Raw genomic sequence first — 57,286 nt, forward strand, 5'->3', positions numbered from 1 at the left:
CGAAATCCTTCAGCGTCACGAAGACGATGCCGGCGTTCGAGGAATTGGTGAAGCCGTTGATCGACAGGCCCGGGAAGGCAATCGCGTGCGCGACGCCGGGCTCTGCCATGGCGATGTCGCTCATCCGCTTGATGACGTCTTCGGTGCGGTCGAGGCTGGCGGCATCCGGCAGCTGGGCAAAGCCGATCAGGTACTGCTTGTCCTGCGCCGGCACGAAGCCGCCCGGCACCGCATTGAAGAGGCCGTAGGTCGCGCCTGCCAGCACCACATAGACAAGCATGACGATGCTCTTGCGCGACAGCAGACCGCCGACGCCCTTGCTATAGCCTCGCGAACCGGCGCCAAAGGCCTTGTTGAAGCCTCGGAAGAACCAGCCGAAGGCCGCGTCCATGGAGCGTGTCAGCCAGTCACGCTTGGCATGATGGTCCTGCAACAGCAGCGAAGCCAGAGCAGGAGACAGCGTCAGCGAGTTGAAGGCCGAAATGACCGTCGAGATCGCAATCGTCAGTGCGAACTGGCGATAGAACTGTCCGGACAGGCCGGAGATGAAGGCGAGCGGCACGAAAACCGCGACGAGCACAAGCGCGATCGCGATGATCGGACCGGACACTTCCTTCATGGCCTTGTAGGTTGCAGCCCGTGGGCTGAGCCCGCTTTCGATGTTTCGCTCGACGTTTTCGACAACGACGATCGCGTCGTCCACCACGATACCGATCGCCAGCACGAGGCCGAAGAGACTAAGCGCGTTGATCGAGAAGCCGAAGACATACATCACCGCGAACGTGCCGATGATCGAGACCGGAACGGCAATCAGCGGGATGATCGAGGCGCGCCATGTCTGCAGGAACAGAATGACGACGATAACGACGAGCGCGATGGCTTCGAGCAGCGTGTCGACGACCTTCTCGATCGACGAACGAACGAACTTCGTCGTGTCATAGACGATCTCGTAGCTGACGCCGTCAGGCATGGCGGTTTTCAGCTCTTCCATCGTCTTCTGGACTTCGTCCGAGATGGTGATGGCGTTCGAACCCGGAGACTGGAAGACCGGGATGGCGACGGCCGGCTTGCCATCGAGGATCGAACGCAGCGAGTAATCGGCGGCGCCGAGTTCGATGCGGGCGACGTCGCGCAGACGCGTGATCTCGCCATTGGATCCGGTCTTGACGATGATATTGCCGAACTGCTCAGGCGTCTGCAGACGCCCCTGCGCATTGACGTTCAGCTGCAGATCGACACCCGACAGGCTCGGCGAAGCGCCGATGGTGCCGGCTGCGGCCTGCACGTTCTGCCCGCGGATCGCATTGGTGACGTCGCTGGCGGCAAGGCCATGCTCGGCAGCCTTCTGCGGGTCGATCCAAACACGCATCGAATAGTCGCCCGAACCGAACACCTGCACCTGGCCGACGCCATCGATGCGCGCTAGGCGGTCCTTGATGTTGAGGACGCCATAGTTGCGTAGATAGGTGATGTCGTAGCGGTTGTCAGGCGAGATCAGGTTCACGACCATCATCAGGTCAGGAGAGCTCTTGACCGTCGTGATGCCGATGGTCTTCACCTCTTCCGGCAGGCGCGGTTCGGCCTGCGACACGCGGTTCTGGACGAGCTGCTGTGCCTTGTCGGGGTCGGTGCCAAGCTTGAAGGTCACCGTCAGCGTCATGACGCCGTCCGATGTCGCCTGGCTGGACATGTAGAGCATGCCCTCGACGCCGTTGATCTGCTCTTCGAGCGGTGTCGCCACCGTCTGCGCGATGACTTCCGGGTTTGCCCCGGGATAGGTGGCGCGCACGACGATCGACGGCGGAACGACCTCCGGATATTCGGAAATCGGCAGTGAACGCAGGCCAAGCAGACCGGCGACCACGATGAGGACCGATAGGACACCGGCGAACACCGGACGGTCGACAAAGAATCTGGAGAAATTCATTTCAAAGCCCTCTCCGGGATGAAATTTGGGATGCAAAGACCCTCTCCGGCGGTTGGGATGCCGCCGGTGGGTCAGGTCATTTCGGAATTGCACGGAGCGCCGAAACGCTCCGGATAGTTCGGCTTACTGAGCCGTCGCGACTTTCTCTTCCGCCTGCGGGGCAACCACTGCACCCGGACGGATACGCTGCAGGCCATTGACGACGATCTTGTCGCCAACAGTCAGGCCGCTTTCGACGATACGCTGGCCATCCGCCGACGGGCCGAGCTGGACCGGCCGGTAGCTGACCTTGTTTTCGGCATCGACAACGAACACGAACTTCTTGTCCTGGTCGGTGCCGATCGCGCGGTCGCTGATCAGGATCTTGTTCTCGGCCTTCGGCTCGCCCATGCGGACACGAACAAACTGACCGGGGATGAGCTTGCCACCGGGATTGTCGAAGACGGCGCGAACGCCGATCGTCCCGCTGGCCGCATCGACCTGATTGTCGATCAGCTGCAGCTTGCCCTTAATCGGAGTGCCTTGGTCGGCGAGCGTGCCGACCTCGACCGGGATCTGCTCGACAGCGGGAACGGCACCATCGCCAGCAGGAAGCTGGGCAAGCGCATTCGTCACCATCTCTTCACTGGCATTGAAGCTGGCGTAGATCGGGTCGACCGACACAAGCGTCGTCAGCGCCGGAGATGCGCTGCCTTCGGCAACAAGGTTGCCGACGGTCACCTCGATCTTGCCGACGCGGCCGGCAACCGGCGCGCGGACTTCGGTGTAGCCGAGCTCAAGCTGGGCCGAGCGAAGCGCCGCCTGAGCGGTGCGAAGACCGGCCTGAGCCTCGGTGAAGGCGTTCTGCCGCTGGTCGAAATCGCTCTGCGAAATCGTCTTGTTGTCGGAAAGCCTGCGGCCGCGCTCCAGCTCGATCTGCGCAAGATTGACCTTGGCCTCGGCAGAGGCGGTCTGTCCTTCCGCTTGCGAAACCGCCGCCTGGTAGGGCTCCGGATCGATGGTGAAGAGCAGATCGCCGGCCTTCACCAGCGCGCCTTCGCGGAAGTGCACCGACTGAACGGCGCCGGCCACGCGTGAACGGACCTGCACGCGGTCGACGGCCTCAAGGCGGCCCGAAAACTCCTGCCACGTCGTGACATCACGGCTGGCGACGACGGCAACCGTGACCGGCACAGCGGGAGCCTGTGCAGGTGTGGAAGCCGCCGTTGCAGTCGTGCTCATCGGCAGTTCAAAAAAGATGGCTGCGGCCGAAACGGACGCAGCAAGTCCCAAGCCGGCGCCCACAAGGGCCCAGCGCTTTTTACTGGACGTCATTGGTACTCTCCTTACGGCCCTCTCTCAGTGGCCGAATTCAATCAGTTCGTCTTCAATGCAATGGGTTGGCTGCTAATTTCTTGAACGAAGCTCTCGAACTGATCCGTGATCGTCTGTTGCCAGTTCGGCGCCTGTTCGCACTTCCCGCCATAAAGCAACGGCCAGCCTGCCCCGGCGGGGAGGACATTCCGGCGAACTGGAACACCAGCCTGTTTCAGGCGATCGGCGTAACCGAGCGTCTCGTCGCGAAGCGGATCATCCTCCGCCGTCAGAACCAGTGCCGGCGCGACTCCTGAAATACGGGAACACAGACACGGCGCGGCGTAGGGATGACAGCCGCCGCCACTCAGATAGTGGCTCCAGCCTTCGGCCCAGCGCTGACGCATGCCGATGCCATCGGCCTTGCGGATCGACGATGTGCCCATGAAAGGATCAAGCAGCGGTGAAATCAGAACCTGGCCATTGAGCGCATCGGCATAATGGTCGCGCGCCTTGAACGCGACGCCGGCGGCAATGTTACCGCCCGCTTCTTCGCCAGCCACGATCAGCAGGGAATTACGGTCGCCAATACCCGAGGCGCGCTTGTTGGCGAGATAGGAAAAGATCGAGTAACCGACTTCGAGCGGTTTCGGAAAGATGTTGCCGAGCGGCGTGTAGTCAGGCACGGCGACGATTGCGCCGGCACGTGCCATGCATTCCGCCACCGCGCTGTCCTTGACGCCCGACTGCAGGAACGCGCCGCCGTGAAAGAACAGGACGATCGGCGAACCCTTGCCAAACTCAGCGCCCTGATAGACGCGTGTTGAAACCGGGCCGGTGGCCACGTTCTCAAACACTATGTCTTTCACCTGCACCGTCATCGTTCTGGCTCTCGTTTTCACCGAGCTAGCGTATTGCGAGCCACGACGGCTTGCAATTTCTGAAAAAAAGATATTGTTATTTCCCTGACGGAATAAGGAGCTTCATAGCGATTACACTGTTCCGTATTTCGAACAATACCGCAGTGCAACCTGCTTAGGTGATTTCCGATGGACCAGCTCTCGGCAATGCGCGCCTTCATCCGCGTCGTAGAGACGGGCAATTTCACACGGGCCGCCGACACACTCGCCATGCCCAAGGCGACGGTGACCAATCTCATACAGGGGCTTGAAGCGCATCTGCACACCAAGCTTCTCAACCGCACCACACGTCGCGTCATGGTGACCACCGATGGCGCACTCTACTACGAGCGGGCGGCGCAGATCGTCTCCGAGCTCGAGGAACTGGACGGCAGTCTTTCGAACTCGCAAGGCTTGCCGACCGGGCGCCTGCGCGTCGAGATGGCAGGCGCCTTCGCCGACTGGATCGTCGTGCCGGCACTTTGCGATTTCTACCAGAAATATCCGGATATTCGTGTCGATCTCGGGGTCGGCGACCGCACCGTCGACTACCTCGCGGAGAACGTCGATTGCGCGCTGCGCGCCGGCACGCCGGCTGACCAGTCGCTGATCGCGAGACGTGTCTCGGAGGTCGAAATGCTTACGTGCGCGGCACCGCTCTACATCGAAAAATTCGGCATTCCTGCTCGCCCCGAAGAGCTGGAAAACGACCATTATTCAGTGAGTTACTTCCGCGCTCAGACGAACCGGACGCTTCCCTTCGAATTCCGCAAGGACAATGAGGATCTGGAGATCAATCCGCGCTACCTGCTGTCGGTCAATGACAGCCGAACCTTCGTCAATGCGGCGCTGACTGGGCTCGGTATTGCTCAACTGCCGCGCTTCATGATCCGCGATGCGCTGGCCAAGGGCGACTTGGTCGAGATTTTGCCGGAATGGAGCCGCGAGCCGCTGCCGCTCTATATCGTCTATCCGCCAAACCGCCACCTCAGCAACAAGGTCCGCGTCTTCGTCGATTGGCTGGTGAAACTGCTCTCGGATGCGAAGCTGAACGATCGATGATGCAGTTGCGGCCCGGAAGGGGTTCCTTCGACGGGCCGCAACTGTCTGTCATCAAATTCCTTTCAGACCCCGCCGCGTCACCAGGGAAATGGCTCGGCCGGTATCTGAGGTTGGCGCCCGGAGTTGGAGGTCTTCCAGTCGCCTTTACACAATCAATATAAGCCTGCTTTTTGCCATTTGTTAAGTCCTGATTCCTGCACAGCAGATTCGCAAAAACGGAACAATGGCAACTATCACGGTTTAGTGAACAGCTGGCTTGAGCAAATCCTCCAAACCGATCCGCCGGAACAATTCGGCGCGAACGCGATCGGCGACACCATTGACGATCTCGGCACCGTCCTCTGACGGGTCAATGTGAGTGCGGAACGGACGCGTACCAAACGGCATGGCGATAACCTCGGCAATCGCCGTCGCAACCGTGCCCGCATCGGCATCGGCGGGCTCAAGAGCGGCAAGACCCTGCAGCGCCTGTTCCGGAACGCCCTTGTAAGGCCCCTCATTGTATTCGGCCGCCCGCGCAGCGTCAGCAGGCGAGCCGGAATGCGCGAAGTGGTTGGTGCCCTTGGTGAAGGCGCCGGGCACGATGATTGCTGTCTCGATCCCCCAGCGGGCAAGCTCGGACGCATAGCAGACGGCAACGGAGTCCATCGCGGCCTTGGCTGCGAAATAAGGCGCAAGATAGGGAGGCGTACCGCCGCGCGTGCTTGACGACGAGACCCAGACGACCAAGCCCTTGCCCCGCTTGCGCATGTGGGGAAGCACGGCGCGGTTCACCCGCTGCGTCGACAGCACGTTGACGTCGAACAACTCCGCATATTGCTCCGGCGTGAATGCTTCGGCCGGCCCGAAGGACATATGACCGGCATTGTGGATGATGACATCCAGCCTACCCGCCTCTTTGAGCACCTTGTCAATTCCGGTTGCGATGGAAGCATCCGAGACGACATCGAGCTCGACCGAACGGAGATCGACATTGTTGTCCCGCGAGAATGTTGCGATATCGGCAACCGCCTTGGCGTTGCGGCCCACCGTATCGCGGATGCCGGCATAGACGATGTGCCCTTCCCCGGCGAGTGTGCGGGCGGTGAGAGCGCCGAAGCCGCTGGACGCTCCGGTTATGACGATGACCTGCTTTTCCATTGTTCTGTTCCTTCGAATAGTGACAGCTAGAGTCTGATGTTGGAGACGGCGGGCCGAACCCGCCGTTGCAAGGCTGGAAATCAGATGATGCCGCCGTTGGCGCGCAACACCTGGCCGTTGATCCACCCCCCGTCGGGGCCGGCCAGGAATGAGACGGAAGCTGCGATATCCTCAGGCGTTCCCAGGCGCTCCAGCGGGTTCATCTTGGCCATGCGGGCGATCAACTCGTCCGACTTGCCGTCGAGGAAAAGGTCGGTTGCGGTCGGCCCCGGAGCCACTGCGTTTACGGTGATTTCGCGAGCGCGCATTTCCTTCGACATGATCGCCGTCAGCGTCTCGACAGCCGCCTTGGTAGCGGCATAAACGCCGTAGTTTTCCAGCTTCAGGCCGACGACACTCGTCGAAAAGTTGATGACGCGGCCGCCGTTGCGCAGACGCTTGGCCGCTTCGCGCAGAGTGTTGAACGTGCCCTTCAGGTTGACGCTGATCTGGCGATCGAAATTGGCATCGTCGGCATCGGCAATCGACGAGAGCTGCATGATACCGGCATTGTTGACCAGCACATCGACGCCGCCGAAGGCTGCTTCCGCAGCGCCGAACATGCGACGGACGGCTGCGGGATCGCTGACGTCGGCCTGCGCCGTCAGCGCCCTGCCCCCACTCTGCTCGATCTTCTCCACCAGCGCCTCGGCGAGTGCTGCGTTGCCGGCATAGTTGACGACGACGGTGAAACCGTCCCTGGCCAGCCGTTCCGCGATTGCGGCGCCGATCCCTCTCGATGCGCCTGTGACCAGTGCGACTTTGTTCTCGTTGCTGCTCATTGCCTTTCTCCTTCACTTGATGCGGCTCGCCGCGTTTTCGATGAGGAGAAGATGCCGCTTTTCGAATTGCGGATAATCGGCCATTATTCGGCATCACTATCCGGATACAGCGAACAAATAGATGGACAGATTCGATGCCATGCGGGTTTTTTCCCGCGTCGTGGAGAGGCGGAGCTTCACGCTCGCCGCCGAGGACACCGGCCTTCCGCGCTCTACGGTCACGGATGCGGTCAAGCAACTGGAAGCCCGCCTCGGCGTACGATTGCTGCAGAGAACGACGCGCCATGTCAGCCCCACGCTTGATGGCGAAGCCTACTACCAGCGCTGTCTTTCCATCCTCGCCGATATCGAAGACGCAGAGGGCGCCTTCGCCGGCGCCAAGCCGAAGGGAATGCTGCGCGTCGACGTGCATGGCACGCTTGCCCGCCACTTCGTGTTGCCGAGCCTACCGTCCTTCCTCGAGACCTATCCGGATATCGAGTTCTACATGAGCGAGGGGGATCGGCTGGTCGATCTCGTCCGGGAAGGCATCGATTGCGTCCTGCGCGTCGGCGTTCCCCAGGACAGTGACATGGTGGCGCGACGCGTCGCCATGCTGGAGGAGATCACGCTGGCGTCTCCCGCCTATCTTGAAAAGCATGGCCTGCCTGTTCATCCCGACAGGCTCGACGGTCATCGCATGGTGGGCTTTCGCTCGACCGCGACGGGTGGCGTTTTGCCACTGGAATTCCTTGTCGGCGGCAACATTCGCAACGTCACCCTGCCCGCGCCGGTCACCGTCAACGCAGCCGAAAGCTTCATGTCGGCGGCCCGGCTCGGCCTCGGTCTCATTCAGGTGCCGCGATATCATGCCGAGAGGGATCTGGCCGATGGCACGCTGGTTCATGTGCTGCCGGATTTTCCGCTGACCGAGACGCCCGTCTCCTTGCTCTATCCGCGAAACAGGCAGCTTTCTCCGCGCGTTCGCGTTTTCATCGACTGGCTGGCGAAGGTCTTTGCTCGACAATCCTGACGAAAAGCGTTTCACTTGGCGCAACTGCCAGAACCCGGAGATTTCCATGGCCATCACAGACGTCACCGTACACCCGAAAGACGGCGGCTTCGTTGTCATCTTCACGGATCAGTCCGGCAACAACATTTCGGTCACGCTCTATGCCGCTGCCTCTCCCGGACTGACCAGCGATAATGCGATCACCCGGGCAAGAGCGCTGCTTGCCGCGACACTTCAGAGTTCGCAGGTCGACGGAGCACGCGGCAAGGATGCCGCACTTCTGGAAGAGGAGCTCGAAGAAGGCCTCGAGGACACCTTCCCTGCCAGCGATCCCGTATCGGTCACCGGATCATCGATTTCCGCGCACGACCCGAAGGTCGGCCACTAGAGTGCCCGAGCGATCGAAAGCTTGAATCAGATGACACATGCCGCCGGTGCGATCGGCGCCGCTCCCCTCGCCGGCCCTGATCTCACCCGCTTTTTCAAGCGCGACGCGATTGCCGTTGCGCGGGATTTGCTTGGCTGCCATCTGCGCGTCTGCGATGTCGGCGGTCGCATAACCGAGACCGAAGCCTATTTCCCCGACGACGAGGCCTCGCACGCCTTCCGCGGACCGACACCACGCAACCGCGCCATGTTCGGTGAGCCCGGCAACGTGTACATCTACCGCATCTACGGCATGCACTGGTGCGTGAATTTCGTCTGCACGCCGGGCTCCGCGGTGCTGATCCGCGCAATCGAGCCGGAAGCCGGCATCGCGACCATGATCGAGCGCCGCAACAACGATGCGCTGGCGCAACTCTGCAGCGGTCCCGGCAAGCTCTGCCAGGCGCTCGGCATCGACCTGTCCCTGAATGACAGGCTGCTTGATCAGCCGCCCTTCTCGATTGCCCCTTCCGCGCCCGTCGAGATTGTCGCCGGCAAACGCATCGGCATAACGAAAAATGCCGAAGCACCATGGCGCTTCGGCATCTCCGGGTCTCGTTATCTCAGCAAACCGTTTCGCTGAGCATCACTCCAGGACGGCGCTGTGATCCATCACAGGCGCGACTTTCGGCTTGCGCAGCAGCAGCGCAAGCGGGATGACCGCAAGCGACATCAGCATCAGCAGCTTGAAATCATCGATGTAGGCGATGATCGTCGATTGCAGGGTGATCACCTCGTTGAGCGCCGCACGACCGGCCGCTGTCAGCGGGCTCATCCCCTGCGCCGCCGTTGCCTCGAAGGCGCGGTTGAACGGCGTGACGTAGGCAGCGATGTTCTCGTGGTTGACCTGCGCATTCTCCACCAGCAGCGCCGAAACGATCGAGATGCCGACGCTCGAGCCGATGTTACGCGACAGGTTGTAGAGGCCGGTGCCGTCGCCGCGCATGTGCGCCGGCAGCGTCGAGAAGGCAATCGTCGTCAGCGGCACGAACAGGAAGCCGAGGCCAGCCCCCTGGATGAAGCCGACCGACACGATCGTCCACTGCGAAACATCGGGCGTCCAGCCGGTCATGTCGTACATCGCCCAGGCTGTGAGGCCGAGGCCAAGGACCAGCAGCAGGCGCGTATCGACCTTGCCGATCAGCTTGCCGACGATGAACATGCAGAGCATCGTACCAAGTCCGCGCGGCCCCATGACGATACCTGCGGTGATGACGGGGCAGCCCATCAGCGTCTGCAGGTAGGGCGTCATCAGCGCCAAGGATGCGAGATAGGTGATGCCGATCACGAAGATGAAGAGCATGCTCACCGAGAAGTTCCGGTCGAGGAACAGCCTCGGATTAACGAAGGATTTCTGCGCCGTCAGCGTATGCACGACCAGCAGGTAGAAGGCGCCGGCGCAGACGATCGCCTCGACCATGATCTCGCCTGACGCAAACCAGTTGAGCTGTTCGCCGCGATCGAGAAACAGCTGCAGCGACGCGATGCCGAGACTCATCATCCCGAACCCGAACCAGTCGAGCTTCGCCAACGCATCCAGCTTCGTTTCCGTGACGTAGATCACGATGCCGGCGAATGCCAGCGCACCGATCGGGATGTTGATATAGAACACCCAGCGCCAGCTGATGTTGTCAGTCAGCCAGCCGCCGATGACAGGTCCTAGGACCGGCCCGACCATGACCGAGACGCCAAATAAGGCCATGGCCGAGCCGCGCTCCTCGACAGTGTAAATGTCGAGGAGGATGCCCTGAGAGAGGGGAACCAGAGACGCGCCGAACAGGCCCTGCAACAGGCGGAAGGTGACGATCTGGTTCAGCGATTGCGCAAGGCCGCAGAGAATGGACGCGAAGACAAAGCCGGCGATTGCCGCCAACAGCACCCGCTTGCGCCCGAACTTGGCGGCGAGAAAACCCGATGGCGGCGTCATGATCGCAGCCGCCACGATGTAGGAGGTCAACACCCAGTTGATCTGGTCGGCGCTCGCCGAGACACTGCCCTGGATATAGGGCAGCGCGACGTTGGCGATCGTCGTATCCAGTGCCTGCATGATCACGGCTAGGATGACGCAGGCCGTGATCGCGCCGCGGTTGGCAACCGGCGTGGCCGGCGATGATGCAGCGTTACTCATGGTCCTTGCCGCCCGAGCGGCCCAAAAGCTCGGAAACGAAATCGGGAAGGCCGCGGGCGCGACCCGTGTCGACATCGACGACCGTGCTCATGCCGACGCGAAGCGGCGGCTTGCCGGCGGCATCATCAATGCTGACACGCATCGGGATGCGCTGCACGACCTTTACCCAGTTGCCCGTGGTGTTCTGTGCCGGCAGCAGCGAGAAGCTGGAACCGGAGGCCGGGCTGATACTCTCGACCTTGCCCTTCCACTCGACGCCCGGATAGGTATCCACATAGATCGTCACCGGCTGGCCGGGCTTGACATAGGTGAGCTCGGTTTCCTTCGGGCTCGCGGAAATCCAGAGATTGTTGTCCGAAACCAGCGAGAAGGCCTGCGTCGACGCCTGCAGATAGGAGCCCGGCTGCAGCGAGTTGACGTTCGTCGCGATGCCGTCGAACGGCGCCTTGACGACGCTGTGGTCGAGTTGGCGCTGGGCATCATCTACCTTGGCCTTGGCTTCGAGATAGAGCGGGTTCTGCTCGACCGGCTGGTCGGCATTGCCGCCGAGCTGCGCCAGCGTTGCCGCTGCCTCAGCCTTGGCGACCGTGACCTTCTGGTGACCGGCATCGAGATTGTGCTTGGCCTGATCATAGGCGGTCCGCGTCGCGGCCGAGCTGTTCAGCAGGCTCTGCTGGCGGTCGAATTCCGTCTGATAGTACGGAATATCGGCTTCCGCCTGGGTAATCTCGGCAAGCGACTGCTGGTAGCTGGCCTGCATATTCAGGATCTGGTTGCGCACGGCGCCAAGCTGAGCCTCCGCGCCTTCAAGCGCGATCTTGAAGGCATCCTGCTGCAGGCTGAAGAGCACCTGGCCCTTCTTCACCGCTTCGTTCTCATGCACGTTGATCTGGTCGACGATACCGGAAACGTCGGTCGTCAGCCCCACCATGTCGGCCTGGATATAGGCATTGTCGGTCGACATGATCTGACCGCCGTTGACATAGTAGTATCCGCCGACGACGAGCGCGATCGGCAGCAGAGCGAAGAGAACGGGCCGCGTGAGACTGCGCCGGCGGCGGACCTGAGTGCCGCCGGGCGCAGCCACTGCAGTAGCGGGCGCTGAATTGGATGAAGGCGCCTCGGCTACCGTCTCCCCGCGGGGGGAAGCGTCGTTTTCTTCAACTGGGTTCTGGGCGTTTGCGTCTGCTACGACGCGCAGGGAGGACTTCTCAGCCATGTTTTGTCTCATCTTCGGCTACCGGGGTTCGGCAAGCCTGCACTAGGTTCGTCTTCATTGCGGTTAGGATACCGAACAGCTGATCGCGCTGTTCGGAAGGGATGCCATCAAAAGCTTCGCCGCGTGTCAGGTCGCCCAGTTCACGCATCTCGGCCAGAAGCGGATGCGCTTCCTCGCGCACATAGAGAAGCCAGATGCGGCGGTCAGTCGGATGCTGGCGGCGCTCGATGAGACCACGATCAGCCAACTTGTCGAGAATGCGGACCAGCGTGATCGGTTCGATTTCCAGGATCTCGGCAAGTCCGCCCTGGTGGATTCCCTCATTGCTGCGGAGATAGGCGAGCGTCTGCCACTGCGACCGCGTCAGCCCAAGGCAACGCGCGCGCTGCTCGAACCGCTTGCGAAGCAACCGTGCGACGTCGTGCAACAGAAACCCGAGAGTGGGATTGTCGTTCATTGGTACCGCGCCAATTGTAAGCACACTTATAATACGCTCAGATATATTAAGCGTGTGCGCTGCACAAGTCTGTCGGCCACGAAATCGTATGTTGCGAGCAAAATGCCGCACCAGCATTCTGGTCGGAGTTACACGCATGGCTTCCAGCAGCCAGTGAAATTGCAACCGGTCGGCATTTGCAATTTCTGCCGGAGGCAGTTTATATACGTCCTACAGGTACTTAGCGGGTCTCCGCATTATTCTTTTTTAGCAATGGCAGATCGTCCGCGCGCCCAGATTGGCGCTCAGGTGCAGAATATCGATACGGGCGACGCTTTTTCGCTCGGACGCAGCAAGACGTGACACGCATTATCTTATCGACATAGTGGGCTTGCTGGCAGCGGCCCAAATTGGGAGACTGCTATGCCTTTCTCAATTAGAAACATGCTTTTGCTGAGCAGCATGATCCTCCTGCCTGCAGCAAGCGCAGTCGCCCAAGGTGCCCCGCCTCCCCCACCAGTCACCGTTGCCAAGCCTGTCGTGCGCGATGTCGTCGACAACGATGAATTCATCGGCCGCTTCGAACCGGTGGATGAGGTGTCTGTCCGTTCTCGCGTCGGCGGCTACCTGCAGGAAGTGCATTTCACGGACGGCGCCGTTGTCAAAGAAGGAGACCTCCTTTTCGTCATCGATCAGCGGCCTTTCATTACCGCGCTGAACGAGTCGAACGCTGCCCTAGAAGTGGCCAAGTCCACGCAGACCTATGCTGAAGCCCAGTTCAAACGTGCCGAGTCGCTAGCGACCAGCGGCAGCCAGTCGGTCTCCACTCTGGACGACCGGCGCCGCGAATGGATCTCGGCGCAGGCAAACGTCCGCGGTGCCCAGGCGACTGCTGACCGCGCTGCTCTCGATATGGATTATACCAAGATCACAGCACCCTTGAGCGGGCGTATCGATCGCCGCCTGATCTCGATCGGCAACCTGGTTCAAGCCGACCAATCGATACTGACGACAATCGTTTCACTCGACCCGATCGACTTTTACTTCGATGTGGACGAGCGCCGACTCCTGAATTTCGCAGACACTGCTCGCAGGAAGGGCCAGGTGCTTCAGCAGGGCGGAGGCGGCGTCGACGTGACGGTGACGATCAGCGACCCGAACGCCAAGCCCTTCATGGGAAAGCTCGACTTTGCGGAGAACAGGATCGACAACCAGAGCGGCACGATCCGGCTCCGCGCTCGCTTCGCCAACCCGGATCTGGTGCTTCAGCCTGGACTGTTTGGGCGCATTCAGGTTGCGGCTTCCAATACCTATAAAGCCGTCCTCGTCCCCGACGAAGCGATCGGCTCCGACCAGAATGAGCGCGTCGTGTATGTCGTCGGCACCGATGGCAAGGTTTCGACCATGCCCGTGCGACCGGGCCCCCGGCTTTATGGCTATCGGGTCATCCGTGAGGGCCTCGACGGCACCGAGACGATTGTCGTCAATGGTCTGATGCGCGTTCGGCCCGGTGCGACGATCACGCCGAAGATGACGGAACTGCCACAAGAACGGCGTGACACGCCGCCCGATTCCGCTGTCACGGAGAGCGGACAATGAGATTTGCCCATTTTTTCGTAGACCGGCCGATCTTTGCGGCCGTCATCTCGATTGTCTTTCTCGTCGTCGGTAGCATTGCCTATACGCAATTGCCGGTATCGCAGTATCCCGAGATTGCACCGCCGACCATCGTCGTACGCACCTCTTACCCGGGTGCCGACCCGCAGACGATCGCCGACACCGTGTCGACACCGCTCGAACAGCAGATCAACGGCGTCGAGGACATGCTCTACATGTCCTCCTATTCCAGCGCTGACGGCGCCATGTCGCTGACGATTACGTTCAAGCTGGGCACTGACCTCGATAAGGTGCAGGTTCTTGTCCAGAACCGCGTTTCGATCGCCCTGCCCCGGCTTCCTGAAGAGGTACAGCGGCTTGGCGTGACCACCGACAAGAGTTCTCCCGACCTTATGATGGTCGTGCACGTTCTGTCTCCCTCGCACCGCTATGACCAGCTTTACGTCTCGAACTACGCCCGCAACCGTATCCGCGACGTACTGGTCCGCCTCGACGGCGTTGGCGACGTGCAGATCTTCGGTGAACGCCAATATTCGATGCGAATCTGGCTCGACCCAGAAAAGCTCTCCGCCTACCAGATGACATCGGATGACGTTGTCGCAGCGCTCCGAGACCAAAACGTTCAGGTATCAGGCGGCAAGATCGGTGCGCCGCCCGTTACCGGCAAGAATGCATTTGAATACACGGTGCGAACCGAAGGACGTTTTTCCGATGTCCGCCAATTTCGCTATGTCATCGTCAAATCGACTGCGAGTGGCCGCCTCGTCGCGCTGCAGGATATCGCTCGTATCGAACTCGGCGCACAGGATTACGTCACCAACAGCTATCTCAACAACGATCCCGCGGTCGCACTCGGCGTCTTCGCCCGGCCTGGAACCAACGCCCTGGATACTGCGCATCAGGTCCAGGCGATCATGAAGGATATCTCGCAGAATTTCCCACCAGGTTTGGAGTATCGGATCGTCTACGACACGACCGAATTCATTTCAGATTCGATCGCAGAGGTCTATCGAACGATCGCCGAGGCGGCGATTCTGGTGGCCATTGTTGTCTTGGTTTTCCTGCAATCCTGGCGAACGGCGATCATTCCCATCGTCGCGATACCGGTATCGCTGATCGGCACCTTTGCGGTGCTGCTGGCGTTCGGCTTCTCGCTCAACATGCTGACTCTGTTCGGCCTAGTGCTTGCGATCGGTATCGTCGTCGACGATGCCATCGTCGTGGTGGAGAACGTCGAGCGCAATCTGGCGCGGGGGATGACTCCGAAGGAAGCGGCTCATGTCACCATGGATGAGGTCGGCACCGCGGTCGTTGCGATTTCGTTGGTCCTTATCGCCGTGTTCGTACCAACGGCATTCATTCCCGGCATATCTGGCCAGTTCTACAGGCAATTCGCGGTTACGATTTCGGTCACCACGGCGATCTCGGCGTTGAATTCCCTGACGCTTTCGCCGGCGTTGGCGGGGATCTTGCTGAAGAGCCATGACCACGAGAGCAAGCGCGTCAGCATCGCAACGCGTTTCACACGCGGTTTGGCCAACGGCTTCAACCACGGCTTCGATCGAATGAGCGCCGGCTATTCATGGATCATCCGGCATCTCGTCAGCAGCTGGGTGGGGTTGACCTGCGCGCTTCTGGTCTTCGCAGGGCTCTTGGGAGCAACCTGGTACATGGGCACAAAAGTCCCTTCGGGCTTTATCCCGACCATGGACCAGGGTTACGCGATCATCGTCATACAGCTTCCCGATGGCGCCTCGCTCGCTCGTACGGATGCCGTCGTCAAGCAGGTTGGCGACATCGCCCGGCAGGTTCCCGGCGTCGGCAACGCCGTGCAGTTCGCGGGCTTCAGCGGCGCGACCTTCACGAATGCCTCCAATGCCGGCGTGGTTTTCGTCCCGTTCAAGTCTTTCGCCGAACGTGAGGAAGGCGGCGAGACCGCAAACAAGATCATCGGCGAGCTGTTCGGTAAGCTGCAGAATATCCAGGAAGCGTTCATCATCGCCATCCCGCCGCCGTCCGTACGAGGCGTCGGCAACTCCGGCGGCTTCAAGATGCAGATTTCGGATCTTGATAACGCCGACATGACGCGCGTGCTTGGCCTCGCGCGCCAGATGATGGGCGCTGCGGCCACGACGTCAGGACTGACCGGCGTCTTCACGACGTTCTCAGATGCCAGCCCACAATACTTCCTTGAGATCGACCGCGACAAGGCTCGCTTCCTGAACGTGCCGATCCCTAACATCTTCAACGCCCTGTCGATCAACCTCGGCGTTTCCTATGTCAACGATTTCAATGCGTTCGGCCGCGTCTATCAGGTTCGCGCCCAGGCCGACCGGCAATACAGGATGGACAGGGAAGACATCCTTGCACTGAAGGTCCGGTCGGCGACGGGCGCGCTGGTACCGCTCGGAACCCTGATGGAGATCAAGGATGCAAGCGGCCCGGCGCTTGTCCAGCGTTACAATATGTATGTCTCGGTGCCCCTGCAGGGCAATCCGACGCCTGGGACGTCGACCGGCGATGCCATCAAGAAGATGGAAGCGCTGGCGGCAAAGATCTTGCCACCAGGGACCACCTTCGAATGGACCGAATTGGCCTATCAGGAAACGCATACCGGAAACACGGCGATATACATATTCATTCTGTCCGTGGTCTTCGTCTTCCTGGCTTTGGCTGCCCAATACGAGAGCTGGGTGTTGCCTCTGGCGATCATCCTGATCGTCCCGCTTGCCGTGCTCGCCGCGTTGATCGGTGTCTGGTTGAGAGGGATGGACAACAACGTCCTCACGCAGATCGGTCTGATCGTGCTGATCGGCCTTGCTGCGAAGAACGCCATCCTGATCGTCGAATTCGCCCGGCAGGCTGAAGAGGAAGGCAAATCACCGGTGGAGGCTGCGGTGGAGGCCAGCCACCTTCGCCTCCGCCCGATCCTGATGACGGCATTCGCCTTTATCTTCGGCGTCCTGCCCCTCGCAATCGCCACCGGCCCCGGAGCCGAAATGCGTCAGTCACTCGGGACGGCCGTTTTCTCAGGGATGCTTGGCGTAACGATTTTCGGCCTGTTCCTGACGCCCGTTTTCTACGTCGTCCTGCGCGGGTGGCGTCGGAAAAAACCTGTTGCACAGACCGAGACCGCGCCGCCCTCCGAGGAGGCTGCCACCGGGACTTCTTCATGAAGGGCGCCGCTCGACTACGTTCTGTTTGAACAGGTCTGACGACAGGACCTTCCGGAGCGGCTTCTCGACAAGCTCGTAAGCTGCCGCTCCGAGAACCGTTCCGCCAACAGCGGCGAGCGCGATCGTCGACGTGGTCGACAGCCCGATCATTCCGGCAGCCTTGACGATCACCGAGATCGCCAGCGTGTGCCAGAGGTAGATAGAATAGGACGCATCGCCGAGATAAGTGAGAAGCGGTACGCGGCCAATGCTGCCATCTGTCTCGAGCGACACCATGCCGTAAACCAGTGCCATGGCGAGCGGCCCGCAGATCGTTTCGTCGAAATCGGCACCGATCAGGAAAATTGTCGCAAAGCCGGAGAGCGAGGCACCGACACAAGCAAGCCCCAGGCTGGTTCCTGCGATCCACCGCTTGATCCACAATTCCGCGATGAAGACGCCTCCGAGGAATTCCAGAATGATCGGCCGGGTAAAGGTTTTGAGCACCGGCGACGCCGGCTCGAAAAGAAGGCCGATCAGGAAAAAGCCACCGAAGATCGCCGTCAGATACAGCAGCCGCCAGCGACGTGGCAGGAAAAGCGCCCCGGCAAACAACACGTAAAAGAACATCTCAAAATTCAGCGTCCAACCCTGGACGAGGACCGGCCAGATGTCGCCGGTGCTTGGCGACGGGGCTGGAATGAAGAGCAGCGAGGCAAGGATGTGGGCGCCGGTCAGCTTCAGGTTCGGGAACAGGCCGACCACAGCGCCGGCGATCATCACGCCAGTCACCAGCCAGTAGGATGGCGCGATGCGCCGGATGCGATCGAGCAGGAACCCTTGCGGTGTCATCGGCCGGCGATCACTGATGACCCACATGATGAAACCGCTGATCACGAAGAAGACGTCGACGCCAGCGGCACCGATTGCAAAATGCTCACCGGTCCTTTCGGCAGCGTGGAAGACCACGACGGCAAGTGCCGCAAAGGCGCGCAGATATTGGATGCCGTAAAGTGTCTTCATCGGTTTCCTCGGGGAGCCGGTCAGGCCGGTCGAAATGTTATGGCGTTATTGAGCGATGGGCTCTGGCGACGCCTGGTGTCGCCAATGGCTGGCCGTCGGCAGCCGACGCGCAGTCGCCAGCTTTCCAGCGGTGAAGTAGAAAAGAAACGTTCCGACGTTGTACGGCGTCAGAATATCGATCTCCACGAAGGAGCGGATCGTCAGCAGGACGGCGATAGAGAAAAGCAGATAGGATTCAACATTCCTGAAATCCTCGATGACGCGCCGCAAGTGCCCCCAGAGGATCCGCAGCAGCATCATCGCGAGGGTAAAGACGCCCGCTAGGCCCAGTTCGACGGCCGTTTCGATATAGGTGTTATGGAAATGGAAGCCGCTGCGCGACCCGATGAAGAACTCTTCCCACAGACGCTCCGGCTCGGAGAAGCCCTGGACCCAATAGGCCTGATAGCCGATGCCGAAAATCGGATTCTGTTTTGCCGCCTCGATCCCCTGTTGCCAGAGATAGGTGCGCCCGGTCAGGGTGGAGTCCTTGCCGAAGATGCCAAGAACAGCATCGACTGCCCCGAGATAGACACCCGCAACGGCGAGAACGATAACGGCCACACCGCCGCCGACGACGAGCAGTTTACGGTGATCTGGCGTCAGTGCGAGGACGACATGCAATCCCATCATCAAGGCCAGCACAACAGCTGTGGTCAGCACGGATGTCGCCGATTGGCAGGCAATGAGGCAATAGGCGGACAAAAGCCCAACCACGCCGGACGCAGCCATCCAGAGGCGTCTCTCGCCGAAGATGAAAACGGTTGCGAACGAAACGATGAGCCCCAGCGACGCATAGAAGCCGAGCTGGTTCTTCGAGGCGAAGGCCCCCACGAAACTGAAGGTGCCATCCAGCGGATCGTATTCGTAGTAGCCGAACAGCAGCGAATAAACGAGAACGATCCCAACACCGGCAACCATGCCAACCGTCAGGGTTCTGACGTCGAGCACACGCACCGCAATCAGCGCACAGATGACCTGCGTCAGGTACTGAATGCTGGCCCGTAGCGAGATGCTGGGAACAGCCGACCAGAACACCGACAGGAAGGCGAGTGCCGCGAAGGCATAGATCCAGAGGTAACGACCATGGCTGCCGAGCACCTTCTTGTAGTCGACGGCGATCAGCGGCAGCCAGAGCACATAGTAAAGCAGGATCGCCACCTGCCCGAACTTGATCGAGTAGGCGAAGCAAAAGAGTGACAGTGCCACGGCGGGGATGGCATAAGCCGCGTTCCCACCTGGCTGAATGAGCGCCGATTTTGCGATCCGCATTGCGGCCTCGTTATCTCATCGCCAATCCGGCAGTGACCTTGATCAGGTCGCCGGGCAAGAGCGCCGTATTTTCCTGAACCGGAATCTCCTTCGCCTTGCCGTCAACTTCGCGGACGACCGAATAGGCGATGCTCGCAGCCCCGGTGCTGGTGTCAAAACGGGCGGCATCGGTCGATTGCGTCAACGCCTCCGCCATCAGCGAGTTGCTGGTTTCAAGCTTGAGATTGAGTTCGTCGAGCTGAGCGTCGGCATTCTGGAGCTCTTGGGATAGCTGTGCATCCCAGTCGTTCCGAAGCGTGATCTCGTCCTGGTTGGCCTTGCTGATATCCTGCTTGGCCTTCAGCGAATTGGTATCGATATCGAGAAGCGTCGCCTCGGTATCTGCAGCCCGCTGTTCGGCCGCCATCTTGCGTGCACTGAGCGCAAGCCCTTTTTCCGCAAGATCCTCCACCTTGTCGCGGTCCTCGGTTGCAAGCTGCAACTGCCGAGTCTGCGTTTCGGTTTTCTTCGCAAGAGTCTCGACCTCGCTTTGCAGCAGTTGCTTGAGGTCGGCGAGTGCCTGAAGCTGCAGCGTCAAGCGCTTCTTGCGGGTGTTCATGAGCGCCGTTTCGCTGTCAAGCAGAGGCTTCGCCTCCGGCTTGTCCTGCAGCTCCTTCGGCATTTCAATCGTATCCTGGTTGGCGATCTCGGCGCGCAGCCGGGCCTGCTTCACCAACAGGCGTGCGCGGTCGGCCATGTAGACGACCGCGTCCCCTTTGGCGTTGATGAAGTCACGGGCAAACCGTTGCCCAGCGTCCGCGCGGCGCAGACCGCCGGCAAGACTCACGGCCTTAACGATCGTCAGATTCGGCGCAAACGGATATTCGCCGGGCTTTTCGACGTCACCGGACAGATAAACCGGCCGGAATTCCGAGAGCTCGACCGAGGCAGATGGACGGTCCTTCAGAGCAAATTGCTTCTGCAGAGCCGTGCCGATCTCCTGGGCGATTGCGTCAGTCGTTTTGCCCGAAGCAGGCATGTCTCCGACGAAAGGCAAAGAAATGCTTCCTGAAGGCCCGACCGTGTAGTCCCCACTGACGACCGACCAGTCGCGGATGCTGCCATCCGCGGTCTGCCACTCGGCAACCCGGATCTTCAGCTTGTCCATGATACCAAGACGGTAGTCGTCGGCAGCAGCAAGCGATGAAGACGCCAGAAAAGCACCAAGTCCGGCTGCGACAACAATACCGGATCTTAGCGTGCGAAATCGTCCGGCCTTGCCGTCAAGAAAGCGTTTTTCCATTACCTTCCCCGTGTCTCGGCACGACAAGCCGCAAAGCGTCGCCGCGCAGTACTGTTTGGGTTTTGAGATGCGGCTTAGTAGCTGCCGCGTTGAGCGCATACCGCCGGAATTGTGCGTGCGATGATCACGACATCCCGAACCAGCGACCAGTTTTCGACGTAGTGTGTGTCGAAGGCGACGCGAGTTGCGTAAGAAACGTCATTGCGTCCGCTGATCTGCCACAGGCCCGTCAGGCCAGGGCGAGATTGCAGATAGTAGACGGCCGAATTCTCGTACATTTCGAGTTCGTCTCGAACGACAGGACGCGGACCGACGACGCTCATTTCGCCGCGGATGATATTGAAGAGCTGGGGCAGCTCATCAAGACTCAACTTGCGTAGAACGGCACCAACGGCAGTAACCCGGGGGTCATCCTGCAGTTTGCGCGTTGCACGCCACTCTTCCATGGCCTTCGGATTGTTACGCAGGTGCTCCTGCAGAACCTTATCACCATTGGTGACCATTGTCCGAAACTTCAGGCAACGGAACTCCTGGCCGTTATGGCCGATGCGGCGATGTCCATAGAAGATCGGTCCTTTGTCCGAGAGCTTCACTAGCAACATCACCATTAAAAAAAAGCGGGCTCAGAAAGATGAGCCCGAGGCATGCGGCGGACATGTCGAATGCCCGTTTCGCGATCCCGCCAGTCGGCGGAAACACGCTCTGATGAACTACGCCATAAACTGGCGAACTGTCCGATCTCGTCGCAGACTTCATAGAGGTAACTCCACTTATGTTTGCCGTTTGGTCGGGTAGGCTCAGGCCGCTTAGCTAGCGCTGACGAGTTCAAAGTGTATGAGGTGATTTTGTTTTTTTAAGCCACAATTTTGCGACTGTGCCTTTCCGGCATGTTTTCGGAGCCGCCGTTCAACTTTTTTGTTTTTAAGAATGTTCTGAAACAATCATACAATTCTTTGGCGATTTCGAACTAATCTCTGCGTGTACCAATAAAAGTCTCTGGCATTGCTATCCGAGCCAAAGATACTGAAGTCTAGGACGTCAGGGCGGGGTGCCGGCAATTGCTGGTTTGCACTGTCGGCTTCTGAAAAAGGCCCGGTTTCTATTTGCAAAAAGGGACCGCCTATTGCATCGCACCATACATTTTGCACTGCACCAGCTAACCGTTTGAAATTAAAACTTTGTAATAAAAGTTGAACGGAAAGCGCTCTAAACGCACCCCTTACCGCATACATTGTGGCACTAATAGGAGCGTGTATTGCCAAATTGTGCGCAACTAGCGATGGGTGCAATATTTTTTAATCATCTTTCGCGGAAGCGATCGAAGGATGGCGGTGCGTGGCATTTTTACCAATAGCCGGAAGAAACCTTTAAGATCGTAGCTGTACTACGCATCTCGCAGACGCAAAAAAGCGCCTTCAGACCTTCAGTTGAAACAGGAAGTCCTGTAGAACATTATCCTAGGAAGGATCCTGGTGGCGCTTTCGTCTTCAATGATTGTACGTTGAACGAAGCTCCGATGGAGGAGGCACACATGTATGCACCTCGCGTTATCTTCAGCATGCTCGGCGCATTGGCCGTGTTTGCTGTGGCAACGTATTGGCTGAGCGGTTCTCTCACAGGCACCGCGATCAAGACGGCGATCTGCGCCGTCCTGCTTCAGGCCGGCTACTTCGGCGGCGTCTTATATCTAGTCTGGAAGGAGACCAGGAGCCGAACGATTCGCCCGGCAACGCGGCGCGATGAAGCGGAAAAGATGCCCGTCTCTCCCTTCAAGGGCTCGGAACCCTTCAACCGCTAAGCGTTTCGATTTCGAAGCGCAGCCATGCCCTTCAGGCATGGAAAGGATTCCCGTTCGTAACATCATTTGAAGAGCGGACCGTTGTCCGCCACATTTTGACGTCTTAGTTGTTGGGCGAAACAACGGAGGTCACGCGTGGCAAAAACCGCAAGCATTTGCGTCATCATCGCTGCCAAGAACGCAGCAGACACCATCGAAACTGCCGTCAGATCGGCCCTTCAAGAGCCTGAAGTAGCCGAAGTCGTAGTTGTCGATGACGGCTCCGACGATGACACGGCGGGGACCGCAAGGCGGGCCGACGACGCCAGCGGCAGGTTGAATGTTGTCAGATTCGACCAAAACAAAGGGCCGTCGGCCGCCCGCAACCACGCCATCGCAATCTCTTCGGCGCCACTGATTGCAATTCTGGATGCAGACGATTTCTTTTTCGCGGGCCGCTTTGGCCGGATGCTTGCAGAAGACGACTGGGAGTTCGTTGCCGACAACATCGCGTTCGTCGATGCGGATACGGCAAGCCTAGCGCCGGGGCGGCTGCAGCAATTCGCCGAAAATCCGCTCTTCCTCGACCTGCCTACCTTCGTCGACGGCAACATTTCCAAGCGCGGTGTTCGCCGCGGCGAGATCGGCTTCCTGAAGCCAATCATGCGCCGCGCCTTTCTGGACAAGCACGATCTGCGTTACCGCCAGGAAATGCGGCTGGGCGAAGACTACGATCTCTACATCCGGGCCTTGGCGCTCGGCGCCCGCTACAAGGTGATCCACAGCTGCGGCTACGGCGCCGTCGTGCGTGGCGACTCGCTCAGTGGACGCCATCGCACCGAGGATCTGCGCCGCTTGTATGAGGCCGATCGCACGCTCCTGAAGTCGGTGAAGTTGCCCCCACAGGCAGCGGAAGCCGTGCGCCGGCATGAGCGGCATGTGCGCGGCAAATATGAGCTGCGGCGGTTTCTCGATATCAAGGGCCAGGCAGGCCCGCTAGCAGCGATCGCCTACGTCGCTGGGAACCCAGGGGCCTTCCCCGCGATTGCGACGGGTATCCTGATGGACAAGACGGAACGGCTTCGCAACCCAGGTGGTGTTTCCGTCACAGCACCGGGCAACGGTTTGCGATATCTTCTGAGCGCCCCGGCAAAATAGCCGGGGGCTGACTACTTTGAGAGCTTGCCGGCAGCCAGTTGCAGCGCACTCCCAAGCAGACGGGGATCGCGCGCCGCCCAGCGTGCAAGCAATCTGAAATCCGGCGCCTTGCGACGGCGCAACAGGCCGATTTGGCTCCAGATCGCCTGCTTTCGCGCCGTATTTTTGTGTTCCTTGATGGTCTCGACCTCCTGCGGTCGACGAGAGAACCGGCTTTCAAGCTGGTCAAGCGCCATCCAGGTGATGAATTGCTGCTTGAGAAACTCCGGAGAGGCGTTGTCGACGCCGTGGAAGATGTTGATGCCTTCGCCGCGCAGCGCGCCCGGCTCCCCGCAGAGCAGCACCTGCCGCGCCGCAATAATGCAATCGCAGAAGAACAGGACGTCCTCGGCGGCCAATCGCAAGGCGGCGTCGAAACGGACCTTCTCGAATAGCGGCCGACCTATAACCATACAGGACATGTGCAGGAAGGCCCAGTTCTTCAGCATGACGCCGGCAAGATCCGGCACGTCGAGGATCAGCGGCTTGTCCAACAGGCGCCGCGCTCCCTCCTCTTTCTCGAGAGCGGCGATACCGAAGTGATAGTCAAACTCCTCGCCGCCTTCGATAGACGCCCAGTAGCAGTCGCCACCGAAGGCCTCCATCGCCTTGGCTGCGTTGGCCAGATGGTCGGGAGTCCAGACATCATCGGAGTCGAGAAAGGCAACGTATCGCGTCGCCTTCGGCACATGATCGAGCCCAGTGTTTCTGGCGCCGCCAGGCCCGGCGTTCGGTTGGGGGATCACTGTCACGCGCGCCCTATTCTCCTCCGACAGAAGAGCGAGGTCCGCATCTGGGGAACGTGGTGACTGGTCGTCGACGACGATGACATCAACATCCGTGTAGCTTTGCGACAAGACCGACCCCAAGGCGCGGCTGAGAATGCCGTCCTCGCGCTGATAGAAGGGGATGATGATCGTGAAGGTCGCCATAGTCTCTCCCTTGAGATACGCGAAGTTATGTTTTCGCCCCAGCGCATCTAGGGGTGAATGACAGGCGCAGCAAGTGTGCTGCACTGCAAAATGATGACGCTCATTTCGGCCGAAGTTTGTCAAAGCTGCTCATCGACAGGATCGCATCAACCCGTATCGAAACGAAACGCCGGCTCGCTCTCAAGCCGCAATTCCGCCACGATCGGAGCCGCTCGTCAGCCTCTCGTTGTAACAATCGTTCACCAGTCAACAAAAACTTTTAGGCCACTCGCCGACGAAAAAGCCTAGAAATTGATGAATATCATCATGTTATGAAATGCACTGCTGACGTTGACGTTGAGGACGTTTCGGCGGACCGACACATAGGCTTTTTCTCATACTGAGCCAGGACAGTACGACTGTTACGAAGTGGGACCGCCGATCACTTTTTGCTGCACCGCCATATTTTCTTCCGTGAATCCGCCCTAACTTCGGGGTGCGGGCTCGAGTCTGCTCTGATTGAAAACGGTCGCAAGGGGAGGTGCGGCCCAAAAGGGGTGACTGATAGCGTGAATGTTGATGCGAATGTATCGTCGCGGATAAATCTGATGCGCATCGTGCTCATATCGGGCATTGTGTTCGTCCATATACCGTTCGACGCCGCCAGCAGTCCCTACGAGGGGGCCTACGGCGCATTTGACTGGATCCGGGTTTTCCTGACGGAGGCGCTGTTTCGCGTCGGCGTTCCCTGCCTGAGCGCAATCTCGGGCTATCTGCTGTTCCGCAGCGGGCAGGAGAACTTCAGCTACAAGAAAACCGTGCGCACGAAGGTGCAGACGGTGTTTCTGCCGTTCCTGCTTTGGAACTGTGCATTCATCGCAGCAATCCTCCTCGCCACCAGTGTCGGGGTCGGTGACGGCTATCTGCCCGACCCGCTGCACGCCTCCGGCCGTGATCTGATGACGCAAGTGCTGGCGGTCGAGAATTTCCCGGCCAACGTACCTTTGTACTTCCTCCGCGATCTCTTCGTCTGCATCCTGCTTTCGCCAATCCTTGCCTGGCTGATCAGCCGGGCTCCGATACTGACGTTGACTGCCTTGCTGGTAATCGCGCTCATTCCGGAACTGTCGATCTACATCGTTCTAAAGCGCTCCATCCTTTTCACCTTCAGTCTCGGCATCTTCCTTGCCTTGCAGCAGTTTGACCTCAAGGCTCTCGATCGCTTTGCGTCGGTTGGCGTCCTTCTACTGCTCGCTTCCTCGGCCCTTCTGGCAACCGCCATCTTTTTCACCGGACCTTCGCTACCGGATTGGGTGCAATTCTTCCGCAACGCGCTCGCAATCGGTGGTGCATTGGGCTTCTGGCTGCTCTCGGCTCCGCTGATCAAGACGCAGATTGGCCAACGACTCGCAAAGACCGGGAGCCTCAGCTTCTGGATCTTTTGCGCCCACTACCCGCTCCTCATTTTCCTCTGGATTCTGTGGGGCAAAGCAGACCTGAGCTTCTATCCGTTGTTCTTCGTTCTGTCCTTCGTCCTGCTGTTTCCATTGCTCGCTCTCTCAAACGGGCTGTGCCGGAAGAATACTCCGCGCGTCTACGCCGTCCTGACCGGCGGCAGAACCAAACGGTCCGTGAACCCGGCGTCGCAGCGCGACGTCTCTCCCGAACTCGTTTCACAGCAAAGGTGACACATGACGACCAAAATCGCCCATGCGCGAAAACTTTGCCTGAGCCTAATTGCCATCGCGGCAACCGGCGTTTCAGTCCTGCCGGCCTCGGCACAACAGGCATCTGGAAAATCCTTCGTGGATGACTTTGACAAGATCAACCGCGGCTTCTGGTATGTTTCCGACGGCTGGAACAACGGCGCCCACCAGAACTGCACCTGGTCGAAGAACAACGTGAACGTCGAGAACGGCGTCCTTCAGCTCTCCTTCGCGGACGGAAAGTCCAAGGACCGCAGCTATCTCTGCGGGGAGATCCAGACGACCAAGCGTTACAGCTACGGCACCTATGAAGCCCGTATCAAGGCCGGCACCGGCTCTGGTCTGAATTCGGCGTTCTTCACTTACATCGGCCCTGCCGACAAGCAGAAGCACGATGAGATCGACTTCGAGGTATTGGGCAAGAACACCGGCGAAGTGCAGGTAAACCAGTATGTGCAGGCCAAGGGCGGTAACGAGAAACTCGTTCCGGTTGGCAGCAAAGCCGATGATGGCTTCAACGACTATGCCTTCATCTGGGAAAAAGACCGGTTGCGTTACTACCTGAACGGCAAGCTCGTTCAGGACGTTACCGATCCGTCGAAGATACCGTCCACCCCGCAGAAGATCTTCTTCAGCCTCTGGGGTTCGGACACGCTTTCGAACTGGATGGGGCGCTTCGACTACACGAAGCCGGCCGTTCTCAGCGTCGATCGGGTTGCTTTCACCGCGCTTGGCGACAAGTGCCAGTTCCCTGAATCCATCGCATGCACGCTCAACTGATCAGCGCCGCCAGAGCTCACACAGGAAAAGGAACGTCGATGCTCAAAGTGCTCTACCTCGTGCACGACCTGGCAGACCCTGCCGTCCGACGGCGGGTGCTGATGCTGCGCGAGGGCGGTGCCGAAGTGGTGCTGGCCGGTTTTCGCCGCGGGGAAAACCGCCTTGCCGAAGTGCACGGGGTAACCCCGATCGAACTCGGACGCACGGCCGACGCCAAGTTTGCGCAGCGAATGAGCGCGGTTACAAAGGCGATGGTCGGCCTGAAGGCGCTGCTGAAGAACGTCGAGAAACCCGATCTCATCATCGGCCGCAATCTCGAGGCACTCGCCGTCGCCCACAGGGCCAACGCACTGTTCGGCGGCAGCGTTCCTGTCGTCTATGAATGTCTGGACATCCACCGCCTGTTGCTGCGCGACGATGTGGTCGGCAAGATGATCCGCCGCGCCGAAGCACACTTCGGCCAGGATGCAAAGCTGATCCTGACGAGTTCTCCCGCCTTCATTGACAACTATTTCCGTCCTCGCTCAGGCGTCCAAGCGGAAACGCTTTTGATCGAAAACAAGGTCATCGCCCTGGATGAAACGGCGATAGAGCCCACCTTTGCCCGCCCGTTGAAGCAGCCAGGACAGCCCTGGAAGATCGGTTGGTTCGGTGCGCTTCGCTGCCGCAAGTCGCTCGGTCTCCTTGCCGAGTTCTCGCGCCGGATGGAAGGCAGGGTCGAGGTCGTATTGCGTGGCCGCCCTGCCTATTCCGAATTCGAGGATTTCGACGCTTTCGTGCGCGATGAACCCTATCTTCGCTTCGAAGGCCCCTATCGCAACCCCGAGGATCTGCGAGCGATCTACGACGACGTCCACTTTTCCTGGGCTATCGATTTCTTCGAGGAAGGTCTCAACTCCAGCTGGCTCCTGCCGAACCGCCTGTATGAGGGATGCCTGTACGGCGCGGTCCCGATCGCTCTGAAAGGGACCGAGACCGCACGCTTCCTCGAGGCCCGCGAGATCGGCCTTGAGCTGTCCGAAGTGAACTTTTCTCAGCTCGAGGCATTGTTCGAAAGCATGACCGGCGAGCGCTACGGCGCATTGAGCGATGCTATCGCCGCCAAAGATCAAAAAACCTGGCTTGCCGACCGCAGCGATTGCGCGGCCCTCGTCGCAAGCCTTTCCCGCCTTGTCCCGGCAAACGCAGAGAGGGGCGGTGCCGGCGCAATTATTCCAACAAGCGTGTCTCCAGAAGGGTGGACAACCATGAAGCCTGATGTCGGTGCCAGCGTCTCCAGTCTCATCATCATTCCTTGCCTGAACGAAGAGAAGCATATCGAGGCTTTGCTCGCTAAGTTGAGCCTCGAAATCGATCACATGGATGCCCGGATCGTCGTCGCCGATGGCGGCAGCACGGATGCGACGCGCGACATCGTCGCCCGTGTCAGCGCCGCTGATCCGAGGATTGTGCTGCTCCACAATCCCCGGCGGATCCAGAGTGCGGCGATCAATCTCGCGGTCCAGACCTTTGGCCGCGACTATGACTACCTGATCCGCATCGACGCACACGGCGATTACCCCGCCGACTATTGCCGTCGCCTCGTCCAGGAGGCCGTGCTGACCCAGGCGGACTCTATCGTGGTCGCCATGGAAACCGTCGGCTTCGGCGTCTTCCAGAAGGCGACGGCCTTCGCCCAAAACTCCAAGCTCGGGAACGGCGGCTCCAAGCATCGCGAAGGCGCCAAGGCCCATTGGACCAATCACGGCCATCACGCACTCATGCGCATCGCAGCCTTCGACACTGTCGGCGGCTACGATGAAACCTTCAGCCACAACGAGGATGCAGAACTCGACTACCGCTTGAAGCAGGCGGGCTTCGGCATCTGGATGACCGACAAGACGCGGATGACCTACTATCCACGCTCGACCATCTCGACGCTGTTCCGCCAATATCTGGGCTACGGTCGCGGCCGCGCCAAGAACATCCTGAAGCACGGCAGCATGCCCAATCTTCGGCAGATGCTTCCGCTTCTCGTCGTACCGGTGTTCATCGGTGCGTTTCTCGCCGTTCTGAACTGGGCCGCCGTCATCCCGTTTAGCCTCTGGGCCGTTGCCTGCGTTGGCTACGGCTTCTGGATGGCCATCGGCCACAAGAATCCATACGGGCCCCTCGCCGCCGTTTCGGCAATGGTGATGCACTTTGCCTGGTCGGCCGGCTTCTGGATGGAGCTTCTGAGCTTCCGCGGCAGGAAGGTCTCTTCATGAAGGATGTGAAGCCCATGCAGATCGATATCGGCGTCTGCACTTACCGCCGCGCTTCGCTCGACGAAGCGCTGCTTTCGCTTGCGATTCTTGCCGTTCCGGAAGGCGCAAAGCTGCGGATCATCGTTGCCGACAATGACAAGGTTCCGAGCGCCAAGGATCGGGTCGATGCGCTCCGTGCGACCATTCCGCATGAGATTGCCTATGTGCACTGCCCGGCGTCGAACATCTCGATTGCCCGCAACGCATGCCTGGACAATACGACCGGCGACTTCCTGGCCTTCATCGATGATGATGAGGATGCCAGCGAGGAATGGCTGGTGGAATTGCTTGCCGCTGCTAAGAAGACCAAGGCCGACGCCGTGCTTGGCCCCGTCCGCAGCGTCTACTCGTCCACGGCGCCGAACTGGATGCGCGAGGGTGACTTCCACTCGACCCTGCCCGTATGGGTCGGCGGTGAGATCCGCACCGGCTATACCTGCAACGTCCTCCTTCGCCTCGACTCGCCTCACGTGGCCGGCCGCCGCTTCAATCTGGCCCTCGGTCGCACCGGTGGTGAGGACACCGAATTCTTCAGCCATATGCATACCGATGGCGGCGGGATTGCCTTTGCACCCGAGGCCTATGTCTATGAACCGGTGACCGAAAGCCGGGCTGGCCTGTCCTGGCTTGCCAAACGCCGCTTTCGCTTCGGCCAGACGCATGGGCGGTTGCTCCAGGAAAAGAACACCGGTCTGCAGCGGCTAAAGCAGATCGGCCTTGCCGCTGCCAAGGCGGCCTTCTGCTACGGTGCGGCGGTTGCCTGCATCTTTTCTCCGATTCCACGCTATCGCTACGCCCTTCGCGGCCTCATGCATACCGGCGTGGTGATTGGTTTGCTGGGCGTTCGTGAGATCCGTCAGTACGGAACGGCGGAGGCTGCATGACGCAAACCCAGCCCGATGTCAGCTTCATCGTCGCCGCTTATAATGCGGAAGAAACGCTCGCCAAGGCGATCGACAGCGCCCTTGCACAACAGGGTGTGTCGGTGGAGGTGATCGTCGCCGATGACTGCTCGACGGATGAGACGAGAACAATTGCCGAAAGCTACGCGGACAGGGGCGTAAAACTCCTGGCGCTTGCGCGCAATGGCGGGCCAGCGGCAGCGCGCAATGCCGCGTTGTCGGCGGCGACCGGCCGGTGGCTAGCTGTGCTCGACTCCGACGACACGGTCGAGCCGCAGCGACTGCAGCGCATGATCAAGCGCGCCGAGAATGCCAGTGCCCAGATTGCCGTCGACAATCTTCGCGTCATTCGCGCCGACGGGACGCCGCCGGAGACGATGTTTACCGAGCAATCGCTGGCCGAAACACCGGAACTGATACTCCCCGTATTCATACGATCGAATGCCCTGTTTCAGACAACCCATAACTTTGGTTATCTCAAGCCGATCTTTCAGCGCGCTTTCATCGAACAGCATGGACTTTGCTTCAACGAAGCCTTGAAGGTCGGCGAGGACTATCTGTTCCTCGCCTCGGCCATGGCGCTTGGTGGGCGCTGCGTGATCGAGCCTGTCCCCGGCTACGACTATCAGATCCGTGAGGGATCGATTTCGCGCGTTCTTGCCCTTCATCACATCGATGCCATGATCGAGGGTGATAAGACCTTTCTTCGAGATCACACGCTGGATGCGGAGGCGGCGGCCGCACAAGAGTTTCGCGAACAGAGCCTCCGCCGAGGCCGCGCATTCCTCATCCTCGTACAGAACATCAAAGACCGGTCGATCTCCGGAGCGATCAAAACGGCCTGGAGCAATCCGTCGGCGGTGGCGCATCTCAAGATGCCGATCGCCATTCGGATTAATCGCGCACTCGCGCCGCTTCGCCATCTGATAAGCCCGCGGACCGACCTAACAGCCATCGATGGCGTGACCCGCTCCCGCAAAGGATAGAGCCATGAACCAACGGAACCTGACCTTGCACAGCACTTTGCCCAAAGGGGCCGACGATTCCGATTCATTCATCGACATCGATCGCCTGATCGCCATCCTCATCCGCCGCGCCGGATCGATCGCGCTTTGCGTCGCTGCAACCGTGACGCTCGCCGTCATCTATCTGCTCTTTGCGACGGCCCAATACACGTCAATGACGCAGATTTTGCTCGATGACGACATCGCGAAATACGCGCAGGATCCGACCCCCGCCGCCAGTTCGCAGCAGGTCGACATGCAGATCGCCAGCGCCGTCGAAATCCTGAAATCCAACGAGCTCGCGCTTCGCGTCGTCGATGCAGAGAAGCTTCAGGACAATGACACGATCCTCGATCCTCCGAAGTCACCCGCCGCGTTGATCAAGTCCGGGGTGAAGCTTGTCGTTAGCGCACTGGCGCCAGGCGGCCCGCCGGCGACCGAAGCCGACGAGCGCAATGCCCGCCGCCAGAAGGCGGCCGCATTACTTCAGGACGCCGTGACCGTATCGCGCGTCAACCGCAGTTCCGTTCTGGCGGTTTCCTTCCGTTCGACCGACAAGCTTCTTGCTGCGCGGATCACCAAAGCCTACGCGAACGCCTACTTGAACGATCAGCTGAACGCCAATTTCGACGCAACGGAAAGCGCCTCTGTCTGGCTGCAGCAGCGCCTTGCCGATCTTCGTGGGCGGTCGCAGCAGGCAGCCCTCGACGTCGCTCAGTTCAGGGCCGCGAACGGCCTGACCTCCGCGAATGGCGAACTAATGTCGGACCAGCAGCTTGCCGATCTTAACAAGCAACTGATTGTGGCGCAGGCAGACAGCGCCAGCGCATCGGCGCGCTACAACCAGTTCAAGTCAATCATCGATCTTGGTCCGGAGAGCGCCGTCAACAACGCCGCGATCTCATCAGGCCAAGCGGATAACACGGTGATCAAGGATTTGCGCACCCGTTACGCCGCGGTGAGCAAGCGTGAGCAGGAGGTGACAACCAACTTCGGTGAGGACCACCCGCAGGCCGTCGCTTTGCGCGCTGAAAAGCAGGACCTGACCCGCCAGATCTATCAGGAATTGCAGCAACTGACCGCGAGCTATCGAAACGAGTTCGAAGTCGCTCGTTCTCGCGAAGCGTCGCTTCGCGAGAACATCGAGCACCTGACAGGCAAGAATTCGGAAGCCAACAAGTCGCTCGTGCAGCTCGGCGACCTCGAGCAACGCGCAGCGGCCCTGAAGACACTCTACGAGTCTTACCTCGGCAAGTACGAGGAGGCCTCGCAGCGGCAGTCCTTCCCGATTGCCAAGGCCCGCGTGATATCCGAAGCAGGCGTTCCCGCCTCCCCGTCCAGCCCGAAAAAGACCATGACGCTCGGCCTCGCAATCGTTCTTGGCCTGATGGCCGGCGGCGCGCTGACCGCCTTCCAGGAGTTCCGGGAGCGTTTCTTCCGCGTCGAGGGCGATGTCAGAACGATCCTTGGCCTCAAGTTCCTCGGTTATCTGCCGCTCATCGGCAAGCTGCCGCGGGAGAGCAAGATTTTCCGGCCTCGGCCCCATTCATCCGTGGAGCCTGCCGAAGCCGCTGATTCTGACGCGACTTTCGAACGCATCATGCGCGTCGTCCTCGAAGCGCCACGCTCGATATTCGCCGAAACCCTGCGCAATGCGAAGCTTGCGAGCGACGTGATGTTCCAGGGCAAATCAGACCGCGTCATTGGCGTCGTCTCGGCAATGCCGGGAGAAGGCAAGTCGACGACGGCCGCCAACTTCGCGGCGCTCCTGGCCTCCAGCGGCAAGCGCACGCTGCTCATCGACGCCGACCTTCGCAACCCGGGACTGACCCGGATGCTGAGGAATCCTCCGCAACAGGGGCTTGTCGAAGCCGTTCTCGGTGAGGTTCCGTGGGCCAGCGCCGTCAAGATCGATCCGATAACGAAATTGGCAATCCTGCCGGTCCTGTCGAACGACCATCTGATGCACACCAGCGAGCTGCTCGCTTCGCAAGGTATGTTCAATCTCATGGAAAACGCCCGCAAGATGTTCGACTACATCGTCGTCGACCTTGCGCCGCTTGGCCCGGTCATCGATGCCAAGGCATTTGCACCGCAGGTGGACGGCTTCCTGTTTGTGACCGAGTGGGGCTCGACGCCGACATCAGTCGTGCGTGACCTCCTCAATGCAGAGCCGCAAATCAAGTCCAAGATTCTCGGCGTGATCCTCAACAAGACCGACATGACCGAACTCGGCAAGTTCACCAATTTCGGCGGCACGGAACGCTACCGCCATAAATATGTGAGCTACTACACCGATGAGACGTCAAAGAAGCGGGAGCCGGCGGAAGCCGGCGCCTGATCACGTCTGGAACAGATGCACACGCCCCTTCCACAGCTTGGCAACGGTCAGTTTGCCGCTGTGGTAGGCTGCGGTATCAAGATTCAGTCTCTTCGGCAGGACCTCAGGCTCATCGTTCGGCGTATGACCGTGGACGATCACCTTGGGCAGCGGCAGGCGGCTCTCGAAGAAGCGATGACGGATGAAGACAAGGTCATCGTCGCTTTGCGCGTCGATCGATAGCATCGGATCAATACCCGCGTGCACGAAGAGCACATTCGGCGTATCGACGAAGATCGGAAGCGATCGCAGAAAGTCCACGTGCGGCTTCGGTATAGATTGCCTGATGAACCCATCGAGCTTCGCCGCGGTCGGGAAGATCCGCGGCAGTTGATCCGGGTCCAGACCATAGGAGCGTAGCAGCGCATCCGACCCCATCCGCATCCAGTCCGAGAACGAAATTAGGCCATCAAGGTAGTCGAGCATCGTCGTCTCATGGTTGCCGGTCAGGCAGATGCGGTCGAAATTCTCGGGCGGAGGTGCCATCAGGTGAGAGATGACCTGTGCCGATGATGGCCCCCGGTCGATGTAATCGCCAAGCGTGATGATCAGCTTGCGGCCCGGGATAGTGGCAGCATCATCGATGATTGCCTGCTCTGCCTTCTGCAACAGGTCAAGCCTGCCATGAATATCGCCGATGGCGTAGATCGGAATATCGCCGGGATCCAGTTTCAGCCGCTCACGGACCGTCGAAGGCATGTTGAACCTCTCATTGCGGGCGTCGAAGCGTCGTTGCGCTTCGCATGTATGCAATCAAGCGATAATAAAAATTCAATCGCTCGTGCATTCGTAGAAAAACGGGCCTTATCATTGCGCCCGTGATCCATCAATCCTAAAGGCTCAACTGATCGGAGGAGCGATGGGTACCGTATCGCGGTTTCATGACCGCACAAGACCACCCGCGCACCGTATCGAAAGCGAGGAAGAGGCGATAGCCACTGCACGGCGCCTCGCCGCAGATTTCGCACTCCAGGCAAGCGAGCGGGATATCAACCGGGTCTTCCCTCGCGCGGAGCTCGATGCGCTTTTTCAGTCCGGCTTGACCGCTGTGACAATCCCACCGGAGCATGAGGGCCTTGACGTCGCCAACGCGCTTCTCGGCGAAATTGTCGCCATCATCGCTGAGGGCGATTCTTCGATCGGCGAATGCCTGGAGCAACACTTCACCGCGCTGGAGGGGCTACGGAATGAGCCCGACGACGAGCGCAAAGCCCTCCTCTTCGCACGCGCCCTTGCCGGCGACCATTTCGTGGCTGCGACCTTCGCTGAAACGAGCGCGGAGAGTCCCGTAGGGCGCCACTATCCATTGAGCGGCCGGAGCTCCCGGGTCCCCGGCATCCTTTTTGCCGATTGGATTGCCGCCGACGCCGTCGATGCCCAAGGACAGTCGCTTCGCTTCTACCTGCCTTGCGAAACCCCGGGACTGCAGATCATCGACGATTGGGATGGTTTCGGGCAAAGGACGAACGGCGCCGGAACCGCAGTTGCCCATGACGTGACCGGCAACCGGGAAGCAGCGCGCCACACGACCGGTCCGGTCCTGGCGGCCCTGCTCCATGCTGGCACGGACCTCGGCATCGCCCGCGCCGCCCTTGCCAATCTTCGGGACGCGCCGCGTACCGCCGCTGTTGGAAAGCTTGCGCTCTCCGTGCAGGCAGCGGCAGCGCTCGTGGAAAGCGCCGGCACCAAATTGGATTTCGCCCAGGTAAGCCCGTCGACAGCAGCGACCGAGGCTGCTTTCTTCTCAGCGTCGGCCGCCAAGGTCATGGCGAGCAGGACGGCGCTGGACGTTGCAAACGCACTGTTCGAGTCGTCAGGTAACGATGCGACGAGCATCGGCCGGAACCTCGACCGGCACTGGAGAAACGCTCGGATTCGCACGAACGCCACGGCCACCGACCATCTCTACCGGACCGCGGCGGCGTACTATTTCGGCGATAACTGACGCCTTAGTTCGCGACCGAGATGCGGACTTCCTCTTCGGCATCATCGAGCTTATTGCCCGAGGCGACGAATTGCTCGAGCGTCATGTTGTCCAAAATGTCAGCGATCGCATCCCGGACCTCGGTCATGGAACGCCGCACCTGACAGTTCTCCGGATCGGAACAGTCGTCACACGCCTCAAAGGCCGTGCGGCTGGCGCAGCGAATGGGCGCTAAAGGGCCGTCGAGGGTGCGGATAACGTGACCGATGCGGATCTCAGATGCCGGCCGCGATAGCGAGTAGCCGCCGCCAGGCCCCTTCTTCGATCGCAGAATGCCGACATTTCGCAATTCGAGCAGGATCGTATCCAGAAATTTCTTCGGAATGTTGTTGCGCGAGGCAACGTCGTTAATGAAGGCCGTTTCCCCTGGGGCAAGCCGTGCCAAGTCGACCAGCGCCTTCAACCCATACTTTCCCTTTTTCGTCAGCATTTTTTATTGCCTTGCGCCCCCTACTCCATCCCCATTATTCAGCAAATAACGCCAAAAACGTGAACACACAACGAATAGCCATTATTTATATAGTTTATATCCGTGTTCGCCTTGCTCGGTCACAGCATAAGTGCCCACTTGCAATTCTTGCGGCGTAAACAACGTCCTCTGGTTTCAAGCGGTCATTGAAGCATTGACGAAGGCTGGGCCGCCGCCAGAAGAGCCGGTGCGCCGACGTTTTGCGGCACCCTCAGATTTACCGCTCGGGCAAGCAAAAGAGCTCGACCGTCTCAGCGAACCCCTTGAGCGTGTGCCAGCCGGCCGAGACAGCGGCCGCGCACGCTTCCTTCCGGAATCCGTCCGACATCAGAAGCGGAACGCGAAGATCTCCGCATGCCGTCTGGATGCGGCTGACAAGATTGACATCGGGGCCGATCAACGTGAAATCGAGACGGCGGCCGGAGCCGATGTTGCCGTAGCTGACCTCGCCATGGTGTAGCGCGATGCCGACTTTTGGAGCAATTTCGCCAAACTCGAAGCGATCGATCTCCTGCAGAATATCCCGGGCGGCGCTTAATGCCGACGCACAACTGCGGGCCGCATCGTAGCCGGGAAAGAAAGCGAGAACGGCATCACCCATGAACTTCAGCACTTCGCCGCCTTCCCGCGTAATCGGTGGAATGACCTTGTCGAAATAGGCGTTCAGCAATTCGAGCACGCTGTTGCTGGGGAGCATGTTCGAGATTTCGGTGAAGCCGCGCAGGTCGCAAAGCAGCAGCGCGGCCTCCATGGACTCGATCTCACCCTGCCGGATCTGCCCGGCGAGGATGCGTTGCGCCGTCAGCGGGCCAATATAGGTATCGAGCAGGCTAAGCTCGACCTGACGCATCACCCGCAATTCGCAGGTGTTACGCAAGGCCGGCAGGATTCGCTCGATAACCTGGACTTCGGCAGCCGTGAAGCCGCCTGGTCGCCGCGTACCGAAGGCGACCGCACTCACCGGCCCGTCGGCATTGCAAAGCGGCGCGATCATGAGTTGCACAAGCCCGCGGCCGGCAAAGATATCGATGCCCTGCCAGCGTCCGTGCACACTATCGCCCGGTCCGACGACAAGCGGCTCGCGACTATCCATGACCTTGCGCAACGGGCTGTTGGCAAAGGTCTGGCGCATGCCGTGGTTGCGATCGTGAATCTCCACCGGCTCGCCGGGAGCCCAGGCAAGCGTTCGGCCGATGAGTTCCGGATGGAGCGTCATCAGGTGAAGTGTCAGGCGATCGATCGGCAGGCCGAGCGCCTGCAGGCGGCGACCGAGACCCGATATCAAACCCGGCTCATCAAGGGCATGGCATTCATCGCCGGAAATCCACTCGATCAGCGACAGCAGCGAGTTGGTACTGCCCGCCATGCGGTCGGCTTTTGCCATCCGATTTTCGGCTTCGTCGATTTGGGCAATGCGGTTCATGGCATTTCTCCTTGGAAACGGCAGGCGACGCTAGTGAGCGCCGCCTCCCGAAAGGTGGCCTGGCTTCTTCAACAAGAGCGTCGCAAGCAATGCGACGATCAGGGCGACGCCCAGCAGAAAGAAGGTGTCGCTGAAGGCCATGATGTTGGCCTGCTTGCGCAACTTGAGCGCGATCGCAACGACAGCTTTGTGTGTGGCAACCGCCTGATCGCTGACACCATGGTTCATGAAGTAGGCTGTCAGTTTCACGACACGATCCCGCGTAGCTTCCTCGAAGACCGAGACCGAGTTCGTCAGGATATTCGAATGAAACTGCTCCCGCTTCGTCAGGAAGGTCTGCAGGCTTGCAATGCCGACAGCGCCGCCGAGATTGCGCATCATGTTGAACAGTGCGGACGCGGAACCCGCATTTTCCTGCTCGATACCCGCCGTTGCGATGGCCGAGAGCGGCACGAAGACAAGTGACTGTCCGATGGCGCGAATAACATTCGGCCAGAAGAGCTGATCGCTCGCATAGTCCCCGGTCATGTGGACGTTCATCAAGTTCGACGCTGCAAACAGAGCAAAACCGACGGCAATCAGCAACCGCACGTCAAAGCGCTTCATCAGGCGGGGCACCAGGGGAATCAACAGCAACTGCGGGATACCTGTCCATGCCAACACCATGCCAATCTGTTCCGAATTGTATCCCTGGATGCGCGACAGATAGATCGGCAAGACGAAAGCCGAGCCATAGAGGGCGATGCCGAGCAAGACATTCGCCACAATGCCGAAGCCGAAGTTGCGTCGCGCTAGCAGCCGGAGGTTCAATAGCGGATTCGCGGTTTTGAATTCGATGATGAGGAAGAGCGCCAACGAGACCGCAGCAACGACCGAGAGCCGGACGATGAAGTCCGATCCGAACCAATCCTCCTTGTTACCTTCCTCGAGAACGGTTTGAAGTGCGGCGAGGCCGATGGCCATCGTGATGATACCGGGCCAATCGCCCTTGGCGAGCAGGCCGAGTTTCATCGGAGCGCGATCGAGCGAGGCCCAAAGCAATCCCACCATCAACGCGCCGGGAATCAGGTTGACGTAGAAGATGAACTCCCAGCCGTAATTCTCAGTCAGGTATCCACCGATGGTCGGCCCGATCGCGGGAGCGAAAGTTGCCGAGAGTGCAAAGAGCGCCAGACCGATCGGCTGCTTGGGCTTGGGCAGCAACGTGATGATAATCGTAAACGCCATCGGGATCAGAACACCGCCGGCGAAGCCTTGGATAGCACGCAGCACGATCATCTGTTGCAGGTTTGTTGCAAGCGCGCAGGCGACCGAGAACAGCAGAAACAGAATGGCATTGGTCAGAAGATATTTCCGAAGGGAAAAGACCTGGGCAAGCCAGCCGCTGAGCGGGATAACCACGATCTCCGCAATGAGGTAGGACGTCGAAATCCAGCCTCCATCGTCCTTGCCTGCGCCGATCGCGCCCTGAATATCGGCGAGCGAAGCGTTGACGATCTGGATATTGAGAACGGCCATGAACGCACCGAGCGTCGAGCCGACAACTGCACTCCACATTCTCAATGTGCTCATTGCGGGCGCGGGATTCGAAACAGCAGCGGAGGGTGTGCTGTTGCTGGCGGCCTGAATAGTAGACATGACGCTTCTCCTTCCGGCTCTACGGAAGAGAATCTCGTGAACGAGATTCGACTGATAATTCGGAAACCGAGGGAGGACATCCCGTCAGCGTGGATAGTCCCTGACGCAGGCGACCTATTTGACAGCGACTTTGGTGTCGATTTCCGGCTCTACGGACATTCCGGCACGCAGCACCCCGCTCATGCCCTCGTCGTCGATCACGATCTTGACCGGGATGCGCTGCACGATCTTGGTAAAATTGCCGGTCGCGTTGTCCGGGGGCAGCAGCGAAAACTCCAACCCACTCGCCGGCGAAATGCTATCGACATGCCCCTTGATTTCCTCGTCGGGAAAGCCGTCGACTTTGACCTCGACTGGCTGGCCGGCGCGGACATGGGTGAGCTGGGTTTCCTTGAAGTTCGCAACCACATAGACGGAATGCAGCGGCACAACCGCCATAAGCTGTGTGCCCGAGGTCACGAACTGCCCCACACGAATGGTGCGCGCGCCGACAGTGCCGTCAACCGGAGCAATGATCTGGGTGTAGGACAGATTGAGCTCAGCCTGGTGCTGGGCGGCGGCGGCCCGGTCGCGCTGCGCAGCGGCCTGCTCACGCTGTGTCTCAAGCACGGGAACCTTTCTCTCCGCCGCGACCAATGCCGCCTGGTCCCGTTCGAACGCCGCCTGCGCCTGATCATGAAGCGCCCGGGTCTGTTCTGCCCGCGATTGCGTGCCGGCGCCATTGATGATCAGCCGCTGCGAGCGCGCCGCGTCGGAACGGGCAAAATCCAGCGTTGCCTGCGATGCATCGGTTGTAGCCTTCGCCTGGCCGATGATCGATTGCTGCAGCTCGATTTGCGCATCGAGATTGGCAATGGCTGCTGTAGCAGCCTTTACATCGGCCCTGGCTTGGGAGAGCGCAGCCTGCTGGTCGCGATCATCGATCTTGGCGAGAACCTGGCCAGCCTTCACCGTATCGTTGTCGTTGACGAGGACTTCGGCGACATAACCTGAGATCTTCGGCGCAACGGTCGTATAATCGGCCTTCACGTAGGCATCGTCGGTGGATTCGATGAAACGACCGACGGTCCAATAGTGATGGCCGTAATTAGCCATCAGGGCGACGCCGGCCAGCAGCGCAGTGGCGATGATCGCCCGCTTGAAGACCTTGCGGTTTTTCTTGCCTTCTAGCGCGCCGGGCACTTCCGCCTTCGGGGCGACTGGCGCTTCGGCGACCTTCGCGACCTTAGCGTCGCCGGTGACTTCGAACGCTACCTTGCGAGGTAATTCGACCATTGTCCTTCTCCAGTACTTTGCCTCGCCGGGCGAGGTTCAATTCGATGAGACGGATATGCGATGTCGCGCGCGTTCTGATAATCTGCTTAAATCGGGAAGGATCATCAACTCAGAGCGGATAATCGGGGAGATGCAATGGACCGGCTGACAAGCCTTGCAGTGTTTGGTCGCGTGGTAGAATGCGGCGGCTTTTCCGCGGCGGCTCGTCGTCTCAATATGTCCGTCACTATGGTCGGCAATCACGTTCAGTCCCTGGAAGACAGGCTGGGTGTCAGGTTGCTGAATCGCACGACGCGCAAAGTCAGCCTCACGGAAACCGGCAAATATTACTATGAACGCTCGGCCCAGATCCTCGCCGATCTCGAGGAAGCCGACGGCACCGCCGGTGCGATGAGTTCGACACCGCGCGGCACGCTCAAGGTCTACACCAGCGCCGCAATCGTCCGCTTTCTGCTGCCCGTTGTAAGCGAGTTTCTTGAGCTTTATCCTTCGGTCGCCCTCGATCTGAGTGTCGGCGAACGGATGATCGATATGGTCGAGGAAGGTTGCGATCTAGCGATCCGCACCGTGCCGCCGCCGGATTCGAGCCTCATTGTCAGGAAGCTGACACCGTGGAGGCACATCCTCGTATGTTCGCCAAGCTATCTTGAGAGCCACCCGATGCCACAGGTACCGGCTGATTTGGCCAGCCACAACTGCCTTCAATATACCTACTACCCCTATGGCGACGAGTGGCGCTTTGAAGACGCGGACGGCACGCAGGTGAGCATGAGGATCGGCGGCAACATCGTATCGAACAGCGCCGAGACGCTACGGCACCTCACGGCAACCGGCCAGGGCATCTTCCTGGCTCCGAGCTTCGTGGTGTTCGATGACATTGCCTCGGGAAGTTTCGTTCGAATGATGACCGACTATCGTGCCGTCGAATTCAGCATCAATGCCATCTATCCGAACCGCAATCACCTGCCAACGAAGGTCCGACTCTTCCTCGACCTGCTCGTTGAGCGTTTTGCGGAGCACCGGAAATGGATGACCTGAAGGGTTAGCTCAGTTCGTGTTTTGCGTCGGCGGCGGAGCAGCGCTGGGGCTGCTGGCTCCGGCTGGCGCTCTTGGCGCCGGGCTGGTGCCACCGCTCGTCCAGACGCTGAACGCCACGACGATCACCGCTACCACGAAGGCAACCGCACCCCACAACGCCCACGCGGACAGGCTGCGCCCTTCTTTCGACAGAGCCTTTTCCTGCGCTTCGTAGGCAGTGTGCCGCTCCGTGGAGTGGTCCTCCGGCCTGTTGTCATTGGCGGTCATCGTTGCACCTCTTGAAGCAAAACGCGGCCGGTGTTTGGCAAGTTCCAGAAGATCAGATCAGGGGATCGCGACCCTCGGCTGCGCTGAGGTTCAGTTCGCGGGCAATGTCTTCCGCATCCCTCTTGCTGAGCCCAACGAAGTCCCTGCCGTCCGTTGCTGCCGGCAAGGAGGTCAATGTGTCGACAATCGTCCACCCGCCACGTGGTTCCTGGCGAATCTCGTAGCGAGGCAGATCATCGGGGGGACAAGTTTCATCCGTCACGTTTCACCGCGGCCTCTGCGTTCTTCTCGATCATATCTGCCGCGACGAATGGCTTTTGCAAGGCGCGTTCGTCCTAGCCTTTCACATCCGGGACGTTGGCCTTCAATTCCTTCAGCCATATCCGTGCGTTGCCGTCGGACGGCGCGCGCCAATCGCCACGCGGAGACAGCGAACCGCCCGACGTCACTTTCGGGCCGTTTGGCGATGCCGACCGCTTGAACTGGCTGATCGTGAAGAACCGGAAAAGGAAAACCTCCATCCAGTGCTTGATGACAGGCAGATCAAAACTGCGGCGCTTGTCGGCGGGAAAGTGCGGCGGCCAGATTCCGGCCCCGACATCGCGCCAGGCATTGTAGGCAAGGAAGGCGATCTTCGAAGGACGCAGGCCGAAACGCGTCGTGTAGTAAAGTGCAAAGTCATGCAGATCGTAGGGTCCGATCTTGTCCTCCGTGCTCTGCATGACGCCATTCTCATCAGCCGGAACCAGCTCTGGCGAAATCAGCGTGCCAAGGATGCTTTCCAATGTGGCGTTTGCCTCAGGGTCGAAATCGCCGGAGCGAATAACCCAGCGGATGAGATGCTGGATCAAGGTCTTCGGTACCGATGCGTTGACGTTGTAGTGGCTCATCTGGTCGCCGACACCATAGGTGGACCAGCCGAGCCCGATTTCCGACAGGTCTCCGGTCCCGAGCACCAGTGCATTGCGCTGGTTCGCGGCACGGAACAGAAAGTCCGTCCGCAGACCAGCCTGAACGTTTTCGAACGTCGTATCGTAGACCGGCTTGCCGCCTGCGAACGGATGCTTCAGGTCCTTGAGCAATTGAAGGGCCAAAGGCCTTATGTCCACTTCTTCCGCCGTGACGCCCATGCTTCGCATCAGCGCCCAGGCGTTCGACTTGGTGGCGTCACCTGTCGCAAATCCCGGCATGGTGAAGCAGAGAATGTCCGAGCGCGGCCAGCCAAGCTGATCGAAGGCACGGGCCGCCACGAGCAACGCATGCGTGGAATCAAGACCGCCCGAAATGCCGATGCAAAGTCGCTTGATGCCGGTGGAGCGCAGCCGCTTCATCAGCCCCTGAACCTGGATGTTGAAGGTTTCGTAGCAATCCTGGTCAAGACGGCTTTCATCCGCCGGCACAAACGGGAAGCGGGCAACGTCGCGCTTCAGGCCGATATCGCCCTTCGGCTTCTTGAACTGGAAGGCCACGCGCCGGAACTCTCGTTCGGCGGTCAGATTGAGCGTCGCCGCATCATTGAACGTGCCGGTCCGCAGCCGCTCCAGCCGCAATCTCTCGACATCGATATCCGCCACGCACATCTGCGATGACATCGGGAAGCGATCGGTTTCAGCAAGCATAGTGCCGAGTTCATAGATGCAGGCCTGACCGTCCCATGCGAGGTCCGTCGTCGATTCGCCGGGGCCTGCTGCCGAATAGACATAGGCAGACAGGCTGCGCGCCGACTGCGCCGAGCACAGGAGCTTACGTGTATCGGCCTTTCCAACGGTGATGTTGCTGGCCGAAAGGTTGGCGAGAATCGTCGCACCTGCCAGTGCGCCAAAATCGCTCGGAGGCGCCGGCGCCCAAAGGTCTTCGCAGATCTCGATATGGAAAACAAAATCGTCCATATCCTCGGCTGTAAAGATCAGATCGGTTCCGAAAGGTACAGTCTCGCCGGCGACGCGAATGCTGTCGCCGCGGACGCCCCGCCCGGACGCAAACCAGCGTTTTTCGTAGAACTCGCGATAGTTCGGCAGGTGCGTTTTCGGGACGACGCCAAGAATACGACCAGCGTGAATGGCGACGGCGCAATTGTAGAGCCGACCGCCAGTCTGCAGCGGAGCGCCAACGAGAAGAACAGGTGTAAGATCGCGGCTTGACCGGGCGATCTCGGCTATTGCCGCGTCCACGCCCTTGAGCAGGGCATCCTGCCCCAGCAGGTCATCGATCGAGTAGCTGGAGATTCCAAGTTCGGGAAACACCATGAGGCCAACGCCCGCAGCATGTCCCTGACGGGCCAGTTCCAATGTTGCTTGCGCGTTAAAGTCTGGATCGCCGATTTCGCAGTTCGGCGTGCAGGCGGCCACGCGGACAAAACCCTGATCATAAACCGAATAGAAATTCACCAATGCCTCCAGCATCCACGCGCCCAATGACTGACCATTACATCCAAATGCCTCCGGGCAAAACCTGCGCTCGCACGGCGAGCAACCTTATTCGAAGTTACTCATGCAAGCTGCACACAGTATGCAATAAAATGAAAGGCTTATCAGCAGTTGCGGGCGGGGAAAAATGATCGAAACTGCCCAAAATAAAATTACGAAACTGTCATAAAACTATGGAATAGACAGACTATATCGCTCGCGCGCCACAATCCCTGTTTACCCTTCTTTCAGAGCGATGAATGTCTAAGTTTATCCGAGTCCGTGCCGGGCTGCTTCGGGAAACACATCCCGGTGAGCGCCGCGTTGCGTTGACGCCGGATGACGTTGGCCGCCTTTCCGAGCGCATATCATTTCGTTTCGAGCGCGGCTGCGGCGTTGGTGCCGGCCATTCAGACGACGCCTACATCGCTGCCGGCGCAGAGCCCGTCGATTTTGCTGAGATCGCGTCCTCTTCGGATCTATTCGTGAGCGTGCGACAGCCGATCGCCACGCGAGCCTTCCCAGCGACATCGGTTCTGCTTTTCCTTGGCTGGAAAACCGCGCCGATCGCAATCCCGCCAACTGGACAACAGCCGCTCCATCTCGACATCGCCCGGCTTTCGGGATTGCCGGGCCTCAAGGGTGCAGATATCTCGTCGGGACAGGCCGCAATCACCGGCCACGCCGCCGTCCTGGAGGCAGCCAGGCAGTTCGGCATTTCACATCCGATGCTGATGGTGGACGGAAGCTTCGTCCGGCCGGTCAAAATGGCCGCTTTGGGCAGCGACCCCGCAAGCCTGCAGGCACTGGCGACCGCACGGCGCCTCGGCGCCGTGACCTTTGGCTTTGACCTTGGCAACGATTCGCAAGCAAGGATCGAGCGACTTGGCGCTAAATTTCTCGGCACCTCACCAGAGCAAGAGCTTGGGCGGCTTCGCCGAGAACTCTCCGGTCCTCTGTCGAAAGTGCAACTGATCACCACCAACGTGATGAATCCCGATCGGACTGCCCCGGTACTGCTTGATGAAGAGATGCTCTCACAGTTGAGCCCGGGAACGGTCATCGTGGATCTGGCGTCCGAAAGTGGCGGGAATTGCGCGCTGACTAGAGCCGACCAGACGACAGACATCTTCGGCATTCGAATCATAGGCTCCACGACGCTTGCGAGCCAGGAAGCTGCCGAGGCGAGTCGCCACTTCAGTGACGGGCTGAGAAATCTGCTGGAACACTTGATCGACGCGCACGGCGCGTTGAGGCTCGATGGCGGCGATTCCGTCACGGCTGCCCTTCTCGATGAAGGGAGTCCAGCGAGGCACGCTTCATCGTGATTCGAGCAGCGGATTGAAGAAAGGATGCACGCAATCTCGCGGCGAAATGCTGCGACGCAACATTGTTATCCGGATAACATCAATTACAAAAACGTGTTGAGTAACAACCGGTTATAGCCTGCGGTAGTAAATGTATTTTTGCGCGAGAACCGATCGTTGCGTTTGCGCAACACCCAATTTCCGCCTTGCAGCAAAACTCAATTTTGACTGTATCTATTATTGATACATTTAATCGAAAATGTAATTTGGCGCCGCGGACGTACCGCGTTTCCCGCGAGGGCTTGTACGAAACAATTTGGGGTAGGTAGAGCCGGTTTTCGGCAATGATGACCTGTGCCCAATCGACAAAAGATTGGACTGAGAATGAACATTAAGATGATCCTTATGAGCTCGGCGGCAGCCCTGGCTGCCATCTCGAGCGCCCAGGCCGCTGACGCCGTCGTTGCTGCCGAGCCGGAGCCGGTTGAATACGTTCGCGTCTGCGACGCTTACGGCAGCGGTTACTTCTACATCCCCGGCACGGAAACCTGCCTGAAGATCAGCGGCTACATCCGTTTCCAGGTCAACGCCGGCCCGAACGCTAGCGCAACAACTGGCAATGGCACCACAGTCGCCAACGACTCTGACTGGGACGCCTACACCCGTGGTCAGGTGCAGTTCACGGCGAAGAGCGACACCGAATACGGTCCGCTCACCGGTGTTATCGTTCTGCAGACGAATGCCGACAACGCTAAGTCGCAGGCAGCTTTGCTTGACTCCGCCTACATCGACATCGCTGGCTTCCGCGCCGGTCTGTTCTACAGCTGGTGGGACGATGGCCTCTCGGGCGAAACGGACGACATCGGCAGCAAGGTTACGCTGCACAACTCGATCCGTTATCAGTACGAAGCCAAGGACTTCTACGCTGGTATCAGCGTCGACGAGCTGGAAGACAGCCCGTTCTACGATGGCGAAGTTCCGAACAACGTCGGCGTAGCAATCGGTATCGGCGGCAAGGCAGGTATCTTCTCCTACCAGGTAACCGCTGGTTACGACACCGACAACGAAGCCGGCGCTGTCCGCGCCATGGGCACCGTTGCCGTTGGTCCGGGCACCCTCGGTCTCGCAGCCGTCTGGGCGTCCGATCCGGGCGCGTACTACTCTGCTTCCGAGTGGGCGATTGCTGCCGAATACGCGATCAAGGCCACCGACAAGCTGAAGATCACCCCTGCCGCCCAGTGGTACGGCCACTACGGCATAAACAACCCCACCACCAACGCCGAATTCAAGAACGAAGACGCTTGGAAGATCGGTGTGACGGTTGACTATCAGATCGTCGACAACCTCTACGCCAAGGCAACCGTAAACTACCTCGACGGCGACAACATCGACGACGTAACGACCGGTTTCTTCCGCCTTCAGCGCGCATTCTAGTCAAAAAGCGACGCCGCGTTTCCGCCTCTCTCTGTGGATAAGGTCACAGAGAGACGCAGCGCGGCGCCGCGCTTGAGAGCTTCTGATCAGATTGACCTCCGATCAGTTAGGAGGGGTGGCTCGGGTTCCCTGCCCGGCCGCCCCTTCATTTTCGTGAAGCTATTCGGCGGCGTGACGATCGCGCGCGAGGCCTGCATCGGCCGGCTGCCCGTGGCCGACAGATTTCTTCGCCTCAAGGCGACGCAGTTCCGCGACGCTGTCATCGATGGTCACCGAACCCAGCATGTCGACGACGGCCTGCTCTGCCCGATCGCAAAGAAACTCCGACAGGTCGCCGATATTCTCGCCGACGAGCCCCTCGTGCGGAATATCGTGGCGGGTTGCCCAGATCTTCTTGTCGCCGGTCACGGCAGCGTAGATCTCGCTGAGCAATATCTGGTCGCGCGGTCGCGCCAGGTTTATACCGCCCTTGCCACCTTGGGCGGTGGCGAGAATGCCGCTTTCATTCAGCGGCAGCAACAGTTTGCGGACGAAGCTCGCACTTGTATCGAGCCCCTGCGCAAGTGATTGGCTTGTGGTCCGGAGGTTTGCCTCTTCGTTGACGGCCACACTGATGACAATCTGTAGAGCAGTCGAAAAGCGGGTGTCGATCATGCTGTGCTGAGGCCTTGCGTCTGAAGCCGGTCACCACAGATATTTGCCGGGCAAATCCATTGTCAAGAACGAGAAATTGAAATCACGGCGACTTGACTGAAACGAAAGGTTAGCTCGATCAGCGTTTCGTCGATTGTGTCCGGCTTTGCGCAGCGGCGAACGAGATTTCGCCTTTGATCTCGCGCATTGCCATTGATGTGATGGTGCGCCTCACTCCCGGCAGGCGGCTCAATTCTTCCCGAAGCATCCTGTCCAGGGCCGCCATGTCGACGGCGACGATATGCAGGAGATAGTCGGCTTCACCGGTCGTTGCGTGGCAACGCCAGATGAGCGGGTGCCGGCGGACCGCGGCCTCAAACTCCTCCGACACTTCGAAATCGATCGAGACCTGAATGAAGGCTTCGATGCCGAACCCAAGCTTTGCAGGATCAAGCCGGGCCGCATATCCGCGAATGATGCCCGCATCTTCTAACGCTTTCACACGCTTCCAGCAGGGCGTCTTGCTTAGGCCGACGTGTTCCGCCAGTGCTGCAAAAGAAATCCTGGCATCGGCCTCCAACGCACCGATGATCTTTCGATCCAGCGTATCGATTGTCATTTGTTCCATGAATTAACTTCCCCGCTGGCAGTCGTTCTGCACATCCCAGCATTTTGATAACAGAAAGGAACAATGTTCAAGTCAAAGCGCCTAGACTGGATTGTTGTAGGCCAACGACACTCCGGAGCAGCATTCATGAACAAGGAAGATTACTACGCCCGCATCGAGACGCCCGACATGCGCGACTATGGCGTCTACCTGCAGTGCGACAAGCTTCTCACCTGTCAAAAACCACTGGCGGAAATGGCGAATGCCGACGAGTTGCAGTTCCAGATAGTCCATCAGGTTGAAGAGCTTTGGATGAAGCTGATTGCCTATACGCTGGTCGACGTCATCGATTATCTGGAGAAGCAAAACACGCATCGCGTCGTGACGCTGATGGGCCGCGTCCACCGCCTGATGCGGATGATGACGGCGCAACTCGATCTTCTCGAGACGATGTCGCCTAAGGAGTACCAGGAAGTCCGGCTTCAGCTTGGCAACGGCAGCGGCCAGGAGTCGCCCGGCTTCAAGCTCCTGCTGCGAATGCCACCTGATCTCTGGCGAGCTTTCAAGGCCGCCTATCTCGATGGCCGGGATCTGACAATCGACGAAATCTATGATGGCAAATACGACCACGGCGACAGCTATGTCGTCGCGGAAGCCCTGGTTGAATTCGACGAGCTCTTCCAGAAATTCCGCGCAAACCACCTTTACCTGATCCACCGCTCGATCGGCCTTGGCTCAAAATCGCTGAAGGGTCGCCCCGTCGAAATGCTCGAAGGCGGCGCCAGGCACCGGTTCTTTCCCGAGCTATGGGATATCCGCTGCACGATGACCGATCGCTGGGGTAGCCAGTATGGTGTCGTTCGTGACTCGATCAGCCAGCCGGAAGAGGCTGCAGAATAAACTCGGCTGACCCTACCGGCCACGGCGTCCGCCTACCTCTTGACCATAGCAAGGGGGATCGCCCTATCACGCGATTTCGATTTTACGCCGAGGCTTACCTGCAATACGCTTCGTCCCGCTAGAAATTCAACCAGGGAGAGACGCCATGAAACACAGGTTTGCCTATATCGCGGCCCTTTTGGCCCTTTCGTCCGGCGCAGTCTACGCTCAGGACACCGCCATGAGTTTCTTCGTGACCAGCGTAAATCCGGGCAAGGGCGGCGATCTCGGCGGCCTCGCCGGCGCTGACGCTTATTGCAACACGCTTGCTACAGCCGCCGGTTCGACCGGCAAAACCTGGAAGGCCTACCTGTCTACCGACGCGGAAAACGCCAAGGATCGCATCGGTTCCGGCCCATGGTATAACGCCAAAGGCGAAAAAATCGCCGACGACGTGGCCTCCCTGCACAGCGACAAGAACAACCTGACCAAACAGACAGCGCTTAGCGAGAAAGGTGCGGTCATCAACGGCCGCGGGGACACGCCGAACCGCCACGACATGCTGACCGGTTCAAAGGCCGATGGTACTGCGGCGCCTGAGACCTGCGGAAATTGGACGATGGGCGGCGAGGACGGTGTCGCAATCGTGGGCCATAGCGACCGGACGGGACTGAACGACTCGGCGGAAGCCAAATCGTGGAACTCGTCGCATCCGACACGCGGCGGCTGCACGGTGAAAGCCTTCAACGGGACCGGAGGCGACGGCCTGTTCTACTGCTTTGCATCGAATTGATCGGCGCGGCATTGCGGGTGGCGCATTCTCACAACCCGCAATGCCATTCGCACCTGACGCGACCACCGCCTAAAGCCAACCGATCCGTCGAAGCACCCAAAGCGTCGCGATCGAGGTGATCGTAACAAACGCCACGATGATGACGAATGCCCAGGTGTCATTGACCCCCGGAATACCTCCGACATTCATCCCGAACAGGCCGGCAACGACGCTCGGCGGCAGCAGCAGGGCGGCCAGCGCCGCCAGCCGATTGGAATTTCGCGCGATACGCTCGCTGATCACTGTCGAGAGGTCGTCGTGGAGGATTCCCGTGCGGTCCCGGATGGCATCGAGATACTCGATGAACCGCATCAGCTTGTCGATCACCTCACGCATCCGCAGCTTGTCACGCTCGAGCAGCCACGGCGCGTCGTCGTGTTCGATGCGGTTTAGTGCGTCGCGCTGCGGCGCCAGATAGCGCCGCAGCTGCACGGAACGCCGGCGCAGGAGCTTGAGACGCTCGCGCACCTCACCAGCCTCACCATGAAAGATCATGTCGTCGAGTTCATCCACCTCCTCGTCCATCGAGTCGAGCACCGGCTCCAAGTCACGGACAAGCTTGTCGCCGATCAGCGCCAACAGGTCGCCGGTGCGCTGCGGGCCCTTACCCTTCTCGAGGGCGAGGCGGATGTCGCGAAGTGCCGTGATATAATGTCCGCTGTCCCGAAGTGAGATGACCTTGTTGACGTCCACCCACAGGTGAAGCGGCACGAGATCAATGTCGGTCCGCTCCTCCGGCTCCTCGTCGGGGGCGGTTGCACACACCCCCCGAAGGATGATCAGCAGGCCATCGTCGACAGGCTCGACACGCGGTCGTGTCTCCTCTTCGAGCAAGGCCTCCGTCACGAAGCTGTCGAGGCCGCTTTCAGTTTTGACCCAATCGGCAGCTGCCGCATGGTCGCGCTCGAGATGCAGCCAGATGATCCCGTCTTCCGGTTTCCATCGCCGCGCCTCAGCAATGTCCAACTGCGTGCAACCGCCACAGCCATTCAAAAGCAGGGCGAAACGCAATCCGGGTTCCGCGCCGTAGCTCAGTTTCGGGATAACTGGCGTTTCCATCGCGCGCCCTACATGGCCAGAGGGAACAAAAATGCAGCCAACACAAAAGCTTGGCGCGCAACAGATTCTAGCAGGTCGCAATTAAGGCGCAAGGCCGCCGGAATCGGGGTCGCTGCCGGTCCCGGCACTGGCTTTGGCGCTTAAAATAGATCGCCTTTGCGCGCCAAGACGATTTCAACACCGATCAGATTGGCGTATTGTTCCAAGGTAGATTTTGCAGGCCGATCCACGAAGGAGGGCCACAGTGATCACGACAACGACCGACGGCAACTGGTCAAAAGGCTTCAACGCGCCTGATCCCGCCGCCGTGCCGCGCAACGTTCGTGATCTCACCGAACATGCCGATATCGTTGTGCTATTGCCCGATCCGGCCTCGGCACAGTCCTGCCTCGATCTGGCCGACGACGCGGCCGATGCGGTGCAGGACAGCATCGCCGCCGTCCATATCGGCGCCGATCCGCTGGCGATGCTGGTCTCAGCCGAGGAAATCGAACTTCAGATGCTGCGGGACCTGGACGAAGGCTCGCCGCACGAGCGGTTCGAGCGCGTCAAACAGCTGTTCGACGAATGGAAACGGAGCGCGCCTCACCGGCAAAGCCTAGTGCTTGGCGACTACCAGGGCGACCTGCGCCGCTGCGTGGGCAGCGTCTGCCGGAACGCATCACTTGTCGTCACTCCCTACCGGGGCAACCTCGATGCTCGTGATGTTTTCCATAACGTCCTCTTCCATGAGGGCAAGCTCGTGCTCATCCCGCCAGCCAACGGCTATCGCGGACGTCTGCTTGACCACGTGCTGATCGGCTGGAAGCCGCACGACCATGCGCGGCGCACGATCGTCGCCGCCAGGCGCTGGCTTGCCGCTGCCGGCCGCATCACGGTGCTCTGCGTCGACGATAAGCCGAACAGGTACTACGAAACCACTGCCAGGGAAATCTGCCGCCAGATGGGGCTCGATGCCGAGATTGTCGTGACCTCCTCAACAGGCCGCTCGGTTGGCAACACCATCCTCGACTTTGGTGCATCGGTAAATGCCACCTGCATTCTGACCGGTGCCTTCAAGCACGGCTACCTGCTTGAACTGCTCCTTGGCCGCGTCACCTATCGGCTGCTCTCCCACGCCACCGTTCCCTTGATGATGAGCCACTAGCGCCAGTGTCGTGCCTTCCGCGATCGCTCCTCCGCCCTCGAGCTGAACTCAAGCTCCTTGTGAAAGCAAGACAATAGGCGCAAATAGTCGCCGGATCGGCAGCCTGCGTGGCATTCCTCAGGCCTGTCCGGACAGCATAACCTGCCAAACCGACGAATTTCCCAGTGCTGGACAAGGAGATCGGACGTGCCAACAGAAGTCGACAGCGAACTCCTTCCCCAGCTCGGATTGAAGTATCCCCTTATCGTCGCGCCAATGGCCGGTGGCCCGTCAACGCCGGAACTGGTGGTAGCAGCATCGGCTGCCGGCGCGCTGGGCTCCGTCGGCGCCGCCTACTCCAATCCCGCCGCGATCGTCGAATTTGCCGACAAGGTCCGACAGCGCACAAACAAACCCTTCGCGATCAACCTTTTCACTCCTCACCCGGCCCCAACGGTCGATGCCGCGGCAGTGGAGCGGGCGATTGCCGCCACCGCCGGTTACCGCGCCGAACTCGATCTTACGCCCCCGCATTTCTCTCCGCCCTTTCAAGAGGATTTCGATGCACAGTTCGAAGCCGTCCTGAGGATCAGGCCAGCGGTATTCAGTTTTGTATTCGGCCTTTTGGCACCCGAGCATACGAAAGCCGCGCGAGAAGCCGGCATTCTGCTCATCGGCACTGCGACCTCACCGGAAGAGGCACGGGCACTCGAAGATAGCGGCGTCGACGCGATCACATTGCAAGGCTTCGAGGCCGGTGGCCACCGCGGGATCTTCGAACCCGACGCCGCCGATCCAGAAATCCTGCTTCGCGACCTTCTTGCTCAATGCAGGGAAAAAGTGCGCGTACCATTGATTGCAGCAGGCGGTATCATGACCGCTGCGGATGTTCGCGCCGCCTTCGCCGTAGGCGCTCGAGCAGTTCAGATGGGAACGGCTTTCCTGGCAACACGCGAGGCCGGAACGTCAGCTCCTTACCGGTCCGCACTGAATGTTCCGAAGCGAAAGACGCGAACGACACGTGTCTTCTCAGGCCGGTTTGCGCGAGGAATCGAGAATCGCTTCATGACTGAGATGACACCGAATATGGATGCGGTCATGCCGTTTCCTGCCCAGAACAAGTTTACTCGCGACCTGCGAGGGGCGTCGACCGCAAAGGGTTCGGCAGATTTCCTGTCGTTGTGGGCGGGAACCGGAGAAGGCGAGCTTTGGCAGGGCTCGACCGCTGAACTGATCGACAGTCTGTTTGCCGAATAGCTGCCGGCCCAGCCGTATCGGCAAGACGACGCAAGCGATTTCCGTGGCTTAGCAGGCAAATTGAAGGTGCAGACTTTGTATCACAATGTATCGAGAGAGCCGGTGGATACAGTGTCATGCAAGCCACGAGGCGATAAACATACGTCGGATACATCAACGGCGTCACTAGCAGAAAAATCACGGAGTTCACGCGATGGAGCACATCGACCACATCCTGATCGTCGATGACGATCGCGAGATACGGGAGCTCGTATCGAGCTACCTCAAGAAGAATGGCCTGCGCGTAACCGCAGTCGCCGACGGACGGCACATGCGCTCCTTTCTCGAAGCAAACTCCGTCGACCTGATCATTCTCGACGTCATGATGCCTGGCGATGATGGCCTCGTGCTTAGCCGCGAGTTGCGCGCCGGCCGACACAAGGCCATTCCCATCGTCATGTTGACAGCACGCACAGACGAGATGGACCGCATCATCGGACTGGAGATGGGTGCGGACGACTACCTCGCCAAGCCGTTCTCGGCGCGGGAGTTGCTAGCCCGCGTCAAGGCTGTCCTTCGGCGCACGCGCATGCTGCCACCAAACTTGCAAGTGTCGGAAGCCGGCCAACTGCTGAGCTTCGGCCAATGGAAGCTCGACACGACGGCACGCCACCTCATCGATTCAGACGGGACGGTGATCGCCCTCAGCGGTGCCGAGTATCGGCTGCTTCGCGTCTTCATCGACCACCCCCAGCGCGTGCTCAACCGCGATCAGCTGCTCAACCTGACACAAGGCCGGGACGCCGAGCTATTCGACCGGTCGATCGACCTCCTTGTCAGCCGCGTCCGCCAGCGTCTTGGCGACGATGCCCGGGAGCCAACCTATATCAAGACTGTCCGCAGCGAAGGCTATGTCTTCTCCATGCCGATCGAGATCACCGAGGCCCGCTAATGGCGACACCCGCCTTTCTGAATGGATTCCGCCTATGGCCGCGCACCCTCGGGGCGCGGCTATTTCTTATCCTGCTTGCCGGGGTGGCGATCGCGCACACGATGTCGTTCACGGTGCTGTTTTATGAACGATACTCGGCCGCCAAGTCCGTCATGTTCAACACGCTTGAAAACGACGTTGCGACCTCGATCGCCATCCTTGATCGCCTCCCGGCCAGCGAACGAGCCGACTGGCTCGATCGTCTCGATCGGGGGAGTTATAGCTTCGTGCTCGGCCCAGGCTTGCCGGGCAATCCGACACTCGACGCGCGCACCGCCGAAATCGCCTCCAAGGTTCGCGCTGCCATAAGTACAAAGTATCCGATCGAGGTGGAGACCGTTCCCGGCAACACCCTGAGGCTCCAGGCGCATTTGACCCTGAGCGATGGTGCGCCGTTGACGATAGACATCAATCCGCACGGCGTCATGCCGCTGGCCGATTGGCTGCCTTATGTGTTGGCCGCGCAGTTGGCTTTGCTGGTGCTTTGCAGCTGGTTTGCGGTGCATCAGGCAATTCGCCCTCTCGTCAACCTCGCAAAAGCAGCCGATACGCTCGATCCGAATGTCAAAGCCCCTCGCCTCAGCGAAACGGGACCGAGTGAAGTCGCCTATGCCGCAACCGCCTTCAACGCAATGCGCGAGCGCATTGCCCAATATCTGGAGGAACGCGTGCAGATCCTCGCAGCCATATCGCACGATCTGCAAACGCCGATCACGCGCATGAAGCTGAGGGCGGAGATGGCGGAGGATTTCGGCGACAGGGACAAGCTGATGCAGGATCTCAGCGAGATCGAACGTCTCGTCAAGGAAGGCGTCGCCTATGCTCGCAGCGCCCATGGCAATGTCGAAAAAGCCTCGCGCATCGACCTTTCTTCGTTCATCGAGAGCCTCGTCTACGATTACCAGGATACCGGCAAGGACGTGACGATCACAGAGATGAGTGGCGGCGCGATCATGACCCGACCGCACGCCTTGAGACGGGTTCTGACCAATCTCATCGACAACGCGCTTAAGTTTGGTGGCAGTGCCGAGATCGAGGTGCTGCGCCGTGCCGATAGGGACGTGGTCGTTAGAGTGCTCGATCGCGGCCCCGGCATCCCCGAAGATCAATTGGAAGCCGTCCTCAAACCCTTCTTCCGTCTCGAGCAGTCGCGCAATCGCGACACTGGCGGCACTGGCCTCGGCCTCGCCATTGCCGTCCAGCTGGTCACAGCGATCGGCGGATCGCTGACGTTGCGCAACCGCGACGGCGGCGGCCTCGTCGCCGAAATCGCCATTGGCTGAACAGCGGTTGAACCGCCTCGCACATCGGTGACATGCTGCTCGATACCAGAAAAAAGCGGCAGCCTTTTGCGGCTGCCGCTGCTCAACATCACGTCCCCCTGACGGGGGCACCGTTTTTCTTATCTCGTCAGACGAGGTTTATGGTGACGTTGATATTGCCGCGCGTGGCCTTGGAATACGGGCAGGTTTGATGCGCCGCATCGACAATCGCGCGAGCAGTTTCGTGATCGACGCCTGGCAGGCTGACGTTTAGGCGCGCCTGAAGTTCGTAACCGCCTGCATTGCTGCAGAGATCAACTTCGGTGTCGACCGCGAGATCGGTCGGAAGTGCAACGGCAAGGCTCTTCGCGGCAAAGCCCATCGCGCCGATGAAGCAGGCGGACCAACCGGCGGCGAACAGTTGCTCGGGGTTCGTTCCCTGTCCCGCGCTACCTGGTGAGGAAAGCTTGACATCGAGGCGGCCGTCGGAGCTACGCGATGCGCCATCGCGGCCGCCGGTCGTATGCGTCTTGCCGGTGTAGAGTACTTTCTGATTGTCGCTCATGATATTTTTCCTTTCGATAGAATGAACGGCTCGCTGCCGAGACGCAGATGGCGTCCCGCACGTGTCTGGAATGTTTCGTCGCGGTGCGAAAATGTAGCCAACTCCCGCGGAAACCTGGTCCCGATACAATGTGATACGAACGGGCAGGCCGCTTCTCGGCGAGGCAATGGGCGCTCGAAAACGGGCCCGGCCAAAGCGCGCTGAAACTCCAACGCCGGGTCCAGAGTCTGGAATGGAGGGAGTGGGGAGCCGCTGCTGCTTCCGGCGACCACCCCAAGGTGGCCGGTTAGAGCCGGTCGACGTCAACCACGGCCTGGGCAAAGGCCTGCGGCGCTTCCTGCGGCAGATTGTGACCAATGCCGCCGGATATCAGCCGATGCTCGTACTTACCCGAGAACTTCTTGGCATAGGCCGCCGGCTCGGGATGAGGGGCACCGTTGGCATCGCCCTCCAGCGTAATGGTTGGTACGCCGATGACAGGGAACTTCGCGAGCCGCGCTTCGAGCTCATCGTACTTCTTCTCACCCTCAGCCGCGCTGATGCGCCAACGATAGTTGTGAATGGTAATGTCGACGTGATCCGGATTTTCGAAGGCGGCGGCGCTGCGATTGAAGGTCGCGTCGTCGAAGTTCCACTTCGGCGATGCGAGCTGCCAGATCAGCTTGGCGAATTCGCTGCGGTACTTCTCGTAGCCCGCGCGGCCACGATCCGTGGCGAAGTAAAATTGATACCACCAGGCAAGTTCCGCCTTCGGCGGCAAGGGTGCCTTGTTCGCTTCCTGGCTGCCGATGAGATAGCCGCTGACGGAAACCAGGGCCTTGCAGCGCTCAGGCCAGAGGGCGGCGATAATGCAGGCCGTCCGGGCTCCCCAATCACAACCGGCGATCAGCGCCTTTTCGATCTTCAGCGCATCCATCAGCGCAACGATATCGGCGGCAATCGCGGACTGCTGGCCGTTGCGCATCGTCTTGTCAGAGAGGAACCGTGTCGCGCCGTAGCCGCGCAGGTAAGGCACGATGACGCGATAGCCGGCGGCGGCAAGCAGCGGCGCAACATCGACATAGGTATGGATATCGTAGGGCCAACCATGCAGGAGAATGACCGGAGGCGCGTCGCTCGCGCCGAGCTCGGCGTAGCCGACATTGAGCAGACCTGCGTCGATCTGCTTGATCGAGCCAAATGAG

At 59.8% G+C, this 57,286-nt stretch carries 49 protein-coding genes and 2 pseudogenes (2 of these 51 running past the window's edge); 25 read left to right on the top strand and 26 right to left on the bottom strand.

Annotation, left to right across the window (positions count from 1 at the left end; all coding sequences use genetic code 11):
* The 3 genes from RGCCGE502_RS14780 to RGCCGE502_RS14790 form a co-directional block, all read right to left on the bottom strand.
* Nucleotides 1-1,927, bottom strand: the 5' portion of a protein-coding gene (locus RGCCGE502_RS14780; protein WP_016554973.1) for an efflux RND transporter permease subunit. It extends 1,274 nt beyond the left edge of the window; only the first 1,927 of its 3,201 coding nucleotides appear in the window; it begins with the start codon at nt 1,925-1,927; the stop codon falls past the left edge of the window.
* Between the two features lie 123 nt (nt 1,928-2,050).
* Complete coding sequence (locus RGCCGE502_RS14785) at nt 2,051-3,241, bottom strand: efflux RND transporter periplasmic adaptor subunit (RefSeq protein ID WP_016554974.1); 1,191 nt, start codon at nt 3,239-3,241, stop codon at nt 2,051-2,053.
* Nucleotides 3,242-3,282: 41 nt separating this feature from the next.
* Nucleotides 3,283-4,101 carry an alpha/beta hydrolase fold domain-containing protein gene (locus RGCCGE502_RS14790; RefSeq protein ID WP_016554975.1) on the bottom strand — a complete coding sequence of 273 codons (819 nt, stop codon included), beginning with the start codon at nt 4,099-4,101 and terminating at the stop codon, nt 3,283-3,285.
* 168 nt (nt 4,102-4,269) lie between these two features.
* On the opposite strand from RGCCGE502_RS14790, the gene RGCCGE502_RS14795 reads away from it, so the two are divergent.
* The gene (locus RGCCGE502_RS14795; RefSeq protein WP_016554976.1) at nt 4,270-5,181 is read left to right on the top strand and encodes a LysR family transcriptional regulator; all 912 of its coding nucleotides are present in this window, start codon (nt 4,270-4,272) and stop codon (nt 5,179-5,181) included.
* 240 nt (nt 5,182-5,421) lie between these two features.
* On the opposite strand, the gene RGCCGE502_RS14800 is transcribed toward RGCCGE502_RS14795, so the two are convergent.
* Together RGCCGE502_RS14800 and RGCCGE502_RS14805 are read right to left on the bottom strand one after the other, a co-directional pair.
* On the bottom strand, nt 5,422-6,321 hold the full coding sequence (locus RGCCGE502_RS14800) for an SDR family oxidoreductase (RefSeq protein WP_016554977.1): 900 nt from the start codon (nt 6,319-6,321) through the stop codon (nt 5,422-5,424).
* 80 nt (nt 6,322-6,401) lie between these two features.
* Nucleotides 6,402-7,142: an SDR family oxidoreductase gene (locus RGCCGE502_RS14805; RefSeq protein WP_016554978.1), complete on the bottom strand. Its 741-nt coding sequence runs from the start codon at nt 7,140-7,142 to the stop codon at nt 6,402-6,404.
* Nucleotides 7,143-7,263: 121 nt separating this feature from the next.
* On the opposite strand from RGCCGE502_RS14805, the gene RGCCGE502_RS14810 reads away from it, so the two are divergent.
* From RGCCGE502_RS14810 to RGCCGE502_RS14820, 3 genes are read left to right on the top strand one after another with little or no spacing between them, the layout of a single operon-like run.
* Complete coding sequence (locus RGCCGE502_RS14810; protein ID WP_016554979.1) at nt 7,264-8,154, top strand: LysR family transcriptional regulator; 891 nt, start codon at nt 7,264-7,266, stop codon at nt 8,152-8,154.
* A 46-nt stretch (nt 8,155-8,200) separates the two neighbouring features.
* Nucleotides 8,201-8,521 carry a hypothetical protein gene (locus RGCCGE502_RS14815; protein ID WP_040674664.1) on the top strand — a complete coding sequence of 107 codons (321 nt, stop codon included), beginning with the start codon at nt 8,201-8,203 and terminating at the stop codon, nt 8,519-8,521.
* Nucleotides 8,522-8,551: 30 nt separating this feature from the next.
* Nucleotides 8,552-9,142, top strand: coding sequence for a DNA-3-methyladenine glycosylase (locus RGCCGE502_RS14820; protein WP_016554981.1), 591 nt, complete (start codon nt 8,552-8,554; stop codon nt 9,140-9,142).
* A gap of 3 nt (nt 9,143-9,145) precedes the next feature.
* On the opposite strand, the gene RGCCGE502_RS14825 is transcribed toward RGCCGE502_RS14820, so the two are convergent.
* The 3 genes from RGCCGE502_RS14825 to RGCCGE502_RS14835 are packed head-to-tail and all read right to left on the bottom strand — an operon-like array spanning nt 9,146 to nt 12,363.
* The gene (locus RGCCGE502_RS14825) at nt 9,146-10,687 is read right to left on the bottom strand and encodes a DHA2 family efflux MFS transporter permease subunit (protein ID WP_016554982.1); all 1,542 of its coding nucleotides are present in this window, start codon (nt 10,685-10,687) and stop codon (nt 9,146-9,148) included.
* Nucleotides 10,680-11,906 (bottom strand): HlyD family secretion protein, encoded by a 1,227-nt coding sequence (locus RGCCGE502_RS14830; RefSeq protein WP_016554983.1) that lies wholly within the window; start codon nt 11,904-11,906, stop codon nt 10,680-10,682. The genes RGCCGE502_RS14825 and RGCCGE502_RS14830 overlap by 8 nt, the downstream gene beginning before the upstream one ends.
* On the bottom strand, nt 11,899-12,363 hold the full coding sequence (locus RGCCGE502_RS14835; RefSeq protein ID WP_016554984.1) for a MarR family winged helix-turn-helix transcriptional regulator: 465 nt from the start codon (nt 12,361-12,363) through the stop codon (nt 11,899-11,901). Before RGCCGE502_RS14835 ends, RGCCGE502_RS14830 begins: the two co-directional genes overlap by 8 nt.
* A gap of 423 nt (nt 12,364-12,786) precedes the next feature.
* Between RGCCGE502_RS14835 and RGCCGE502_RS14840 the strand changes: the two genes are divergently transcribed.
* Together RGCCGE502_RS14840 and RGCCGE502_RS14845 are read left to right on the top strand one after the other, a co-directional pair.
* On the top strand, nt 12,787-13,941 hold the full coding sequence (locus tag RGCCGE502_RS14840; protein ID WP_019279980.1) for an efflux RND transporter periplasmic adaptor subunit: 1,155 nt from the start codon (nt 12,787-12,789) through the stop codon (nt 13,939-13,941).
* Nucleotides 13,938-17,135 (top strand): efflux RND transporter permease subunit, encoded by a 3,198-nt coding sequence (locus RGCCGE502_RS14845; RefSeq protein WP_016554986.1) that lies wholly within the window; start codon nt 13,938-13,940, stop codon nt 17,133-17,135. Before RGCCGE502_RS14840 ends, RGCCGE502_RS14845 begins: the two co-directional genes overlap by 4 nt.
* On the opposite strand, the gene RGCCGE502_RS14850 is transcribed toward RGCCGE502_RS14845, so the two are convergent.
* From RGCCGE502_RS14850 to RGCCGE502_RS14865, 4 genes and pseudogenes are all read right to left on the bottom strand, one after another.
* Complete coding sequence (locus tag RGCCGE502_RS14850) at nt 17,130-18,137, bottom strand: acyltransferase family protein (protein WP_016554987.1); 1,008 nt, start codon at nt 18,135-18,137, stop codon at nt 17,130-17,132. The two genes, RGCCGE502_RS14845 and RGCCGE502_RS14850, sit on opposite strands and share 6 nt — an antisense overlap.
* A gap of 45 nt (nt 18,138-18,182) precedes the next feature.
* Nucleotides 18,183-19,448, bottom strand: a complete 1,266-nt coding sequence (locus tag RGCCGE502_RS14855) for an O-antigen ligase family protein (RefSeq protein ID WP_016554988.1) — start codon at nt 19,446-19,448, stop codon at nt 18,183-18,185.
* 10 nt (nt 19,449-19,458) lie between these two features.
* Nucleotides 19,459-20,730: a polysaccharide biosynthesis/export family protein gene (locus tag RGCCGE502_RS14860; protein WP_016554989.1), complete on the bottom strand. Its 1,272-nt coding sequence runs from the start codon at nt 20,728-20,730 to the stop codon at nt 19,459-19,461.
* 74 nt (nt 20,731-20,804) lie between these two features.
* Nucleotides 20,805-21,486, bottom strand: a pseudogene (locus RGCCGE502_RS14865) (sugar transferase).
* A 775-nt stretch (nt 21,487-22,261) separates the two neighbouring features.
* Here RGCCGE502_RS14865 and RGCCGE502_RS14870 point away from each other — a divergent pair.
* Together RGCCGE502_RS14870 and RGCCGE502_RS14875 are read left to right on the top strand one after the other, a co-directional pair.
* Entirely contained in the window at nt 22,262-22,528 is a 267-nt protein-coding gene (locus tag RGCCGE502_RS14870) for an exopolysaccharide production repressor protein (protein ID WP_016554991.1), read from the top strand.
* Nucleotides 22,529-22,663: 135 nt separating this feature from the next.
* Entirely contained in the window at nt 22,664-23,665 is a 1,002-nt protein-coding gene (locus tag RGCCGE502_RS14875) for a glycosyltransferase family 2 protein (protein ID WP_016554992.1), read from the top strand.
* Between the two features lie 11 nt (nt 23,666-23,676).
* Here the strand turns inward: RGCCGE502_RS14875 and RGCCGE502_RS14880 are convergent, their stop codons facing one another.
* Nucleotides 23,677-24,636 carry a glycosyltransferase family 2 protein gene (locus RGCCGE502_RS14880; RefSeq protein ID WP_016554993.1) on the bottom strand — a complete coding sequence of 320 codons (960 nt, stop codon included), beginning with the start codon at nt 24,634-24,636 and terminating at the stop codon, nt 23,677-23,679.
* Nucleotides 24,637-25,184: 548 nt separating this feature from the next.
* On the opposite strand from RGCCGE502_RS14880, the gene RGCCGE502_RS14885 reads away from it, so the two are divergent.
* The 7 genes and pseudogenes from RGCCGE502_RS14885 (at nt 25,185) to RGCCGE502_RS14910 (ending at nt 33,633) form a co-directional block, all read left to right on the top strand.
* On the top strand, nt 25,185-26,303 hold the full coding sequence (locus tag RGCCGE502_RS14885; RefSeq protein ID WP_040674633.1) for an acyltransferase family protein: 1,119 nt from the start codon (nt 25,185-25,187) through the stop codon (nt 26,301-26,303).
* 3 nt (nt 26,304-26,306) lie between these two features.
* Nucleotides 26,307-27,101, top strand: coding sequence for an endo-1,3-1,4-beta-glycanase ExoK (gene exoK / locus RGCCGE502_RS14890; RefSeq protein ID WP_016554995.1), 795 nt, complete (start codon nt 26,307-26,309; stop codon nt 27,099-27,101).
* A 38-nt stretch (nt 27,102-27,139) separates the two neighbouring features.
* Nucleotides 27,140-28,273: pseudogene (locus tag RGCCGE502_RS38900) on the top strand (glycosyltransferase family protein); the annotation flags it as partial.
* A 75-nt stretch (nt 28,274-28,348) separates the two neighbouring features.
* Nucleotides 28,349-29,347 (top strand): glycosyltransferase family 2 protein, encoded by a 999-nt coding sequence (locus RGCCGE502_RS37270; RefSeq protein ID WP_051158684.1) that lies wholly within the window; start codon nt 28,349-28,351, stop codon nt 29,345-29,347.
* Entirely contained in the window at nt 29,344-30,270 is a 927-nt protein-coding gene (locus RGCCGE502_RS14900; protein WP_016554997.1) for a glycosyltransferase family 2 protein, read from the top strand. Before RGCCGE502_RS37270 ends, RGCCGE502_RS14900 begins: the two co-directional genes overlap by 4 nt.
* Nucleotides 30,267-31,274: a glycosyltransferase family 2 protein gene (locus tag RGCCGE502_RS14905; protein WP_016554998.1), complete on the top strand. Its 1,008-nt coding sequence runs from the start codon at nt 30,267-30,269 to the stop codon at nt 31,272-31,274. The genes RGCCGE502_RS14900 and RGCCGE502_RS14905 overlap by 4 nt, the downstream gene beginning before the upstream one ends.
* Before the next feature lie 4 nt (nt 31,275-31,278).
* Nucleotides 31,279-33,633 (top strand): polysaccharide biosynthesis tyrosine autokinase, encoded by a 2,355-nt coding sequence (locus tag RGCCGE502_RS14910; protein WP_016554999.1) that lies wholly within the window; start codon nt 31,279-31,281, stop codon nt 33,631-33,633.
* Here the strand turns inward: RGCCGE502_RS14910 and RGCCGE502_RS14915 are convergent, their stop codons facing one another.
* Nucleotides 33,634-34,371 carry a metallophosphoesterase gene (locus RGCCGE502_RS14915; RefSeq protein ID WP_016555000.1) on the bottom strand — a complete coding sequence of 246 codons (738 nt, stop codon included), beginning with the start codon at nt 34,369-34,371 and terminating at the stop codon, nt 33,634-33,636.
* 160 nt (nt 34,372-34,531) lie between these two features.
* Here RGCCGE502_RS14915 and RGCCGE502_RS14920 point away from each other — a divergent pair, with 160 nt between their 5' ends.
* Nucleotides 34,532-35,617: an acyl-CoA dehydrogenase gene (locus RGCCGE502_RS14920; protein ID WP_016555001.1), complete on the top strand. Its 1,086-nt coding sequence runs from the start codon at nt 34,532-34,534 to the stop codon at nt 35,615-35,617.
* Between the two features lie 4 nt (nt 35,618-35,621).
* Here RGCCGE502_RS14920 and RGCCGE502_RS14925 read toward each other — a convergent pair whose 3' ends face one another.
* From RGCCGE502_RS14925 to RGCCGE502_RS14940, 4 genes are all read right to left on the bottom strand, one after another.
* The gene (locus RGCCGE502_RS14925) at nt 35,622-36,086 is read right to left on the bottom strand and encodes an RrF2 family transcriptional regulator (RefSeq protein WP_016555002.1); all 465 of its coding nucleotides are present in this window, start codon (nt 36,084-36,086) and stop codon (nt 35,622-35,624) included.
* Nucleotides 36,087-36,342: 256 nt separating this feature from the next.
* Nucleotides 36,343-37,509, bottom strand: coding sequence for an adenylate/guanylate cyclase domain-containing protein (locus tag RGCCGE502_RS14930; RefSeq protein WP_244441706.1), 1,167 nt, complete (start codon nt 37,507-37,509; stop codon nt 36,343-36,345).
* Nucleotides 37,510-37,578: 69 nt separating this feature from the next.
* Nucleotides 37,579-39,186: an MDR family MFS transporter gene (locus RGCCGE502_RS14935; protein ID WP_040674637.1), complete on the bottom strand. Its 1,608-nt coding sequence runs from the start codon at nt 39,184-39,186 to the stop codon at nt 37,579-37,581.
* A 114-nt stretch (nt 39,187-39,300) separates the two neighbouring features.
* Complete coding sequence (locus RGCCGE502_RS14940; protein ID WP_016555005.1) at nt 39,301-40,461, bottom strand: HlyD family secretion protein; 1,161 nt, start codon at nt 40,459-40,461, stop codon at nt 39,301-39,303.
* 135 nt (nt 40,462-40,596) lie between these two features.
* Here RGCCGE502_RS14940 and RGCCGE502_RS14945 point away from each other — a divergent pair, with 135 nt between their 5' ends.
* Entirely contained in the window at nt 40,597-41,499 is a 903-nt protein-coding gene (locus RGCCGE502_RS14945; protein ID WP_016555006.1) for a LysR family transcriptional regulator, read from the top strand.
* Nucleotides 41,500-41,508: 9 nt separating this feature from the next.
* Here RGCCGE502_RS14945 and RGCCGE502_RS14950 read toward each other — a convergent pair whose 3' ends face one another.
* The 3 genes from RGCCGE502_RS14950 to RGCCGE502_RS14960 form a co-directional block, all read right to left on the bottom strand.
* The gene (locus tag RGCCGE502_RS14950) at nt 41,509-41,766 is read right to left on the bottom strand and encodes a hypothetical protein (protein ID WP_019279983.1); all 258 of its coding nucleotides are present in this window, start codon (nt 41,764-41,766) and stop codon (nt 41,509-41,511) included.
* A gap of 52 nt (nt 41,767-41,818) precedes the next feature.
* On the bottom strand, nt 41,819-42,028 hold the full coding sequence (locus RGCCGE502_RS14955) for a hypothetical protein (RefSeq protein ID WP_016555007.1): 210 nt from the start codon (nt 42,026-42,028) through the stop codon (nt 41,819-41,821).
* 73 nt (nt 42,029-42,101) lie between these two features.
* Nucleotides 42,102-44,153 (bottom strand): NAD(+) synthase, encoded by a 2,052-nt coding sequence (locus RGCCGE502_RS14960; RefSeq protein WP_016555008.1) that lies wholly within the window; start codon nt 44,151-44,153, stop codon nt 42,102-42,104.
* A gap of 278 nt (nt 44,154-44,431) precedes the next feature.
* On the opposite strand from RGCCGE502_RS14960, the gene RGCCGE502_RS14965 reads away from it, so the two are divergent.
* Both RGCCGE502_RS14965 and RGCCGE502_RS14970 read left to right on the top strand, forming a co-directional pair.
* Nucleotides 44,432-45,499, top strand: coding sequence for a Rossmann-fold NAD(P)-binding domain-containing protein (locus RGCCGE502_RS14965; RefSeq protein ID WP_016555009.1), 1,068 nt, complete (start codon nt 44,432-44,434; stop codon nt 45,497-45,499).
* Between the two features lie 363 nt (nt 45,500-45,862).
* On the top strand, nt 45,863-46,912 hold the full coding sequence (locus RGCCGE502_RS14970; protein WP_016555010.1) for a porin: 1,050 nt from the start codon (nt 45,863-45,865) through the stop codon (nt 46,910-46,912).
* A gap of 159 nt (nt 46,913-47,071) precedes the next feature.
* On the opposite strand, the gene RGCCGE502_RS14975 is transcribed toward RGCCGE502_RS14970, so the two are convergent.
* Nucleotides 47,072-47,566 (bottom strand): RrF2 family transcriptional regulator, encoded by a 495-nt coding sequence (locus RGCCGE502_RS14975; protein WP_016555011.1) that lies wholly within the window; start codon nt 47,564-47,566, stop codon nt 47,072-47,074.
* Nucleotides 47,567-47,684: 118 nt separating this feature from the next.
* Nucleotides 47,685-48,173, bottom strand: a complete 489-nt coding sequence (locus tag RGCCGE502_RS14980) for an Lrp/AsnC family transcriptional regulator (protein WP_016555012.1) — start codon at nt 48,171-48,173, stop codon at nt 47,685-47,687.
* 126 nt (nt 48,174-48,299) lie between these two features.
* Here RGCCGE502_RS14980 and RGCCGE502_RS14985 point away from each other — a divergent pair, with 126 nt between their 5' ends.
* Both RGCCGE502_RS14985 and RGCCGE502_RS14990 read left to right on the top strand, forming a co-directional pair.
* The gene (locus tag RGCCGE502_RS14985) at nt 48,300-49,052 is read left to right on the top strand and encodes a tryptophan 2,3-dioxygenase family protein (protein ID WP_016555013.1); all 753 of its coding nucleotides are present in this window, start codon (nt 48,300-48,302) and stop codon (nt 49,050-49,052) included.
* A 145-nt stretch (nt 49,053-49,197) separates the two neighbouring features.
* Nucleotides 49,198-49,824, top strand: coding sequence for a hypothetical protein (locus RGCCGE502_RS14990; protein ID WP_016555014.1), 627 nt, complete (start codon nt 49,198-49,200; stop codon nt 49,822-49,824).
* 69 nt (nt 49,825-49,893) lie between these two features.
* Here the strand turns inward: RGCCGE502_RS14990 and RGCCGE502_RS14995 are convergent, their stop codons facing one another.
* Nucleotides 49,894-50,922, bottom strand: a complete 1,029-nt coding sequence (locus RGCCGE502_RS14995) for a CorA family divalent cation transporter (protein ID WP_016555015.1) — start codon at nt 50,920-50,922, stop codon at nt 49,894-49,896.
* 244 nt (nt 50,923-51,166) lie between these two features.
* On the opposite strand from RGCCGE502_RS14995, the gene RGCCGE502_RS15000 reads away from it, so the two are divergent.
* The 4 genes from RGCCGE502_RS15000 (at nt 51,167) to RGCCGE502_RS15015 (ending at nt 55,558) form a co-directional block, all read left to right on the top strand.
* Nucleotides 51,167-52,069 (top strand): universal stress protein, encoded by a 903-nt coding sequence (locus tag RGCCGE502_RS15000; protein WP_016555016.1) that lies wholly within the window; start codon nt 51,167-51,169, stop codon nt 52,067-52,069.
* Between the two features lie 186 nt (nt 52,070-52,255).
* Nucleotides 52,256-53,305, top strand: a complete 1,050-nt coding sequence (locus RGCCGE502_RS15005; RefSeq protein WP_016555017.1) for an NAD(P)H-dependent flavin oxidoreductase — start codon at nt 52,256-52,258, stop codon at nt 53,303-53,305.
* 193 nt (nt 53,306-53,498) lie between these two features.
* Complete coding sequence (locus RGCCGE502_RS15010; RefSeq protein WP_016555018.1) at nt 53,499-54,236, top strand: response regulator; 738 nt, start codon at nt 53,499-53,501, stop codon at nt 54,234-54,236.
* A complete protein-coding gene (locus tag RGCCGE502_RS15015) occupies nt 54,236-55,558 on the top strand; it encodes an ATP-binding protein (RefSeq protein ID WP_016555019.1) in 1,323 nt (440 codons plus the stop codon). The genes RGCCGE502_RS15010 and RGCCGE502_RS15015 overlap by 1 nt, the downstream gene beginning before the upstream one ends.
* Nucleotides 55,559-55,685: 127 nt before the next feature.
* Here RGCCGE502_RS15015 and RGCCGE502_RS15020 read toward each other — a convergent pair whose 3' ends face one another.
* A complete protein-coding gene (locus tag RGCCGE502_RS15020) occupies nt 55,686-56,102 on the bottom strand; it encodes an organic hydroperoxide resistance protein (protein WP_016555020.1) in 417 nt (138 codons plus the stop codon).
* 286 nt (nt 56,103-56,388) lie between these two features.
* A protein-coding gene (locus RGCCGE502_RS15025) for an alpha/beta fold hydrolase (RefSeq protein WP_016555021.1) crosses the window boundary here: on the bottom strand, nt 56,389-57,286 show its 3' portion. 155 nt of this gene lie beyond the right edge of the window; 898 of the gene's 1,053 nt are visible here — the last part of the coding sequence; its start codon lies off the right edge, out of view; the stop codon is at nt 56,389-56,391.

Source organism: Rhizobium grahamii CCGE 502, assembly GCF_000298315.2.
Taxonomy (GTDB): domain Bacteria; phylum Pseudomonadota; class Alphaproteobacteria; order Rhizobiales; family Rhizobiaceae; genus Rhizobium; species Rhizobium grahamii.

Bases quoted from the DNA above. Each gene is read 5' to 3' on its own strand.
- RGCCGE502_RS14785 (WP_016554974.1), bottom strand. From the start codon at position 3,241: ATGACGTCCAGTAAAAAGCGCTGGGCCCTTGTGGGCGCCGGCTTGGGA.
- RGCCGE502_RS14790 (WP_016554975.1), bottom strand. From the start codon at position 4,101: ATGACGGTGCAGGTGAAAGACATAGTGTTTGAGAACGTGGCCACCGGC.
- RGCCGE502_RS14795 (WP_016554976.1), top strand. From the start codon at position 4,270: ATGGACCAGCTCTCGGCAATGCGCGCCTTCATCCGCGTCGTAGAGACG.
- RGCCGE502_RS14800 (WP_016554977.1), bottom strand. From the start codon at position 6,321: ATGGAAAAGCAGGTCATCGTCATAACCGGAGCGTCCAGCGGCTTCGGC.
- RGCCGE502_RS14805 (WP_016554978.1), bottom strand. From the start codon at position 7,142: ATGAGCAGCAACGAGAACAAAGTCGCACTGGTCACAGGCGCATCGAGA.
- RGCCGE502_RS14810 (WP_016554979.1), top strand. From the start codon at position 7,264: ATGGACAGATTCGATGCCATGCGGGTTTTTTCCCGCGTCGTGGAGAGG.
- RGCCGE502_RS14815 (WP_040674664.1), top strand. From the start codon at position 8,201: ATGGCCATCACAGACGTCACCGTACACCCGAAAGACGGCGGCTTCGTT.
- RGCCGE502_RS14820 (WP_016554981.1), top strand. From the start codon at position 8,552: ATGACACATGCCGCCGGTGCGATCGGCGCCGCTCCCCTCGCCGGCCCT.
- RGCCGE502_RS14825 (WP_016554982.1), bottom strand. From the start codon at position 10,687: ATGAGTAACGCTGCATCATCGCCGGCCACGCCGGTTGCCAACCGCGGC.
- RGCCGE502_RS14830 (WP_016554983.1), bottom strand. From the start codon at position 11,906: ATGGCTGAGAAGTCCTCCCTGCGCGTCGTAGCAGACGCAAACGCCCAG.
- RGCCGE502_RS14835 (WP_016554984.1), bottom strand. From the start codon at position 12,363: ATGAACGACAATCCCACTCTCGGGTTTCTGTTGCACGACGTCGCACGG.
- RGCCGE502_RS14840 (WP_019279980.1), top strand. From the start codon at position 12,787: ATGCTTTTGCTGAGCAGCATGATCCTCCTGCCTGCAGCAAGCGCAGTC.
- RGCCGE502_RS14845 (WP_016554986.1), top strand. From the start codon at position 13,938: ATGAGATTTGCCCATTTTTTCGTAGACCGGCCGATCTTTGCGGCCGTC.
- RGCCGE502_RS14850 (WP_016554987.1), bottom strand. From the start codon at position 18,137: ATGAAGACACTTTACGGCATCCAATATCTGCGCGCCTTTGCGGCACTT.
- RGCCGE502_RS14855 (WP_016554988.1), bottom strand. From the start codon at position 19,448: ATGCGGATCGCAAAATCGGCGCTCATTCAGCCAGGTGGGAACGCGGCT.
- RGCCGE502_RS14860 (WP_016554989.1), bottom strand. From the start codon at position 20,730: ATGGAAAAACGCTTTCTTGACGGCAAGGCCGGACGATTTCGCACGCTA.
- RGCCGE502_RS14870 (WP_016554991.1), top strand. From the start codon at position 22,262: ATGTATGCACCTCGCGTTATCTTCAGCATGCTCGGCGCATTGGCCGTG.
- RGCCGE502_RS14880 (WP_016554993.1), bottom strand. From the start codon at position 24,636: ATGGCGACCTTCACGATCATCATCCCCTTCTATCAGCGCGAGGACGGC.
- exoK (WP_016554995.1), top strand. From the start codon at position 26,307: ATGACGACCAAAATCGCCCATGCGCGAAAACTTTGCCTGAGCCTAATT.
- RGCCGE502_RS37270 (WP_051158684.1), top strand. From the start codon at position 28,349: ATGAAGCCTGATGTCGGTGCCAGCGTCTCCAGTCTCATCATCATTCCT.
- RGCCGE502_RS14900 (WP_016554997.1), top strand. From the start codon at position 29,344: ATGAAGGATGTGAAGCCCATGCAGATCGATATCGGCGTCTGCACTTAC.
- RGCCGE502_RS14905 (WP_016554998.1), top strand. From the start codon at position 30,267: ATGACGCAAACCCAGCCCGATGTCAGCTTCATCGTCGCCGCTTATAAT.
- RGCCGE502_RS14910 (WP_016554999.1), top strand. From the start codon at position 31,279: ATGAACCAACGGAACCTGACCTTGCACAGCACTTTGCCCAAAGGGGCC.
- RGCCGE502_RS14915 (WP_016555000.1), bottom strand. From the start codon at position 34,371: ATGCCTTCGACGGTCCGTGAGCGGCTGAAACTGGATCCCGGCGATATT.
- RGCCGE502_RS14920 (WP_016555001.1), top strand. From the start codon at position 34,532: ATGGGTACCGTATCGCGGTTTCATGACCGCACAAGACCACCCGCGCAC.
- RGCCGE502_RS14925 (WP_016555002.1), bottom strand. From the start codon at position 36,086: ATGCTGACGAAAAAGGGAAAGTATGGGTTGAAGGCGCTGGTCGACTTG.
- RGCCGE502_RS14930 (WP_244441706.1), bottom strand. From the start codon at position 37,509: ATGGCAAAAGCCGACCGCATGGCGGGCAGTACCAACTCGCTGCTGTCG.
- RGCCGE502_RS14935 (WP_040674637.1), bottom strand. From the start codon at position 39,186: ATGTCTACTATTCAGGCCGCCAGCAACAGCACACCCTCCGCTGCTGTT.
- RGCCGE502_RS14940 (WP_016555005.1), bottom strand. From the start codon at position 40,461: ATGGTCGAATTACCTCGCAAGGTAGCGTTCGAAGTCACCGGCGACGCT.
- RGCCGE502_RS14945 (WP_016555006.1), top strand. From the start codon at position 40,597: ATGGACCGGCTGACAAGCCTTGCAGTGTTTGGTCGCGTGGTAGAATGC.
- RGCCGE502_RS14950 (WP_019279983.1), bottom strand. From the start codon at position 41,766: ATGACCGCCAATGACAACAGGCCGGAGGACCACTCCACGGAGCGGCAC.
- RGCCGE502_RS14965 (WP_016555009.1), top strand. From the start codon at position 44,432: ATGTCTAAGTTTATCCGAGTCCGTGCCGGGCTGCTTCGGGAAACACAT.
- RGCCGE502_RS14970 (WP_016555010.1), top strand. From the start codon at position 45,863: ATGAACATTAAGATGATCCTTATGAGCTCGGCGGCAGCCCTGGCTGCC.
- RGCCGE502_RS14975 (WP_016555011.1), bottom strand. From the start codon at position 47,566: ATGATCGACACCCGCTTTTCGACTGCTCTACAGATTGTCATCAGTGTG.
- RGCCGE502_RS14980 (WP_016555012.1), bottom strand. From the start codon at position 48,173: ATGGAACAAATGACAATCGATACGCTGGATCGAAAGATCATCGGTGCG.
- RGCCGE502_RS14985 (WP_016555013.1), top strand. From the start codon at position 48,300: ATGAACAAGGAAGATTACTACGCCCGCATCGAGACGCCCGACATGCGC.
- RGCCGE502_RS14990 (WP_016555014.1), top strand. From the start codon at position 49,198: ATGAAACACAGGTTTGCCTATATCGCGGCCCTTTTGGCCCTTTCGTCC.
- RGCCGE502_RS14995 (WP_016555015.1), bottom strand. From the start codon at position 50,922: ATGGAAACGCCAGTTATCCCGAAACTGAGCTACGGCGCGGAACCCGGA.
- RGCCGE502_RS15010 (WP_016555018.1), top strand. From the start codon at position 53,499: ATGGAGCACATCGACCACATCCTGATCGTCGATGACGATCGCGAGATA.
- RGCCGE502_RS15015 (WP_016555019.1), top strand. From the start codon at position 54,236: ATGGCGACACCCGCCTTTCTGAATGGATTCCGCCTATGGCCGCGCACC.
- RGCCGE502_RS15020 (WP_016555020.1), bottom strand. From the start codon at position 56,102: ATGAGCGACAATCAGAAAGTACTCTACACCGGCAAGACGCATACGACC.